32 protein-coding genes are annotated in these 45850 nt (G+C 72.9%); 27 read left to right on the top strand and 5 right to left on the bottom strand.

Annotated elements, in window-relative coordinates; all coding sequences use genetic code 11:
• The first annotated feature begins 6 nt into the window (after positions 1 to 6).
• From E1287_RS21050 to E1287_RS21040, 3 genes are read left to right on the top strand one after another with little or no spacing between them, the layout of a single operon-like run.
• The gene (locus E1287_RS21050; protein ID WP_279505974.1) at positions 7 to 6417 is read left to right on the top strand and encodes a non-ribosomal peptide synthetase; all 6411 of its coding nucleotides are present in this window, start codon (positions 7 to 9) and stop codon (positions 6415 to 6417) included.
• Between the two features lie 29 nt (positions 6418 to 6446).
• Entirely contained in the window at positions 6447 to 7415 is a 969-nt protein-coding gene (locus E1287_RS21045) for an ornithine carbamoyltransferase (protein ID WP_131966755.1), read from the top strand.
• On the top strand, positions 7352 to 8806 hold the full coding sequence (locus E1287_RS21040) for an MFS transporter (RefSeq protein WP_131966754.1): 1455 nt from the start codon (positions 7352 to 7354) through the stop codon (positions 8804 to 8806). Before E1287_RS21045 ends, E1287_RS21040 begins: the two co-directional genes overlap by 64 nt.
• 35 nt (positions 8807 to 8841) lie before the next feature.
• On the opposite strand, the gene E1287_RS21035 is transcribed toward E1287_RS21040, so the two are convergent.
• The 3 genes from E1287_RS21035 to E1287_RS45755 form a co-directional block, all read right to left on the bottom strand.
• Positions 8842 to 10680: an AfsR/SARP family transcriptional regulator gene (locus tag E1287_RS21035; RefSeq protein WP_165969116.1), complete on the bottom strand. Its 1839-nt coding sequence runs from the start codon at positions 10678 to 10680 to the stop codon at positions 8842 to 8844.
• Between the two features lie 357 nt (positions 10681 to 11037).
• The gene (locus tag E1287_RS45760) at positions 11038 to 11697 is read right to left on the bottom strand and encodes a response regulator transcription factor (RefSeq protein WP_243719272.1); all 660 of its coding nucleotides are present in this window, start codon (positions 11695 to 11697) and stop codon (positions 11038 to 11040) included.
• Positions 11670 to 12956, bottom strand: a complete 1287-nt coding sequence (locus E1287_RS45755; protein WP_243719270.1) for a sensor histidine kinase — start codon at positions 12954 to 12956, stop codon at positions 11670 to 11672. Before E1287_RS45755 ends, E1287_RS45760 begins: the two co-directional genes overlap by 28 nt.
• Positions 12957 to 13124: 168 nt before the next feature.
• On the opposite strand from E1287_RS45755, the gene E1287_RS21025 reads away from it, so the two are divergent.
• From E1287_RS21025 to E1287_RS21005, 5 genes are all read left to right on the top strand, one after another.
• The gene (locus tag E1287_RS21025; RefSeq protein ID WP_131966758.1) at positions 13125 to 13883 is read left to right on the top strand and encodes an ABC transporter ATP-binding protein; all 759 of its coding nucleotides are present in this window, start codon (positions 13125 to 13127) and stop codon (positions 13881 to 13883) included.
• The gene (locus E1287_RS21020; protein WP_131966752.1) at positions 13877 to 16375 is read left to right on the top strand and encodes an FtsX-like permease family protein; all 2499 of its coding nucleotides are present in this window, start codon (positions 13877 to 13879) and stop codon (positions 16373 to 16375) included. The genes E1287_RS21025 and E1287_RS21020 overlap by 7 nt, the downstream gene beginning before the upstream one ends.
• A 56-nt stretch (positions 16376 to 16431) precedes the next feature.
• Positions 16432 to 17373, top strand: a complete 942-nt coding sequence (locus tag E1287_RS21015) for a TauD/TfdA family dioxygenase (protein ID WP_131966751.1) — start codon at positions 16432 to 16434, stop codon at positions 17371 to 17373.
• Positions 17374 to 17446: 73 nt separating this feature from the next.
• Complete coding sequence (locus E1287_RS21010; RefSeq protein WP_131966750.1) at positions 17447 to 18397, top strand: TauD/TfdA family dioxygenase; 951 nt, start codon at positions 17447 to 17449, stop codon at positions 18395 to 18397.
• Positions 18394 to 19428, top strand: coding sequence for an asparaginase domain-containing protein (locus E1287_RS21005; protein WP_165969114.1), 1035 nt, complete (start codon positions 18394 to 18396; stop codon positions 19426 to 19428). The genes E1287_RS21010 and E1287_RS21005 overlap by 4 nt, the downstream gene beginning before the upstream one ends.
• On the opposite strand, the gene E1287_RS21000 is transcribed toward E1287_RS21005, so the two are convergent.
• A complete protein-coding gene (locus E1287_RS21000) occupies positions 19359 to 20372 on the bottom strand; it encodes a helix-turn-helix domain-containing protein (protein WP_207934348.1) in 1014 nt (337 codons plus the stop codon). The genes E1287_RS21005 and E1287_RS21000 overlap by 70 nt on opposite strands.
• Positions 20373 to 20476: 104 nt before the next feature.
• Here E1287_RS21000 and E1287_RS20995 point away from each other — a divergent pair, with 104 nt between their 5' ends.
• From E1287_RS20995 to ddaH, 13 genes are all read left to right on the top strand, one after another.
• Positions 20477 to 21718, top strand: a complete 1242-nt coding sequence (locus E1287_RS20995) for an MFS transporter (RefSeq protein WP_131966747.1) — start codon at positions 20477 to 20479, stop codon at positions 21716 to 21718.
• A gap of 177 nt (positions 21719 to 21895) precedes the next feature.
• Positions 21896 to 23404, top strand: a complete 1509-nt coding sequence (locus E1287_RS20990; RefSeq protein ID WP_131966746.1) for an ABC transporter substrate-binding protein — start codon at positions 21896 to 21898, stop codon at positions 23402 to 23404.
• Between the two features lie 12 nt (positions 23405 to 23416).
• The gene (locus E1287_RS20985; RefSeq protein WP_131966745.1) at positions 23417 to 24250 is read left to right on the top strand and encodes an isocitrate lyase/phosphoenolpyruvate mutase family protein; all 834 of its coding nucleotides are present in this window, start codon (positions 23417 to 23419) and stop codon (positions 24248 to 24250) included.
• Between the two features lie 258 nt (positions 24251 to 24508).
• Complete coding sequence (locus E1287_RS20980; RefSeq protein WP_131966744.1) at positions 24509 to 25750, top strand: acyl-CoA dehydrogenase family protein; 1242 nt, start codon at positions 24509 to 24511, stop codon at positions 25748 to 25750.
• A gap of 135 nt (positions 25751 to 25885) precedes the next feature.
• Complete coding sequence (locus tag E1287_RS20975) at positions 25886 to 27166, top strand: SidA/IucD/PvdA family monooxygenase (RefSeq protein ID WP_243719269.1); 1281 nt, start codon at positions 25886 to 25888, stop codon at positions 27164 to 27166.
• Complete coding sequence (locus tag E1287_RS20970) at positions 27163 to 27555, top strand: cupin domain-containing protein (protein ID WP_243719267.1); 393 nt, start codon at positions 27163 to 27165, stop codon at positions 27553 to 27555. Before E1287_RS20975 ends, E1287_RS20970 begins: the two co-directional genes overlap by 4 nt.
• Positions 27552 to 29087, top strand: coding sequence for a class I tRNA ligase family protein (locus E1287_RS20965; protein ID WP_131966742.1), 1536 nt, complete (start codon positions 27552 to 27554; stop codon positions 29085 to 29087). Before E1287_RS20970 ends, E1287_RS20965 begins: the two co-directional genes overlap by 4 nt.
• Positions 29080 to 30204 (top strand): FAD-binding oxidoreductase, encoded by a 1125-nt coding sequence (locus tag E1287_RS20960; protein ID WP_131966741.1) that lies wholly within the window; start codon positions 29080 to 29082, stop codon positions 30202 to 30204. Before E1287_RS20965 ends, E1287_RS20960 begins: the two co-directional genes overlap by 8 nt.
• Before the next feature lie 50 nt (positions 30205 to 30254).
• Entirely contained in the window at positions 30255 to 31553 is a 1299-nt protein-coding gene (locus E1287_RS20955; protein WP_131966740.1) for an ATP-grasp domain-containing protein, read from the top strand.
• Positions 31550 to 31948, top strand: a complete 399-nt coding sequence (locus tag E1287_RS20950; RefSeq protein ID WP_207934347.1) for a hypothetical protein — start codon at positions 31550 to 31552, stop codon at positions 31946 to 31948. The genes E1287_RS20955 and E1287_RS20950 overlap by 4 nt, the downstream gene beginning before the upstream one ends.
• Positions 31949 to 31961: 13 nt before the next feature.
• On the top strand, positions 31962 to 33317 hold the full coding sequence (locus E1287_RS20945) for an FAD-binding oxidoreductase (RefSeq protein ID WP_131966739.1): 1356 nt from the start codon (positions 31962 to 31964) through the stop codon (positions 33315 to 33317).
• Positions 33318 to 33319: 2 nt separating this feature from the next.
• On the top strand, positions 33320 to 33892 hold the full coding sequence (locus E1287_RS20940) for a flavin reductase family protein (RefSeq protein WP_131966738.1): 573 nt from the start codon (positions 33320 to 33322) through the stop codon (positions 33890 to 33892).
• Positions 33893 to 33894: 2 nt separating this feature from the next.
• Entirely contained in the window at positions 33895 to 34731 is an 837-nt protein-coding gene (gene ddaH, locus E1287_RS20935; RefSeq protein WP_131966737.1) for a dimethylargininase, read from the top strand.
• Positions 34732 to 34756: 25 nt separating this feature from the next.
• Here the strand turns inward: ddaH and E1287_RS20930 are convergent, their stop codons facing one another.
• On the bottom strand, positions 34757 to 36127 hold the full coding sequence (locus tag E1287_RS20930; RefSeq protein WP_131966736.1) for an XRE family transcriptional regulator: 1371 nt from the start codon (positions 36125 to 36127) through the stop codon (positions 34757 to 34759).
• Between the two features lie 1748 nt (positions 36128 to 37875).
• Between E1287_RS20930 and E1287_RS20925 the strand changes: the two genes are divergently transcribed.
• Genes E1287_RS20925 through E1287_RS20900 form a run of 6 tightly spaced genes read left to right on the top strand, consistent with a single transcriptional unit; the run spans position 37876 to position 45831 of the window.
• Positions 37876 to 40005, top strand: a complete 2130-nt coding sequence (locus tag E1287_RS20925) for a hydantoinase/oxoprolinase family protein (RefSeq protein WP_165969113.1) — start codon at positions 37876 to 37878, stop codon at positions 40003 to 40005.
• A complete protein-coding gene (locus E1287_RS20920) occupies positions 40002 to 42230 on the top strand; it encodes a hydantoinase B/oxoprolinase family protein (RefSeq protein WP_165969112.1) in 2229 nt (742 codons plus the stop codon). Before E1287_RS20925 ends, E1287_RS20920 begins: the two co-directional genes overlap by 4 nt.
• Entirely contained in the window at positions 42230 to 43063 is an 834-nt protein-coding gene (locus E1287_RS20915; protein ID WP_131966733.1) for a 2,3-dihydroxyphenylpropionate 1,2-dioxygenase, read from the top strand. The genes E1287_RS20920 and E1287_RS20915 overlap by 1 nt, the downstream gene beginning before the upstream one ends.
• Complete coding sequence (locus tag E1287_RS20910; RefSeq protein ID WP_165969111.1) at positions 43060 to 43314, top strand: hypothetical protein; 255 nt, start codon at positions 43060 to 43062, stop codon at positions 43312 to 43314. The genes E1287_RS20915 and E1287_RS20910 overlap by 4 nt, the downstream gene beginning before the upstream one ends.
• 1 nt (position 43315) lies before the next feature.
• Positions 43316 to 44860 (top strand): sugar ABC transporter ATP-binding protein, encoded by a 1545-nt coding sequence (locus E1287_RS20905; RefSeq protein WP_131966731.1) that lies wholly within the window; start codon positions 43316 to 43318, stop codon positions 44858 to 44860.
• Positions 44857 to 45831 (top strand): ABC transporter permease, encoded by a 975-nt coding sequence (locus tag E1287_RS20900; protein ID WP_131966730.1) that lies wholly within the window; start codon positions 44857 to 44859, stop codon positions 45829 to 45831. Before E1287_RS20905 ends, E1287_RS20900 begins: the two co-directional genes overlap by 4 nt.
• Positions 45832 to 45850: the final 19 nt, after the last annotated feature.

Genomic DNA, 45850 nt, shown 5'->3' with positions numbered 1-45850 from the left:
CCGCTGGTGTGCGGCCAGCCCGTGCGCATCTTCCCGCAAGACCTGGACCTCGCTGATCTAGGCCGGGCATTGATGGAAGCGGCTCCGTTCAGCTTCCTGAAGCTGACCCCGGGCCAACTGGATGTGGTGACCGAGCGGTTGAGTGATGCTGCTGGGTTGGCGGGGTTGGTCATGGCGGCGGGTGAGCCGTTCACGCGGCGGACGTTGGAGCGGGTGCGGGAGCTGGGGTTCACCGGCCCGGTCGTCAATGAGTACGGCCCGACCGAGGCGACCGTGGGCACGTGCACCTTCCCGGTGCCGGACGATGCCGATTGGGATGTGGTGCCGATCGGGTCGCCGTTGCCGAACATGACGATGTATGTGCTGGACGGTGGGATGCGTCCGGTCCCGGTGGGTGTGGTCGGTGAGCTGTATGTCGGTGGTGTGGGGGTGGCGCGCGGGTATGCGGGCCGTCCGGAGTTGACCGCCGACCGGTTCGTCCCCGACCCGTTCGGGACCCCTGGGACGCGGCTGTACCGCACGGGTGACCTGGTGCGTCGCGCACTCGACGGGAACGTGGAGTTCGTCGGGCGGGTGGACGATCAGGTCAAGATCCGCGGCTACCGGGTCGAGCCCGGCGAGATCCGGGCCGTGCTGGCCGGGCATGAGGCGGTCGGTGACGCCGCGGTGATCGCTGAGGCCGAGCGGCTGGTGGGCTACTACACCGCCGACCACGACGTCCCGGATCTGGCCGAGTACTGCGGGCAGCGGCTGCCGGAGTACATGGTCCCGGCGGTGCTGGTCCGGCTGGAGGAGATCCCGCTCAACGCCAACGGCAAACTCGACCGATCCGCGCTCCCCGACCCGGCCGACGCCGAGGACGACCGCTTCACCGCTCCCCGGACGGTGACCGAGGCGCAGATCGCCGAAGTCTGGACCCAGGTGCTCGGCCTGGAACGCGTCGGCGTCCACGACGGGTTCTTCGAGATCGGCGGCCATTCCATCAGGGCGGTCGCGCTCGTGGGCGCGCTGCGCGCCGCCGGGTTCGACGTCGCGGTGCGGGACGTGTTCGTGCACCGCACCGTCGCCGCGCTGTCCGAGTACCTCACCGGGCGTCCCGCGCGGCCCGAGGTGGAGCGTCCGGTCGAGCCGTTCGAGCAGATCTCCGCGGCGGACCGGGCTGCGCTCCCGGACGGCGTCGCCGACGCCTACCCGATGTCGCAGGTGCAGCTCGGGATGCTGGTCGAGATGCTCGCCGACAACGAGCTGCACGCCTACCACAACGTCTCCTCGTTCCGGATCCGCGACGAGGTCCCGTTCTCGGCGGAGTCGTTCCGCCGGGCCGTCGCGGTGATGGCGGAACGCCACGAGATGCTGCGGACCTCGTTCGACCTGGACACGTTCTCGGTGCCGATGCAGCTGGTGCACGCGTCCGCCGAGATCGGCGTGTCCGCGCACGATCTGCGCGGGCAGGACACGGAGGCGGCGCTTCGCGAGTTCGTGGCGGCGGAGCGGGCGAGCCTGTTCGAGCTGGACGAGTCCTCGCTGCTGCGGATGGCCGTCCACCGGGAGAGCGACGACGCCTGGTGGCTGACGGTGACCGTGTGCCACGCGATCACCGAGGGCTGGAGCCACCGGTCGATGCTGATGGAGCTGCTGGACGTCTACCGGCGGATCCGGGACGGGGCCGAGCCGGAGCCCGTCGAGCCCCCGTCCGTCCGGTACGCCGACTTCATCGCGGCCGAGCGCCGCTCCATCGCGTCCGAGGAGGACCGGGGCTACTGGCGCGGCGTCCTCGACCGGCACGCACGGCTCGCCCTGCCCGAGGCGTGGGCGGACGACACGGGCGCACCGCGCGAAAAGTACCGCGCCGGCGTCCCGCTGCGCGACCTGGAATCCGGGTTGCGCGGCCTGGCGGCCAGGTCGCGGGCCTCCCTGAAGACCGTGCTGCTGTCGGCGCATCTGAAGGTCCTGAGCATGCTGACCGGCGAGGAGTCGTTCTTCACCGGCCTGGTCTGCAGCGCGCGGCCGGAGGCGTTGGGGGCCGACCGCGTGTACGGGATGTACCTCAACACGCTGCCGTTCGTCCACGAGCGCGGCGCCCGCACCTGGCGGGACCTGGTGGAGCGGACCTTCGCCCGCGAGGCGGAGGTCTGGCCCCACCGCCGTTTCCCCATGCCGGAGATCCAGCGGCTCGCCGGCGGCGACCGGCTCGTCGACGTCCGCTTCAGCTACCAGGACTTCCACCAGGTCGACACCGAGGTCGTGGACGTCGAGTCGAGCCAGGGCGAGGGAGCCACCGAGTTCGCGCTGGCGGTCGCCGCCGTCTCCGGATATCTCGTGCTCACCACGGACACTCGCGCGCTGAGCCGGAAGAACGCCGACCGTCTCGTGACCATGTACCGCACGGTCCTGGAGTCGATGGCCGCCGACCCCGAAGGCGACGCGCAGGCCGCCTACCTGCCCGAGGGCGAGCGCGAGCTGCTGGTGTCGGGTTGGAACCAGACGTCAGCGCCGGTGCCGCAGCTGTCGGTCCGCGAGCTGTTCGAGCAGCAGGCGTCACAGACGCCTGACGCGGCGGCGCTGGTGTGGGACGAGGGCTCGCTCACCTACGCCGAGCTGGACGCCCGCGCGAACCGGTTCGCGCGCCACCTCCAGAGCTTGGGCGTGGGTCCGGAATCGGCAGTGGCCGTGCAGTTGGACCGCGGCGCGGACCTGGTCGCCGTGTTGCTGGGCGTGTGGAAGGCGGGCGCCGCCTACGTTCCCGTCGACCCGTCGTATCCGGCCGAGCGGGTGACCGCGATGCGGGCCGATGCCCGTGCCGAACTGACGGTCTCCGCGGTGGATTGGGAAGCGCTGGCCGACCTGGACGATGGGCCGCTCGACGTAGCAGCGGACCCGGAGAGTCTGGCCTACGTCATCTTCACCTCGGGATCGACGGGCCGTCCGAAGGGTGTGCAGGTGACCCATCGGGGTCTGGTCAACCATGTGCGGTGGGCGGCCGATGAGCTGGCCTCTCGCGGTTCCGGCGGCGGGGCCCTGTTCTCCTCGGTGGCGTTCGACCTGCCGGTACCCAACCTGTGGGCGCCGCTGGTCTGCGGCCAGCCCGTCCGCATCTTCCCGCAGGACCTGGACCCCTCCGAGCTGGGCCCCGCGCTCGCCGACGCCGGCCCGTTCAGCTTCATCAAGCTCACTCCCGGCCATCTGCGGATCCTGTCCCAGCAGCTCAACACCGAGCAGGCCGGACGGCTGGCCGAGGTGGTGCTGGTCGCGGGGGAGGCGTTCGCCGGGGAGGCGGCGGGCGACGCCGCGGAGATCCTCGGTCCCGGCCGACTGATCAACGAGTACGGCCCGACCGAGGCGACCGTGGGCACCTGCGTGTTCCCCGTCGACGGGCGCGGCGGCTGGGACGTCGTGCCGATCGGGTCGCCGCTGCCGAACATGACGATGTACGTGCTGGACGGCGGCATGCGTCCGGTCCCGGTGGGCGTGGTCGGCGAACTGTACGTCGGTGGGGTCGGGGTGGCGCGCGGGTATGCGGGCCGTCCGGAGCTGACCGCCGACCGGTTCGTCCCCGACCCGTTCGGGAACCCCGGGACGCGGCTGTACCGCACAGGCGACCTGGTCCGCCGCGCACCCGACGGCAACGTGGAGTTCATCGGCCGGGTCGACGACCAGGTCAAGATCCGCGGCTACCGCGTCGAACCCGGCGAGATCCGCGCCGTGCTGGCCGGGCACGAGGAGATCCGGGACGCCGCCGTGACCACGTTCCGTCCCACCCCGGACAACACGCTCCTGGTGGGCTACTACGTCGCCGGCGACACCCTGGACGGGCTGGACGAGTACTGCGCGCAGCGGCTGCCGGAGTACATGGTCCCGGCCGCCTTCGTCCGGCTGGACGAGATCCCGCTCAACGCCAACGGCAAGCTCGACCGGTCCGCGCTGCCCGACCCGGACCGGTCGGCGATGGGCGCCGGGCACGCGTTCGTCGCGCCGCGCACCAAGACCGAGCGGATCCTCGCCGACATCTGGTCCCGGGTGCTGAACGTCCCGCAGGTCGGGGTGCACGACAAGTTCCTCGACCTCGGCGGGCACTCGATCCTGATGATCCAGGTGCTGGCGGCCGCGCGCCGCGCCGGGCTCACCGTGTCGGTGTGGCGGATGTACCAGCACGAGACGCTGGAAGACCTGGCCGCCGCCATCGACCAGGACACCGCCGCCGCCGAGCCCGCGCCGACGGTGCCGCTCACCCCGTTCCAGCGGACGCTGCTGGATCGCGCGTCGGCCCAGGGGAACGGGCACGCCCATGAGGCGCACCTCACGCTGGACCACGCCGTCCACCCCGAAGTTCTCGACCGGGCGCTGCGCACGGTGATCGGCCACCACGACGCGCTCCGGCTCCGCCTGGACGCCGAAACAGGCACGGCGCGCGTGGCGACCGTCGAAGAGGCGATGGACGGCGCAGTGCTGAGCGCCGAGGCCGATGGGCACCGGATCGCCCTGCGCGTCGATCCGCTGCTGGCCGACGAGGCGTCCGTCGCGATCGTCGCGGCCGACCTGGAGACCGCCGTCCGGGCGCTGGCCGCGGGGGAGACGCCGGAGCTGCCCGCCGCGGAGTCCTTCGCGGAGTGGGCGCGCCGGCTGGCCGAGCAGGCCGGGTCCGAGGAGATCGAGGCCCAGGCCCACCTGTGGCTCAACCGGGCACCGGCCGCGCCGCTCCCGCTGAGCGGCGACGGGGTGGGTGAACGCGGCTCGGTCGAGGTCGAGCTGCCGCCCGACCTCACCGCCGCGCTTCCCGGTGACGGCGCGACGGACGTCCTGCTGACGGCGCTCGGGCTCGTGCTCACCCGCTGGGCGGGCGGCGACCGGGTGCTGATCGACGTGGAGGACGGCGGCCGGTCCGGTCTCGGCCGCGCCGTGGGCCTCTTCGCGCACCGCCACCCGCTGCAGCTCTGGCTGCCGTCGAAACGCGAACCCGCCTCGGTGCTCAGGTCCGTCCGGGGCCAGCTCGGCGCGATCCCGGACCAGGGCATCGCGTACGGACTTCTCCGCCTCGATCCCGGTGGCGACATCGCCGCCGAACTGGCCGCTCTGCCCGAGCCCCAGGTCGGATTGCGGGCCGTCGCCCGCGACACCCGGCCGGTGCAGCACGGCTCCCCGGCACGCCCGCGTCCGCTGGAGATCGACGCGGGCGTCCGCGCCGGACGGCTCCGGGTCCGCTGGACCTACCCGGCCCGCGACCTGGACGAGGTCGCGGCCACCCGGCTCGCCGTGGAGCATCTGACCAGGGTCGCCGAACTCGTCGAACGTCCAGCGACGGCCCCCTCCGCCAGGCCCCGGCGCGCCGCGGCCGAGCCGGTGCCCGGCCTGCTGGCCACCATGCGGGACGAGCACGTGCCGGGCGTCAGCATCGCGATCCTCCGCGACGGCGAGCCCGCCGAACTGCACGCGCACGGCGTCCTCGCCGCGGGCGGGACGGACCCGGTCACCCCGGACACGCTCTTCCAGGCCGGGTCCATCAGCAAGCACGTGACCGCCCTCGGGGCGCTCACCCTGGTCGAACAGGGCCGCCTAGACCTCGACGAGGACGTCAACAGCTACCTGACGTCCTGGCGGGTGCCCGGCGCCGAGGACGGCGCCGCGCCGCCCGTGATCACCGTGCGGCACCTGCTGGGCAACACCTCGGGGCTGAGCCTCGCCCCCAACAAGGGCTACCGGCGCGACGAGCCCGTCCCGGCGCTGCTCGACCTGCTGTGCGGGCGGCCGCCGGTGACCACGCCGCCGGTCCGCGCGGCGGGCACGCCCGGCGCCGTGTACCGCAAGGCCAACGTCAACTGGTCGGTGCTCCAGCAGGTGATGGAGGACGTCACCGGGCTGCCCTTCACCGAGCTGATGGACACGCTGGTGCTCGGCCCGCTGGGCATGGACGCCAGCAGCTACCACCAGCGCTTCCCGGAGACGTCCGGCCGGTCCGTGGCGGTGGGGCACGCGCCCGACGGCACGCCGATCGAGGGCGGCTGGCGGGTCCGGCTGGAGGTGGCGGCGGCGGGGCTGTGGACCACCGCCGAGGACCTGACGAAGATCGCCCGGGAGATCCGCCGGGCGCACCGCGGCGAGGAGTCCGCGCTCATCCGCACGGAGCTGGCGCGCCAGATGCTGGTGCCGCACCCGGGCGCCTTCTACGGCCTCGGCTCCATCGTCGACGACACCGGCGCGGACCTGGAGTTCGGCCACGGCGGCGAGCCGATCGGCTACTGGAACATGTCGATCAGCCGCGTCACCGGCGGCACCGGCTTCGTCGCGCTCACCAACGGCGAGTCCGGCGGCGCCGTGGTGCGCCTGCTGGTGGCCGCGCTCGGCCGCCGGGACGGGGACTTCGGCCGCGGCCGCCTGGCCGACGACTGGCGGGCGGGCCGCACCGCCTCCGACCCGGCCTGACCCCCCGACCAGCAGAGGAGACAAGCGTCGTGCGACACCTCATCTCGATCAACGACCTGACCGACGCCGACCTGCGCTCGATCGTCGCGCGCGGAACCCGGTTCGCCGCCCGCGAGCACGCCCCGCCCCCTGCCCTGGCGGGCCAGGTGGCGGGGATCTACTTCCGCAAGACGTCCACCCGGACCCGCACCGCGTTCTCCAGCGGCGCGCTCCGCCTCGGCGCGCAGATCGTCACGTTCGGGCCGGACGACCTGCAGACCAACACCGGCGAGACGGCGGCGGACACCGGCCGGGTCTTCGCCCGGATGCTCGACGTGCTCGTCGCCCGGACGGCCGGCGACCCGGCGGAGATGCGGGCCTGGGCCCACGGCCAGGACCGGATGGCCGTCGTCAACGCGATGAGCGCCGACGAGCACCCGACCCAGGCGCTCGCCGACCTGGTGACGCTGAACGGCCGGTTCGGCCGGATCGAGGGCCTGAAGATCCTCTACGTGGGGGAGGGCAACAACACGGCGGCCGCGCTGGCGCTGGCGCTCAGCCGGTTCGAGGGCGTCCGCCTGGAGCTGCGCACCCCGCCCGGCTACGGCCTCGCCGCCGCGATCCGGGAGCGGGCCCTCCGGCAGGCCGCGGACACCGGCGCGGCGGTCGCCGAGCACCACCACATGGACGACCTGCCCGGCGACTCCGACGTCGTCTACACCACCAGGTGGGAGACGACGGGGACCGCCAAGCCCGACCCGGACTGGCGGACGGTCTTCACCCCGTTCCGCGTCACCGCCGGCCTGTGGGAGCGCAGCCCCAAGGCCGTCTTCATGCACGACCTGCCCGCGCACCGCGGCGACGAGGTCACCGCCGAGGTCCTGGACGGGCCGATGAGCATCGCCTTCGACCAGGCCGAGAACAAGATGCACAGCGCGATGGCGGCGCTGGAGTGGTGCCGCCACGGCACCGCGCCTACCGACGGCACCGCATCGAGGGGCGGTTCGCCGGGACGATGAGCACCGTGCGGCGGCCCCCGGCGACCGCCGGCCCCCCGGATGGGCCGCGCCCGCCGGACGTCCCGCGCTCGGCGGACGTCCCGGAGGACCTCCCGCCGGACGTCCCGCCGCCGCTCCGCCGCAACCGCGACTTCCTGCTGCTGTGGAGCGGGGCGGCCGCCTCGCTGCTCGGCACCCGGGTCAGCGCGATCACCTACCCGCTGCTCGTCGTGTTCCTGACCGGCTCGGGGACGGCCGCGGGCCTGGTCGGCTTCGCCGCGCTCCTGCCCAACCTCCTCGTCCAGCTTCCGGCCGGCGCCCTGGTGGACCGCTGGAACCGCAAATGGCTGATGACCGCCTGCAACGGCGGCGCCGTGCTCGCGGTCGGGAGCGTGGCGCTCGCGCTGGCCTTCGGCCGGCTGTGGCTGCCGCACCTGGTCGTCGCGGCCTTCGTCGAGTCGTCGCTGACCATCTTCTACAAGCACGCCGAACGCGGCGCGGTGCGCAACCTCGTCGCCCCGTCCCAGCTCTCGGCGGCGCTGGCGCAGAACGAGGCGCGCGGCCGCGGCGCCGGGCTCCTGGGGCAGCCGCTCGGAACCGCGATCTACGGGCTCGCGCACTGGTGGCCGACGACGTTCACCGCCCTCAGCCACCTGTTCGGCCTGTGCGGGATGCTGTTCATCAGGAAGGACCTCCAGCGCCCGTCCCGGCGGCGCCCGAAGGGCATCATCGGACCGATCCGGCAGGGCCTCGCGTGGGTGTGGCGCCAGCGGTTCCTGCGCGCCGTGATGGTGGTCGTCGCGGGCAGCAACCTGCTGTTCCAGGGCATCAGCCTCGCCCTCGCGTACCTGGTCGAGCACGACGAGGACCTGACGAAGACCGCCTTCGCGGTGATCCTGGTCGCCCGCGGCATTGGCGGCGTGCTCGGCGCGGCCACGGGGCCGCTGTGGATGCGGCTGATGACCATGCGGGCCATCGTCATCTGGGGGAACATCGCGTGGGCGGTGCTGCTGCCGCTGGTCGCGGTGGTGCGGGACCCGGTGGCGCTCGGCGCGATCTTCATCGCGGTCTCGGTCATCTCCGGCACGTTCAACGTGGTCGGCGGGGTCTACCTCGTCCGGACGACCCCGGACCGCATGCAGGGCCGCGCGAGCAGCGTCATGGACCTGCTCGGCTCCGGGCTCAGCGCCCTCGGCCCTCTGGTGACCGGCATCGCGCTCGACGCGTGGGGCGCGACCCACACGGTGCTCGGGCTGGGCGCGGCCATGATCTGCCTGGCGCTCGCCACCGTGATCAGCCCCGCGATCCGGTCCGTGCCGCACCGGGTGGGCGACATCCCCCTCGCCGAGGACGACGACCCGCCCACCGCCGGGGACGGGAGGCCGTCCGTCCCTCCGGCGGGAGGCGGGTAGAGGCGGGTACCGGGGCGGACGCCGCAAGCGGTGGTTCAGCAGCGGGCGGTGAGGGGCTCCCCGTCGGCGCCGATGATGTCGTCGAGGGTCCGGCCGGTGGCCTGCTCGCGGGCGAACAGCCGGAACAGCTCGTGGAACCGGTAGCGGAAATGGCCCGTCTTCGCGCAGGCGCTGACCTGGAGCATGCGCGCGTCCAGGAGCGTCTCCAGGATCTCCTCGCTCTCGGCCTCGGAGAGCGAGAGGACCCGCGACGCCGCCGGCGCGGTGAAGTCCGGGTCGTCGAGCAGGCCGAGCAGCGCGAAGGTGTCGCGGGCCTGCCCGTCGAGCTCAAGGAAACCGCTCTCGATCCGGGTCCGTACGTCGAGCGAGCCGTGCCGCAGCACGTCGAGCCGGGAGCGGGACCATTCCAGCCGCCGGACCATCGTCTCCAGCGGCCAGTGGGGCTTGGTGCAGAGCCGTGTCCCGGCGACGCGCAGCGCGAGCGGCAGCCCGCCGCACAGTGCGGCGATCCGCTGCGCGGCCTCCGGCTCCGCGGCGACCCGCTCGTCGCCCACGATCCTCGTCAGCATGGCCAGCGAGCCCTCGTCGTCCAGGGTCTCCAGCCGGACGGTGCGGGCGCCGACGCCGGACGCGACGTCCCGGCGTGCGGTGAAGAGGGTCCGGCAGTCCTGTCCGCTGGGCAGCAGCGGGCGGAGCATCGCCTCGTTCTCCGCGTGGTCGAGCACGACGAGCACGCGGCGGTCGGCGGTGAGGGTGCGGTACAGCCGGACGCGCTCGCCGAACTCGGCGGGGATCTCCTTGTCGGTCATGCCGAGGGCGCGCAGGAACGACAGCACCACGGTCCCCGGGGCGAGCGGCGCGCCGTCGGCCGGGGCCAGGTCGGCGTACAGCTGCCCGTCCGGGAAGTGGTCCCTGGCGGCGTGGGCGGCCCGGAGCGCGAGCGCGCTCTTGCCGACGCCGGGCATCCCGGAGATCTCGACCGCGGCCGGGGCCGCGACGTCGCGCGCGGTCAGCGCCGCGACGACCTCGGACAGCTCGGCGGCGCGGCCGGCGAAGTCGATGACGTTGGGCGGCAGCAGCCGGGGCCGCAGCGTATGCCGCTCCACGCCGCGCACCGGCTCGATCCCGGGGGTGTGGTCGAGCGCGGGGGCGTTGGCCAGGATGGCCAGGTGCGTGTCGGTCAGCGTCGCGCCCGGGTCCACGCCGAGCTCCTCGGCCAGCAGCCGGCGGCCCGCGTGGAAGACCGTGAGCGCGTCGGCCTGCCGCCCGGCCCGGTACAGCGCGACCATGAGCTGCGCGCGCAGCCGCTCGCGCAGCGGGTACTCGGCGACGAGACCGGTCAGCTCGGGGATCACCTGGAGCTGCTCGCCCAGCGCCAGCCGGGCCTCCACCCGGTCCTCGATGGCGGTCATCCGGGCCTCTTCAAGGCGCGGTAATTCGGCCTCGGCGAGGAATTCGCTGACATTGGCGAGAGCCGGGCCTCGCCAAAGGGAAAGCGCCTGCCTGAAATGTTCGCTGGCGCTGCGGAATTGCCGGTTCTTCAGGTCCAGCTGACCGGCGCGGGCGAGCCGCTGGAATATTTCGTGATCTAGGACCGCACGCCCGATGCTCATCATGTAGCCAGGCGGTTTGCGCACGATGCTGACCTCGCCGCCGAGGTACTTGCGCAGCCGGGAGACATAAGTATAGATCTGGGAGCTGGCGGTGGCGGGCGGGTTCTCCCCCCATAGCAGCCCGCTGAGCCGGTAGTCCGGGAGGATGTGGTCGCGCGATAGCAGCAGCGCGGCGAGAACTGTTTTCTGTTTGGCGCCGTCCAGTGAAATGCGCTCGCCGTTCAGGCGCGCTTCAATGGACCCGAGAATGAAGATTTCCATGGTCTGGCTTTCCCCCGTGTGAGCTGGACCAGCAAGATCTATATAGGACATTCCCCGTCTGTCGTTTAAGGGAGCGATCTAAGCCCGCCGGGCCTTGATCATGATGACTCCGCAGTGGGACAGATGTCAACCAAACAGGACAATCTGGAAATTTGCCGGTTCACCTGGCGTTCAGGCGGGCGCCGTGCGGCTCCGTCCAGCAGATATAGGCTGCGTATAGACGTCTGGCCGACAATCGCTTGACCGGAACGGTTGCGGCTTGTCAGCGCTTATCGTGGCTCTCGCGGGGCGCATGGCCGTTAGTGGTCAGCCCGCAGCCGCGCGGATACGCGGGGTCAGCGGCGCGGGTGGGCGGGGTCAGCGGCGCAGGTACGTGAGCACCGCGAGCACCCGGCGATGATCATCCTCGGTGCGCGGCAGCTCCAGCTTGATGAGGATGTTCCCGATGTGCTTGGCCACCGCCGCCTCCGACACCGTCAGCGCCCGGGCGATCCCGGCGTTGGTGCGTCCCTCCGCCATCAGGGCCAGCACCTCCCGCTCGCGGCCGGTCAGCGGGGCCAGCGGGTCGTGCCGGCGGCGCAGCAGGTGCCGGACCACCTCCGGGTCGACGACCGTGCCACCGGCGGCCACCTGCTCCAGGGCGCCGCGGAACTCGTCGATGTCGCCGACCCGGTCCTTGAGCAGGTAGCCGACGCCGCGCCCGCCGACCGAGTCGAAGAGCTCGGCCGCGTAGGCGTGCTGGACGTACTGGCTGAGCACCATGACCGCCAGCCCCGGCTGGGACGAGCGCAGCTCCACCGCGGCGCGCAGCCCCTCGTCGGAGAAGTCGGGCGGCATCCGCACGTCCGTCAGCACCAGGTCGGGCGCGTGCTCGGAGACCGCGGCGATCAGCTCGTCCGCGTCGCCGACGGCGGCGGCCACCTCGTGGCCGAACCTGGCGAGCAGGCCGACCAGGCCCTCGCGCAGCAGCACGCCGTCCTCGGCGACGACTAGGCGGAGCGGTCGATCGGGCCGCACGGCACCTCCAGGCGGACGAGGGTGGGCCCGCCGGGCGGGCTGTACAGGTCGAGTGTGCCGCCCACGACGGAGATCCGGTCGACCAGCCCGGCCAGCCCGGTGCCCCGCGCCGCCGCCGCGCCGCCGACCCCGTCGTCGCCGATCTCCACCGTGACGCGGTCGCCGTCCCGTCCGGCGGTCACCCAGGCCGTGGTCGCGGCGCTGTGCTTCGCGACGTTCGCCAGCGCCTCGCAGACCGCGAAGTAGAGCGCGCTCTCCACCGGCTCGGGAAGGCGTCCGAGCAGGTCGAGCTCGGCCTTGACCGGGACGGGGGAGCGGCCGGCGAGCTCGTCGACCGCGGCGGGCAGCCCCCGGTCGGTGAGCAGCTTGGGGTGGATGCCGCGGATCAGCTCGCGCAGCTCGTCGAGCGCGAGCCTGGCCTCCGCGTGCGCCTTGTCGACCAGCTCGCCGGTCTCCCGCCCGGTGGTCGTGCGGGCGAGCCCCAGCGTCATGGTCAGCGCGACCAGCCGCTGCTGGGCGCCGTCGTGCAGGTCCCGCTCGATCCGGCGCCGCTCGGCCTCGAAGGCGTCGACGAGCCGCGCCCGCGACCGGGTCAGCTCGTCGACCCGCTCGGTCAGCTCCGGCTCGCGCGGCGCCACCAGCAGCAGCCGGGTGAGCGCGCCTCGCGCCGCCGCGACCACCGTCACCAGATACATCCCCACCAGCAGCGAGAGGACCCCGAGCGGCAGTATCACCCAAGCCTGCCAGGCGCTGGTGAGCGTCCAGGTCTTGAGCAGCCTCAGCTCGCCGTCCGGGTCCGCCGCCATGATCGCCGGGGCGGTCAGCAGCGCCGCGGGCACCGCCAGCCCGGTCACCAGGGCCGCCAGCTCCACCGGCCACAGCACGGCCGCCGACAGCAGCGTGAACGCCAGGTCCCGCCAGGTGGCCTGCTCGCGGTAGCGGGTCCGCAGCCACGGCCAGAAGCCGGGACGCTCGGGGTCGCGGTGCGGGCCGGGCGCGGGCTCCAGGTCGACCAGCCGCAGCCGCCGCCGCTCCGCCGCCGCGACCGGCAGCCCGCATAACCCCAGCGCCAGCAGCAGCGGCACGCCCACGAGGACGATGCCCAGCACGATCCCGAGCGTGAGCGCCGTGCTCAGCAGGACGAGCTCCAGCGCGCCGGCCAGCGTCCCGGTGAGCAGGTACGCCGTCGCCCGCCACGGCCAGGCGGTGACCAGGAACCCCCGGTCGGTCAGCGCCTGCCAGGCCGTGCGTGATCGCATGCCACGACCGTACTCGCCCGGCCCGCCGCAGCCCATGACGGCAGTACTACCGCCGGGGTAGTGCCAGTGCTACCCCAAAGAGTCGAAGCAGTGCCAGTGCGCTCGACGGCGCCGGCGCGGTTGGCTTGCGGCATGAACAAGACGGGGACGGACAGTGGCGCCGAGACGATGCCGGCGACCGGCCAGGCGGTGCCCGGTGCGGCGGTGCGCCTGACGGCCGTGACCAGGACGTACGGGTCGGGCGAGGGCAAGGTGACGGCGCTCGCCGGGGTGACGCTGGAGTTCACCGCCGGCACCTTCACCGCGATCATGGGCCCGTCCGGCTCGGGCAAGTCGACGCTGCTGCAGTGCGCCGCCGGGCTCGACCGTCCCGACGAGGGACGCGTCGACCTGGCCGGGACCGACCTGACCGGCCTCGGCGAGACACGGCTGACGCTCCTGCGCCGCGACCGGATCGGGTTCGTCTTCCAGTCGTTCAACCTGATGCCGTCCCTCACCGCCGAACAGAACGTGGGGCTGCCGCTGCACCTGGCCGGGCGCCGTCCCAAGAAGAGCGAGATCGCCGCAGTGCTCCAGGACGTGGGGCTCGCCGACCGGGCCGGGCACAGGCCGAGCCAGCTGTCGGGCGGCCAGCAGCAGCGGGTCGCGATAGCGCGGGCGCTGGTGACACGGCCCGCCGTGCTGTTCGCCGACGAGCCGACGGGCGCGCTGGACAGCTCCACCTCGCGCGACGTCCTGATCATGCTGCGCAGCCTCGTCGACCAGCGCGGCCAGACGATCGTCATGGTGACGCACGACCCCGTCGCCGCCTCCTACGCCGACCGCGTGGTGTTCCTCGCGGACGGCGGCCTGGTGGGCGAGATGGAGCAGCCGACCGCCGAGGCGGTCGCGGCGCAGATGACCCGTCTGGAGTCGGCGCCGTGCTGAGGATCGCGCTGCTGACCGTCCGCGCCCGCTGGATCGCGTTCGCCGGGTCCTTCCTCACCCTCACCCTCGGCGTCGCCCTGGTCGCCACGATGGGGCTGGCCCTCGCCGCCGCATACGGCACCGAGACGGCGTCCTCCGCCGAGGAGGGATCGGTCCGGTACGGCGCCGCGCCCGCGGTGGTCCGGGCGCCGGACAGCGTGCGCGTGGCCGTCGGGGACGAGACCGAGAGCCGCGAGCTCGAAGCGCCGCGCGGGCTGGACCCCGCCGTCGCGGCGAAGGCCGCCGCGCTCGGCGGTGCCGTCGAGGACCGCGTCTTCTACGCCCAGCCGGCGTCCCGCGACGCCGGCGGGCCCCGGGTCACCATCGGCCGTCCGTGGTCGGTGGCCCCGTACGCCCCGTACCGGCTGGTCGCGGGCAGAGCTCCCGCCGCGCCCGACGAGGTCGCCTCCCCCGTGGGCGGGCCTCGTCCGGGCGCGGCGGTCCCCGTCCTCACCGCACGCGGCCCGGCGGTGTACAGGGTCGTCGGAGTGGTCGATCCGGGGGAGGCGGAACCGGCGATCCTGTTCACCGACGCCGCGGCCGCCCGGCTCTCGCCGCGCGTCGACGCCGTGATCAGCCGGGCGCCGGCGGCGGAGCTGCGCGCCGCGGTCGACGGCTCCGCCGTGGTCCTCACCGGGGACCGGGCCCGGACGGCCGGGGCCGGACTCGGCGGCGGCGGCAAGAGCACCGAACAGGACACGCTGGACGGGACCAAGATCATGCTGGGCACGGCGGGCGGGATCTGCGGTTTCGTCGCCGTCTTCGTCGTCGCGTCCACCTTCTCCCTCGCGGTCGCCCAGCGGCGCCGGGAGCTGGCGCTGCTGCGCGCGGTCGGCGCGACGCCCCGCCAGGTGCGGCGGATGCTGTTCGCCGAGGCGTTCGTCGTCGGCGTGATCGCCGCCGCGCTCGGCTGCGCCCTCGGACCGGTCTGCGCCCCGGCGCTGGGCGGCTGGCTGGTCGACCGGGAGCTGGCGCCCGCGTCCTACACGGTGCCGGCGACGGCCTGGCCGCTGGCCGTGGCGTTCGCGATGGGCCTCACGGTCTCCCTGCTCGGGGTCTGGGCGGCGTCCCGCCGCGCCGGCCGGATCCGCCCGGCCGAGGCGCTGCGCGACGCGGCGCTGGAGACCAAGGCCATGACCGCCGGGCGCTGGGTGCTGGGCGCCGGCGGGACGGTCGCGGGCCTGTGGATGCTGGCCTCCGTGCTCGGCGACCCAGGCGGCGCGACCAGCCGCAAGCAGTACATCCCGGTGACGATGCTGCTGATCGCCGGGTTCGCGATGCTCGCCCCGATCATCGTCCCGCCGCTGGCCCGGCTGGTCACCTTGCCGCTGCGCCTGCTGCGGGGCGCGGGGGCGATGATCGTCCGGGAGAACGCGCTGACCGCCGCCCGCAGGACCGCCTCGACCGCCGCGCCGGTGCTGGTCACCGTCGGCCTGGGGCTCTCCCTGCTCGGCGCCACCGCCAGCATCGACGGCGCGGAGCAGGCGGAGCTGCGCGACCAGCACCGGGCCGACTTCATCGTGACCCCCGCCGGGACGCCCGGGCTCAACCAGGCCGTCGTCGACCGGGTCGAGGCCGTACCCGGGGTGGACACCGTGGTCCGGACGCCGACCGTCCTGTTCGCCCTGGAGGACGGCGAGGCCCTGGTGAAGTACCCGGCGCAGGCGGTGACGCCGCGGGCGCTCGGCGAGGTCGCCGAGCTGCCGCTGGTGTCGGGCGACCCCGCCCGGCTGGCGGACGACTCGATCATCGTCTCGCGGGAATGGGGCCGCGAGCCCGGCGAGCGGATCGACGTGTGGCTGGCCGACGGGACCAGGACGTCGCTGACGGTGGCCGCAGTCCTGGAGACGGGCACCGGCGACCACAGCGTGTTCGTCACCCCGCGCAACGCCGGTACCGCCATGCCGGAGTCGATCGACGTGAAGCTGCGTCCGGGCACCGACGCCGCGGCCGCGCTGGCGGCCCTGCGCGCGGCCACCGACCGGCTCGGGGCGCGGCCCGCCGCCGTCCCGGACTGGATCGGCGCGGCCGCGTCCGACAGCGGGCGGCAGAGCCGGCTCGGCATGTACGTCGTCCTCGGCGTCGCCCTGCTCTACTGCGCCATCGCGATCGCCAACACCCTGGTGATGGCGACCGCCGACCGGGCCCGGGACCAGGCCGTCCTGCGCCTGTCCGGCGCCACCCGCCGCCAGGTCCTGGGCGTGGTGGCGGCCGAGTCCCTGCTCGTGGTCGGCGTCGGCGCGGTCCTCGCCCTGCTCGTGTCGGCGCTGAGCATGGGCGGGGTGGTGGCCGGGCTCCTCGGCCTCTCCGGACGCCTCACGGTCGTGGTGCCGTGGTCGCCGGTGGGCGGGATCGTGGCCGCCTGCGTCGTCATCGCGCTGCTGGCGTCGGTCCTGCCGGCCCGGGCGGCGATGCGGACGCGCGCCACCGAGGCCCTGGGAACCAACGAATGAACCCCGTGACGGTGCGCGTACAGAATCCGTATAGATCGCGGCGGCAGGGTACGCGCATGGACGACGAGCACGGCTGGACGCCCCTGGAGATTCGGCCCGGCGACATCGGAGCCTCGGCAGACGCCGACGGACTCCTCGCCTACCTTGCCGACCGGCAGCTGATCGGCGACCTCCTGGTCAAGGAGAAAGCGCTGGTCTTCCGCGGGTTCGGCGTCGCCCGCGACCGGCTCGAACCGGTCATGGACGGCGTCCTGCCCAACCGGCTGGCCTATGTGCACGGGAACTCGCCGCGGACCAAGGTCGGGGACAACGTCTACACGTCCACCGAGTACCCCGCGGAGATGACGATCTCCATGCACAACGAGCTGTCCTACTCCTCCCGGTGGCCGGCGCGGCTGATGTTCTACTGCGAGATCGCCGCCGAGACCGGCGGCGCCACCCCGGTCGTCGACGGGACGCGGTGGCTCGGCGCGCTGGACGAGGAGGTGCGGGACGCCTTCGCGGGAGGGGTCCGCTACACCCAGAACCTGCACGACGGCTACGGGCTCGGCAAGAGCTGGCAGGACACCTTCGAAACCGAGGACCGCGACCGGGTGGAGGAGTACCTGGCGGACATGGAGGCCACCTGGGAGTGGCGCCCCGACGGGGCGCTGCGGGTGAGCCAGATCCGGCCCGCCACGATCCGGCATCCGGTGACCGGCGACGAGGTCTGGTTCAACCAGGCCGACCAGTGGCACCCGGCCGCCCTGGGCGACGAGACCGCCGCCGCGCTGGCCGACGTGCTGCCGGAGGAGGACCTGCCGCAGTCGGTCTCCTACGCCGACGGCGGCCCCATCCCGGCCGAGCACGTCCTTCAGGTCCGCGACCGCGGGCTGGCCGAGGCCGTCGACGTCGACTGGGTCGCCGGCGACGTGCTGCTGATCGACAACGTGCTGGTGGGGCACGGCCGCCGCCCGTTCACCGGGAGCCGGCGCGTGCTGGTCGCGATGACCGACTGAGTCGCGGTGACCGGCCGAGTCGCGGTGACCGGCTGAAGTCGCGATGAACGACTGAACGAGCGGCGGAGGGATCATGACGAGTGCGGCGCAGGCTAGCCGCGTGCTGCCCCGCGTCATCGAGCGCGCGGACGGCGACGCGGACCTGTTCGGCCTGCTGGAGCGCGACCGCGCGGAGATCCGGCGGCGGCTCGCCGACGACGGGGCCGTGCTGCTGCGCGGCTTCGCGGTGGGCGGCGTCGACGGGTTCGACCGGGTGGTCCGGACGGTGTCGGGCGCGTCGCCGCTGGCCTACGCCGAGCGGTCGTCCCCGCGCAGCACGATCAAGGGCCGGGTCTACACCTCGACCGACTACCCGGCGGACGAGGAGATCTTCCTGCACAACGAGAACTCCTACCAGTCGGTCTGGCCGCGGACGCTGTACTTCTACTGCATCGAGCCGCCCGCCGCGCAGGGCGCGACGCCGCTGGCGGACGTCCGGGAGGTGTACCGGCGCATCGACCCGTCCGTGCGGGAGGAGTTCGAGCGGCGCCGGTGGATGGTGGTCCGCAACTTCCACGAGGACTTCGGGACGTACTGGTGCGACGCGTTCGGCACCGCCGACCGGGACGCCGTGACCGCCTACTGCCGGGAGCGCGACATCGAGATCGAGTGGCGCGGGGCGGACGGCCTGCGCACCCGGGCCGTGCGGGACGCCGTGCACGTCCATCCGGTGTCCGGCGAACGCGTGTGGTTCAACCACGCCACGTTCTTCCACATCACCACCCGGGACCCGGACGTGGCCGAGGGGCTCCTGGAGGCCTTCGGCGAGGACGAGCTTCCGTCCAACACCTACTACGGCGACGGCGGCCGCATCCCGGACGACGTCGTCGCGCACCTGCGCGACTGCTACCGGGCCGCCTCCGTGCGGTACGACTGGCGGCGCGACGACGTGCTGGTGGTCGACAACATGCTGGCGGCGCACGGCCGCGAGCCGTTCAGCGGCCGCCGGAAGATCGCGGTGGCGATGGCGGAGCCCTCCGCGTGACGGACGCCGCGCGGGTGGCCGTGGTCGGCGCCCGCGGCACCATCGCGGGCGTCGCGGCGACCAGGGTGAGCTTCCACCGGTACGAGTCGGGGCTGCTGTCCGCCGCCGAGATGGCGGACGCGCTCCGTCCGGAGCTGGACGAGGTCGCCGAGGTGACGGCGGCCGACTTCGCGGGTGACCACCACACCGTCGCCGGCCTGTGCGCCCTCACCCGCACGGTCGAGCGGACGCCCGCCGACGCCGTCGTGGTGACGACCGGCACGAACGAGCTGGCGGAGCTGGCCTACTGGCTCCACCTGACGCTGTCCCGCGCCAGGCCGGTGGTGGTCACCGGCGCCCTGCGCCCCTGGACCGTCATCGGCTCGGACGGCCCGGCGAACCTCTACAACGCGGTCCTCCTGGCGGCGAGCGGCCGGACCCGGCCCCACGGCGTCGTGGTCATGCTCAACGACGAGATCCTCGCGGCCCGGGACGCCGTCAAGAGCGACACCGTGCGCACCCACGCGTTCCAGTCCCCGGGAGCGGGCCGCCTGGGCACGATCGACGCCGCCCGGATCAGGCTCCAGCGCGTCCCCGTCCCGGACGACCGCTGGACGCCGTTCGAGACGAGCCCGGAAGAGATCCCCAAGGTGGAGATCGTGCCCGGCTACCTGGACGCCGGCCCCGAGACCCTGCTGGCCGTCGCGAACACGGGCGCCGCCGGGATCGTCCTGTCGGGCCCGCTGTCCCCCCGGCAGAAGCGCGCCGCGCGCACCCTGGCCGGCAACGGCCTGACCTTCGTGGCGGCCCCGCACACGAACACGGGAGCGGCCTACCCCCAGGAGGACGCGGTCATAGGAACCGACCTCCACCCACCCAAGGCGCGCCTCCTCCTAATGCTCACCCTGACCTGCGCAAAGACCCCGGCCGAAGCCAAACAGATCTTCACCCGCGAATCCCCTCTCCCCGTCCCTGGCGAGGATTACGCGCCCAGGACCTCGGGGGAGGGGGTGAGCTTGTCGAGACCCGTCGCGCGGAATGTGGTGCGGTAGGCGCTGGGGGCCACGCCCAGTGTCGCGCTCATCTGCTGGCGGAGCGCCGCGCCGGTGCCGAAGCCCGAGTGGCGGGCCACCTGGTCGATGGCCAGGTCCGTGGTCTCCAGCAGGTGCCGGGCCCGCTCGACGCGCTGCTGGATGATCCACTTTCGCGGGCTGAGGCCGGTCTCCTGGCGGAACCGGCGGGTGAACGTGCGGATGCTCATCCGGGCCTGCGCGGCCAGGGCGTGCAGGTCGAGCGGCTCGTGCAGGTGCTCCAGCGCCCACGCGCGGGCCGCGGCGGTGGAGGTGTCGGTCGCCTCCGGGATCGGGCGGACGATGTACTGCGACTGGCCGCCCGGCCGCCACGGCGGGACGACGCAGCGCCGCGCGGTCATGTTCGCGATCCCGCTGCCGTGGTCGTCCCGGACGACCTGCAGGCACAGGTCGACGCCCGCGCCGACGCCCGCCGAGGTGAGCAGGTCGCCGTCGTCGACGAACAGCACGTCGGGGTCGAGGTCGACGTGCGGGAACAGCCGGCGGAAATTGTCGGCGTGCGCCCAGTGGGTGGTCGCGCGGCGGCCGTCCAGCAGGCCGGCCGCGGCGAGGACGAACGCGCCCGTGCAGACCGACAGGATCCGCGCGCCCCGATGCGCCGCCGCCCGCAGGGCGAGCCGCACCGGTTCGTCGATCGTGCCGTCCCCCAGCACCCGCGCGCCGTAGTGCACGCCCGCCACGAGGATCGTGTCGGCCTCCGCCAGCAGCTCCAGGCCGTGCTCGGACGTGACGGTCAGCCCCGCCGAGCTGCGCACCGGACGGCCGCCGGGGGTGCAGATCCGCACCTGGTAGAGCCGCCGGTCCTGCTCGTCGCGGGCCGAGGGGAAGACCTGCGTCGGCGTGCCGAGGTCGAACGCGACCACCTCGTCGAGCGCGAGCACGGCGATCTGGTGAAGCCGGTACATGGCCCAATTCTTGCACATGATGGCCAAAGAGCCACTTCCCGGAACCGTGCCGCTTTGAGCACTCTTACCGAGTGACTCACAACAAACAACTCATATGGCCGTGGATGATCGCGGGAATCGGTTTCGCCGCGCTCGTCGGCGCGGCCGGGTTCCGGTCGACCCCCGGCGCGTTGGTGGAACCGCTGCAGGACGAATTCGGCTGGTCGACCGGCACCATCGGCTTCGCCATGTCGGTCAACCTCGCTTTGTACGGGGTCACCGCGCCATTCGCCACCGCCCTGATGGAACGGTTCGGTGTACGCAAGGTGACCGCCGGTGCGATGGCGCTGATCGCGCTGGGCAGCGGATTAACGGTGTACATGACGGCCGCCTGGCAGCTCGTCCTGCTCTGGGGCGTGATGGTGGGCCTGGGCGCCGGTTCGATCTCGCTGGGGTTCGTGGCCACGATCGGCACCCGGTGGTTCGTCAAGCGCCAGGGCCTCGTCACCGGCGTCCTCTCGGCGGGCGGCGCGACCGGTTCGCTGATCTTCCTGCCACTGGTGACGGCGTTGAGCGAGTCGGACGGCGGGTGGCGGAGCGCCGCCGTGGTGGTGTCCCTGGTCGCGGCCGCCGCGGTGCCGATGGTGCTGCTCTTCTTCCGCGAGCATCCCGCCGACGTCGGGATCCCGCCTTTCGGCGCCAAGGAGATCGTGCCCCCGCCGCCCGTCACGGGCAGCGCCGCGCGGCACGCCATCGACCGGTTGAAGAGCGCCGCCCGCACCCAGCCGTTCTGGTTCCTCGCGGTGAGCTTCTTCATCTGCGGCGCCACCACCAACGGCATCGTGTTCACCCATTTCATCCCCGCCGCCCATGACCACGGCATGCACCGGGTCACCGCCGCGGGCCTGCTCGCCGTGATCGGCATCTTCGACCTCGTCGGCACCGTCCTGTCCGGCTGGCTCAGCGACCACGTCAACCCGCGGGTCCTGCTGGCGATCTACTACGTGCTGCGCGGCGTCTCGCTGCTCCTCCTGCCGCAGGTGTTCGACGAGAAGGTCACCGGGTTCATGATCGTGTTCGTCGTCTTCTACGGGCTGGACTTCATCGCCACCGTGCCACCGACGATCATCCTGTGCCGGGAGCATTTCGGGATGTCCGCGCCGGTCGTGTTCGGCTGGGTCTTCGCCGCGCACCAGATCGGCGCCGCCTGCGCGTCCACCCTGGCCGGCATGGCCCGCGACAGCTTCGGCGACTACGCGCCCGCCTGGTACACGGCCGGCGCGCTCAGCATCGGCGCGGCGCTCCTCTCCATGGCGATCAGGCGTGCTCCGGCCGAGGAGGAGACCAAGACCCTCACCCCCGCCTGACCTCGTGGACGCCGGACGCGTGCCGGCGCGGCGGGCCGATGAGTTTGATCTGTTGATTGATCTGGTTCCCGGAGATGGCAGCCAATCCGATGTTTTGTTGAACTCTGATCGGCGCTGACGCCCGGCGTCCGCGCGAGTTCCGACGTCATCGACCAGACGAGGTTTCGAGGGGGAAGTGTGCGCCCATCCATCATCAGCTACCACGGCACCGAGCCGGAGAACGCGCTGATACCCGGCCACACGACCGAGTCCGGCGGGGTCAAGGTGATCGCCGCCCTGTTCCGCGGGCTGGTCTCGTACGACCCGGTCGACGCCCATCCGCGGAACGCGGTCGCGGAATCGATCGAGACCGCCGACTCCGCGGTCTTCACCATCAGGCTGAAGCCCGGCTGGACGTTCCACGACGGCACGCCCGTCACGGCGAGCAGCTTCGTCGACGCGTGGAACTTCACCGCACACGGCCCGAACAAGATGCAGGCGGCCAGCTTCCTCTCGCACATCGAGGGCTTCGACGAGGTGAACGCCCCCGACTCCACGGTCGGGGAGCTGTCCGGTCTGAAGGTCATCGATGACCGCACTTTCGCGGTGACGCTGTCGGCGCCGTTCTCCGAGTTCCCCGTCACGCTCGGCTGCAGCGCGTTCTTCCCGCTGCCGGAGGCGTTCTTCAAGGACCGGGAGGCGTTCGAGGCGCACCCGATCGGCAACGGCGCGTTCAGGTTCGTCTCCCGGGAGCGCGAGAAGAACATCCTGCTCGAGCGCTACGACGCGTACGCCGGGGACGACATGCCCAGCATCGGCGGCGTCGACTTCCGGATCTACGCCGACCTCGGGGACGCCTACCACGACGTGATCGCGGACAAGCTCGACTACCTGGACGTCACGCCGTTCTGGGCGCTGGAAGGCGACCGGTACCTGCGGGACCTCCCGGGCCGCACCCACGACCGGACCTACCTCGGCATCCAGACCATCTCGTTCCCGCTCTACGACCCGCGCTACGCCGACCCGCGGGTGCGGCGGGCGATCTCCATGGCGATCGACCGGGTCAAGCTGATCGACAAGATCTTCCAGGGCCACCAGGTGCCGGCGGACGGCCTCGTCCCGCCGGCCATCTCCGGGCGCGCCGAGGACCAGGGCGGCGAGCTGTGCACCTACTCCCCGGCGCGGGCCAGGGAGCTGTTCGAGGCGGCCGGGTTCGAGGGCGACATCGAGCTGACGTCCAACGTCGACTCGCCGAACCAGCCCTGGATGGAGGAGGTCTGCGCCTCGGTCACCGAGACGTTCGGCGTGCCGTGCCGCTTCGTGCCGATCCCGACGCTCGGGGAGTTCCGCCGCAAGCTGAACGCCCGCGAGATGACCGCCGTGTTCCGCTCCGGCTGGGTCGCGGACTACCCGTCCATCGAGAACTTCCTGAGCCCGATGTACCGGACCGGCGCGTCCGACAACGTCGGCGGCTACAGCAACCCCGAGGTCGACGCGCTGCTCTCCGCCGCGGACAGCGCACCGACCAGGGAACAGGGCTGGGCTCTCTACCAGCAGGCGGAGCGGGCGATCCTGCAGGACATGCCGACGATCCCGATCTGGTACCAGAGCACGCTGTCGGCCTGGTCGACGCGGCTGCGGGACGTCCAGCCCAACCCGTTCCGCGAGCTCGACCTCTACAGCGTCACCGTGGCGGAAACACAATAGGGAGGAAACGGCGTGGACAGTGAAGTTCAGCAGGCCAGGGCGGCAGCGCTGCGCGAGCTGCACGGCAGCGGAGTGCTCGTGCTGCCCAACGCGTGGGACGCGGGCAGCGCCGCGCTCATCGCCGGGGCGGGCGCCAAGGCGATCGCCACGACCAGCGGCGGGGTGTCGTGGTCGCTCGGCCGGCCGGACGGGCACGGCCTGACCCGCGACGAGATGGTCGAGGCGGTCCGGCGGATCGCCGCGGCGGTCGACGTCCCGGTGACCGCGGACGTCGAGGGCGGCTACGGCCCGGCCCCCGAGGACGTCGCCGCGACGGTGGCCGGGATCGTCGAGGCGGGCGCTGTCGGGGTGAACATCGAGGACTCCAGGGCGCCCGGCGGCCCGCTCTTCGACGCCGCCGAACAGGGCGCGCGGCTGCGCGCCGCCCGGGACGCGGCGGTGAAGGCCGGCCTGCCGGACCTGGTGATCAACGTGCGCACCGACGTCTTCCTGTTCGGCATCGGGAAGGAGGCGGGCCGGCTGGACGACGTCATCGCGCGTACCGGCGTCTACGCCGAGGCGGGCGCGGACTGCCTGTTCGTGCCGGGCCTGATCGACCTCGACGCGCTGGGCAGGCTGGTGAAGGCGTCGCCGCTGCCGGTGAACGTGATGGCCTGGCCGGGCGCGCCCACGGTCGCAGAGTTCGAGGCCGCGGGCGTGCGCCGGGTCAGCCTCGGCACCGCGCTGAGCCAGGCGGCCTACACCGTCGCGCAGCGCGCGGCGGCCGAACTGCTCGGCAAGGGCACCTACACCGAGCTGGAGGGGGCGCTGGACTTCGGCAGCATCAACAGCGCCGTCACCCGCTGACGTAATTCTCCGGCGGTTTCGCCAAACAAACAAACCAACGGGCTCGGGCATCGCCGGATAGGCCCGTACCGCGTCATTCGACCGGCGGTCACGCATTCGCGTGGCCGCCGGTTTTGTTTGTTTGTTCTGTGTAATTCGCACTTGATTGTTCGTTGCGGTCAATGCTTCCGGTCAAATATCCCGCTGGCTTGAATGACGAGCGGGCGGTGATCGCCGCCGCCCCCCAGCAATCGCGTTCACGATCGAGGGAGCGAGCTGATGGCCACTGCACCCAGCCGTCCGGGCGCCGCCGAGGCCCCGGCCCCGGCGCCGCCGCGAACGGGCGAGGACATCCTCCGCCGCGTCCGGGCGATCGTCCCCGAGTTACAGGCGCGCTCGGCGGAGATCGAGCGCGAGCGCAGGCTGCCGATGGACGTCGTCGAGCTGCTGCGCGGCACCGGCGTGTTCCGGATGGGGTTCGCGCACGAGTGGGGCGGCCCCGAGCTGAGCTCGATCGAGCAGACCGAGATCATCGAGGCGATCTCCTACGGCGACCCGGCGGCCGGCTGGTGCGCGATGATCGGCTCCGACACCGGCCTGTACGCGGCGTTCCTGGACGAGCCCGTGGCCAAGGAGATGTTCCCGAGCCTCGACCTGATCACCGCGGGGCTGCTGTTCCCGACCGGGCACGCCGAGATCGTGCCGGGCGGGTACCGGCTCTCCGGCCGCTGGCAGTTCGGCAGCGGCGTCACCCACGCCGACTGGGTGATCTCCGGCGCGTTCATCTACCGCGACGGCGCGCCGGAGCCCGGCCCGGACGGCGACCCGCACGACTCCAAGCTGATGATGGTGCCGCGCGAGGACGTCGAGGTCATCGACACCTGGTACACCACGGGGCTGGCCGGCAGCGGCAGCTGCGACTACACGATCACCGACGTGTTCGTGCCGGCCGAGCGGACGCTGACGTTCGACACCGTCCGCAACGGCGAGGGCCCGCTGGCCCAGCCCGAGGTGCACATGCGCAACATGCCGGGGGTGCCGCTGGGCATCGCTCGGGCCGCGCTCGACCACGTCCGCGAGCTCGTCACGGCGCGGAAGAAGGGGGACGACTACCGCACCCAGGTCACCGTCGCCGACTGCGAGGCCGACCTCGTCGCCAGCCGCCACGGCGTGTACGGGGCGATGCGGCGCCAGCACGAGCTCCTCGCCGCCGGGGGGACGCTCGACGACCTGACCCCGGAGGAGCGGGCCGCGCTGCCGCTCTCGCGCAGGCACGCGTTCCGCACCGCGCGGTCGATCGTCACCCGGCTGTACGACCTGCTGCAGACCAGCTCCATCTACCAGCCGTCCCCGATGGACCGCTGGCTTCGCGACACCCACACGATGTGCCAGCACGTCGTGGCCCAGGACCGCATCCTGCAGTCGGCGGGGGCGTACCTGCTGGACGCGAAGCCCCAGTTCCCGCTGTGCCTCGGCATCACCGCCGCGAAGCCCGCCGGCGCCGTCCGGCCGGCGTCGTGACCCGCTCCAGGTGAGCCGATCTGACGACTCCCCTCGGTCCGCCCGCACGGGCGCGACATCTCTCGGCCTGCCCGCACGGGGGCGCCGACCGGAACGACAGGTGGGATTGTGACAGTCCAAGAAGTTGACATTCTGATGATCGGCGCGGGCCCGGCCAACCTGGCGCTCGCCGTGGCGCTGGAGGAGTCGGCCCCGGCCGAGATGGCGCGCAGCGCGCTGATCCTCGAACAGCACTCCGACGTGAAATGGCAGCGCGGCCTGCTCCTGCCGTGGGCCCGCAGCCAGGTCTCCTTCCTCAAGGACCTGGTGACGCTGCGGAACCCGCGCAGCCGGTTCTCCTTCCTGAACTTCCTCCACGAGACGGGCGAGCTGGACAGGTTCGTCAACCTCAGCACCTTCAACCCCTACCGCTGGCAGCTGTCGGCGTACCAGCAGTGGGTCGCCGGATCGTTCCAGCACGTGAAGATCCGCTACAACGCCCGCGGCGAGCGGGTCGAGCCCCGCATCGCCGGCGACGGCTCCATCGCCGGCTGGACGGTCACGCTCGCCGGCGGGGACGTGGTGCACTGCCGCGACCTGGTGATCGGCGCCGGGCGCGACCCGCACATCCCCGAGGTGTTCCGGGACCTGCCGGCGGAGCGGGTCGTCCACAGCACCCAGTACAGCGCCCGCATCGCGGAGGCCGACGCCGGCGGCACGCTGCGGCCGGTGGTCGTCGGCGGGGCGCAGAGCGCCGTCGAGATGTTCATGGCGCTGTCGCAGGATCTGCCACAGAGCCGCCCGACGATCGTGCTGCGCTCGATCGGGTTCCAGAACTACCAGACCAGCAAGTTCGTCAACGAGCTGTTCTTCCCCTCGTTCGTCGACGAGTTCTTCACGATGCAGCCCGAGGCCCGCGAGCAGGTCCTGGAGGAGATGCATCTGACGAACTACGCGGGACTCGCCCCGCCCTTCGCCGACGAGCTGTACTACATGCTCTACCAGCAGCGGATGCTCGGCGACCAGCGCTCCACCGTGCGCCCCCTCACCGAGGTGGTCGGCGCCCGCGTCGACCGGGACGACGTCGTCCTCGACCTGCGCGACCGCAAGAACGGCAAGGTCGAGCCGCTGCGCTGCGACCTGGTGTTCCTCGGCACGGGCTACGACTCGCGGATGCCCGTCATGGTCCGCGACCTCGCGGCCCGCGCGGGCCTCGACGAGGTCGTGGTGAGCCGCCGCTACCGCGTCGAGCTCGGCCGGCCCGCGTCGGGCGCGCTCTACCTGCAGGGCGTCAACGAGGCGACGCACGGCATCGCCGACTCCCTGATCAGCGTCCTGTCGCACCGCTCCCAGGACATCACCGACGACATGCTGGCCCGCCGCGCGTCCGAGCTCGGCCGGGACGGGCGGCTGACGGAGCAGGTGCGGTCGGCATGATCGAGAACGAGGACCGCATGTTCGAGATCCGCACGCTGGACCGGGCCGAGCTGACCCGGGCGTACGGCCTGGACTCCGAGCGGCTGCTGCCGTGGCCCGCGCTCAACGCCCCGTTCGAGGGCGCCTGGTGCGTCCTGCGGGCCGGGACGGAGTCGACCCCGCACTCGCATCACGAGTACGAGATCTTCATCGCGATGACCGGACGCGCCAAGCTGCGCGTCGACGGCGAGGACGTTCCGTTCGTCGCGGGCGACATCGTCCACCTGATCCCGGGCTCCACCCACCAGGTGGTGAACGACACCGGCGAGGACTTCGAGTACTACGGAGTCTGGTGGGACGCCGAGATGGCGGAGGCGTTCCTCGACCGGCACCGGAAGCGGTCGTCATGACCGAGCGGACGATAGTGATCTCCCCGGCGCCCACCGCCAACGGCGACCTGCACCTCGGCCACCTGGCCGGTCCTTTCCTGGCCGCCGACGTCTATACCCGCTATCTGCGGGCCACCGGGCGCAAGGCGTACTTCGGGACGGGTTTCCAGGACACGTCCACCTTCGTCGTCACGACGGCCGGACGGCGCGGGATGGCGCCGGAGGCGCTGGTGGCGGAGTCGGCCGGCCGCATCGCATCGAGCCTCGACGCGGTGGGCATCGGCGTCGACGGGTTCACCGGCGACGACGAGCGCTTCACCAAGTGGGTCGCCGACTTCTGGCAGCGGGTCCACAGCGCGGGGAACCTCGAACTGAAGACCATGAAGTTCCTCTACTCGCCGAAGACCGGCCGGTTCCTCGTGGACGGCTTCGCCAGCGGCGGCTGCCCGGTGTGCCTGGCCGACGGCTGCGCCGGGCTGTGCGAGACCTGCGGGAACCCGATCGCGGCGGCCGACCTCATCGGCCCGCGGTCCACGCTGGACCCGGACGACCCCGTCGAGACGCGCGAGGCGCGGGTGCTCGTGCTGCCGATGGAGCGCTACCGGGAGCGGCTGCGGGCGTACCACGACGTCCACGCGACGGCGATGCGCCCGCATATGGCGCAGGCGCTGCGGGAGATGCTGTCGCGCCCGCTGCCCGACTACCCGGTCACCTATCCGATCTCCTGGGGCATCCCGGCGCCCTTCCCCGAGGTCCCCGGGCAGGTGATCAACCCGAACGCGGAGCCCGCGGCGTGGAGCATGCACGCCTCCGCGCTGTCGGCGGAGCGCTGGGGCGAGGTGCCGGGGACCGACGACGCGCTCTGGCTGTCCGGCTCGGGCACGAGGGTCGTGTACTTCCTCGGCTTCGACAACATCTACCCCTTCGCCGTCGCGATGATGGCGGTGCTGCTGGCGCACGGGGACCAGTACTCGCTGCCGGTCGAGTTCGTCACCAACGAGTTCTACCTGCTGGACCACGACAAGTTCTCCACCAGCCGCGGGCACGTGGTGCGGGCCGGAGACCTCGCCGCCGAGATGCCGCGCGACCTGGTCCGTTTCCACCTGGCCGCGACCAGCCCCGAGAGCCAGTGCACCAACTTCAGCCGGCCGGACATGACGAAGGTGACGCGGTCGTGGCTGGCCGAGCCCTGGAACCGGGTCGCGGCGAAGGCCGGCCGCTGGGCGGGTCAGGGGCCGCTGCCGGTGTCGGAGCAATCCCGCGGCGCCGCCGCGCGGATCATCGACCGGTTCACCGCGTCGTACGAGCTGGACTGCTTCAGCCTCGTCCGGGCGGCGCAGACGCTCACCGAGCAGATCGCGCGGCTGGACCGGTGGGACGCCGCGCCGGACGAGGCGGGCGACTTCTGCCACCAGGCCGAGGTCGTGCTCCGCTGCGCCGCGCCGATCCTCGTCGACCTGGCCGCCGCCCTGCCGGACACGGCGATCCGCCGCGACGCCCCGTCCACGATCACCCCGGTCCGGCTGCCCGCGCTGGGCGGACGCGATGGCTGAGACCGCCCGGAGCGCGCTGGACGAGCCCTTGCGCGGCTGGACGAACCAGCGGATCGTCATCGTCGGCGCGGGCGTCACCGGGCTGCTGGCCGCGGTGCGGGCCGTGCTGCTGGGCCACCACGTGGTGGTGCTGGAGCGGGGCCCGATCCCGAACCCCGGCGCCAGCTCGTCCGACCACCACCGGGCCGTGCGGGCGCTCGACCCCGGCGACCCGTCCGCGACGCGGCGGGCCGCCGACGCCCACCGCCGGTGGGTCGAGCTGGAGGCCCTGCTGTGCGGCCCCCCGCCGGGCGCGGGCTTCTACCGCCGGATCGGCGTCGTGACGGCATGGCCGGAGGGCGAGATCCCCTCGGTGGCCGCGGCGGCGCGCGACGCCGGGCTGCGGGTCGAGCTCGTCGGCCCGCGCGAGATGTGGCCCATCGGGTTCCCGGACGGCACGTCCGGCGTCCTGGAACTCGACGCCGGCGTGCTGCTGGCCGACCGTGTGCTGGCGGCGGCGGCCGGATGGCTGGACCGCCATCCGGCGGCCGAGCTCAGGCCCGGGCACGACGTCGTGGCGGTGGACGCCGACGCCGCGAGGGTCGAGCTGGCCGACGGCACGGTCGAGCACGGCGACCTGGTGCTGGTCGCCGCCGGGCCGTGGTCGTCCCGGCTGGTGGACGTGCCCGTGGTGGTGCACCGGCAGACCATGGTCTACCTGACTCCGCCCGCCGAGCTGGCCGGACGGTGGGAGCGCATGCCCAGCGCGGGCCGCATCGGGGCGGACGGGCGGGGCTGGCTGCTGCCGCCCGGCGCCGGCGCCCACCTCAAGATCAGCACCGACGCGGCCCGCCGCGAGGTCGGCTCCGCCGGAGAAGACGGCGACGGCGACGAAGCGGACGAACGGGCCTGGGCCGAGAAGATCCTCGCCGCCGGAATCCTCGCCGACGCAGGCGCCTACGCGGTCGCCGCCGTGAAGCGGTGCCACTACGCGGTGGACGCGGGCACCGGCGCCGGCCGGCTCGCCCGGGTCGGGACCTCGGTCTGGGCCCGCGCGGCCAGCGGCGGCGACGGCTTCCGCACCGCACCGCTCGTCGCCGACCAGATCGCCGGCGCCCTGCTGGGGGTGGCGGCATGAGCCCGTCCACCCCGGCGTTGCCCAACCCCTGCCGGATCGGAAGGAAAGAGATGAACGCCTCCAAGAGCGTGCTGCTGGTGATCGGCAGCGGGCTGAAGCTCTACCGCGAGTACCTGATCCGCTCGGCGAGCGCCCGCGCCCGCGCGGCGGGCCTGGAGCTCGTCCTGATCAACAACCTCAAGCCCACCTGGCAGCACCCGTACTTCGACGAGATCCACGTCGTGAACGTCTTCGACCACGACAAGCTGCGCACCGCGGCCCGCGAGGTCGCCGCGCGGCGCACCGTCGCTGGCCTCGTCTGCTACGACGAGCCGCTGGTGATGCCCGCGGCCGAGCTCGCCGCCGAGTTCGGCGTGCCGGGCCTGTCCATCCCCGGCGTGCAGGGCTGCCGCGACAAGCGCAGCACCCGTTCGCGGCTCACCGCCGCGGGCGTCCTGCAGCCGGCCTTCGAGATGACCGACAGCCTGGAGCAGGCCCGCTCGGCGGCCAAGCGGATCGGCTACCCGGTCGTCGTCAAGCCGCGCGCGCTCGGCGCCAGCATGGGCGTCGTCCTCGCCGCCGACGAGGCCGCCCTCGACGCGGGTTACCGCGTCGCGCACGAGGCGAGCCTGATCGGCGACGAGGAGTACCGCGGCGGCGCGATCGTCGAGGAGTACGCGGACGGCCCGGAGATCAGCATCGACGCGGCCGTGCACAAGGGCGAGTACCTGCCGATGTTCCTCGCCCGCAAGCGCACCGGCCAGTACCCGTACTTCGAGGAGGTCGGGCACGTCATCGACGCGGACGACGAGCTGCTGCGCGACCAGGAGCTCATCGGCACCCTCGCCCGCGCGCACCGCGTCCTGGAGATCGAGGACGGCATCACCCACACCGAGGTGCGGCTGACGCCGCGCGGCCCGCTGATCATCGAGATCAACGGCCGGCTCGGCGGCGACCTGATCCCGTTCGTGGGCAAGATCGCCACCGGCATCGACCCCGGCCATGTGCTGGTCGACGCCGCCACCGGGACCCGTCCCGACATCGCGCCGACGCGGAGCGGCGTCGCGGGCATCCGGTTCGGCTATCCGGGCCACGACTGCGTCGTGCACGCGGTCCGCGTCCCCACCGAGTCGCCCGGGCTGGTCACGGCGTCGCCGATGGTCGACCCCCGGACGACGCTGCGGCTCCCGCCCGGCGGCTACATCGCCCGCCACTCCTTCGTGGTCGCGGAGGCCGACGACCCCGCGACCTGCGACGCGCGGCTCGAGGCGGCGCTGGCGCTGGTCGAGATCGACGCCACGGAGGTCGAGCCGCCGCCGCCGGGCACCCGCCTGGAGATGCCGGCCGGGCTGCTGGACGCCGACGCGTGACGATCGACTACGAGGGCCGGCTGTTCCGGCGGGCGGGCGGCGGCGACGGCACCGTCGCCCGCTACCGGCAGGACGGCGACCTGGTCTGGGCCCACTTCGGCGGCGGGAAGGTGCGGCGCGGCACGGTCACCGGCACCTGCGAGCCTGACGGCACGCTGCGGCTCGGCTACGTCATGGTGCTGGTGACCGGCGAGGTGATCTCCGGGCACACCGTGAACGTCCCGGAGCGGCGCGCGGACGGCCGGCTGCTGCTGCGCGAGGAATGGGAGCGGTTCGGGGAGCACGCCGGCGCCGGCGTCTCCTACCTGGAAGAGGTCGCCGCACCCGCGAGCGGAGAAGAGGCCGCCGCATCCGCGGGCGGATCTGCGGACGAAGCCACGAACGTGCGGATGTGACGGGAGCGATCTGATGATCGATTGGGCGGATCTGCGCGGGCTCGCCGAAGGGCGGCTGCGGCTGCCCGGCGACGCCGGGTTCGGCGAGCGGAGCCGGGCGCACAACGAGCGGTACCGGCACGTGCGTCCGGCCGCGGTGCTGTCGGTGGCCTCGGCCGCCGACGTCGCGACGGCGATCGGCTGGGCGCGGCGGCACCGGGTGCCGGTCGTCGCCCGCGGCGGCGGCCACGGCTACGCGGGCACCTCGGTGAACACCGGGCTGGTGCTGGACCTGCAGGACCTCGACGAGGTCCGGGTCGACCCCGTGACGGAGCTGGTGACCGTCGGCGGCGGCGCCCGGACCAAGGGCATCCACGACGTGCTGCGCAAGTTCGGCCTGATGTTCCCGCTGGGCAATTCCGACGACGTCGGGATCGGCGGGCTCGTGCTGGGCGGCGGCGTCGCGGCCTCGTCCCGGGCGCTCGGGCTGACCTGCGACGCGCTGGTCGAGACGGAGCTCGTCCTGGCCGACAGGTCCGTCCTGACCTGCAACGAGACGCAGAACGCGGACCTGTTCTGGGCGTGCCGGGGCGGTGGCGGCGGCACCTTCGGGGTGAACACGTCGTTCACCTTCCAGGCCCGTCCCGTGATGGACGTGTCCACCTGCCTGCTGCTGTGGCACTGGGAGCACGCCGCCGACGTGCTGACCGTCATGCAGGGGGTCATGCGCGACGCGCCGGACCGCTTCGCCGCCCGCATCGGCATCAGCAGGTCGTCCGGCCAGGACGGCGTGGTCTCGGTGGTCGGGCAGCACCTCGGCCCCGCCGCCGAGCTGCGCGAGCTGCTGGCGCCCGCGCTGGCGGCGGCCCGGCCGCACCGGGCGGACGTCGCGGACCGGTCGTACTGGGACGCGGTGGAGTACCTGCACCACGCGTCCGCGGGCGGCGCGTTCGCCGTGCGGACCCGTACCACCCCGGCGCCGCTGCCCGGCGACGCCGTCCGGACGCTGGTGACCGCGGTCGAGAAGTGGCCGGGCAGCGGCAACCCGGACGGCGGCGGCGCGGCGCTGTTCACCTGGGGCGGGGCGATCAACCGCGTCGGGGCGGCGGACACGGCGTTCCCGCACCGGGACGTGCTGTTCCTGCTCTCGCTGGACACGGCGTGGGACCCTGGCGACCCGCCGGAGACGGTGCGCGCCAACCTCGACTGGCTCGCCCGGCTGCATCAGGACATGGGCGAGTTCGCGGCGGACGCGTCGTACGTCAACTTCGCCGACCCTGACCTGGAGGGCTGGCGGTCGGCGTACTACGGACCGAACCTGGCGCGGCTCACCGAGATCAAGCGCCGCCACGACCCGGACCGGGTCTTCGACTCCCCGCAGGCGATCTAGCCATGACGACGAGGTCATCGCCGGCGACGCCGACCAGGGACGCGCCGCTGGATCTGCGCGGGGTGATGCGGAGCTTCGCGACGGGGGTGTGCGTCGCGGCGACGTACGCCGACCGGGCGGACGGACGCCGCCACGACGCGGTGACGATCAACTCGCTGAGCTCGGTGTCGCTCCACCCGCCGCTGGTGTCGGTGTGCATGCGGATGGAGTCGCTGTTCCTGGCCGACCTGCTGGCGACGAAGAAGTGGGCGGTGTCCGTCCTGCCGCACGGCGCCCGCGAGATCGCCCGCGTGCTGGCCAAGGACCGGGCGGTGCGGACGGACGCGCTCGGCGCCCTGCCCGCCACGCCCGGACCGCGGACCGGCTCGCTGGTGTTCCGGTCGGCGAGCTGGCTGGAGTGCGAGCTGTGGGACTCCTTCGCGCTCGGCGACCACACGCTCGTGGTCGGCGAGGTCGTCGCGGCCGACCCGCGCCGCGACGGGCCGTCGCTGCTGTTCGTGGACGGCGGCTACCGCGTCCCGGCCGACCCGGGCCCGTCGTCCGCGCATGAGATCCCCGATTCCCCCTGGTGGTAGGCATGGAACGTGTAGCGACCCGCCGGCACTATCTGATGGTGCGGCCCGCGTACTTCGACGTGGTGTACTCGATCAACCCGTGGATGAATCCCGAGAAGCCGACGTCCACCAGGCTCGCCATCGCCCAGTGGGAATGGCTGCGCGACCTGTTCGCCGACCTGGGCCACACGGTCGATCTGCTGCCGCCGCGGCCCGGCCTGCCCGACATGGTGTTCGCGGCCAACGGCGCCACGGTCATGAACGGGCGGGTGCTCGTCGCGCGGTTCCGCGACTCCCAGCGCGCCGCCGAGTCCGACGCGTACATGGAGTGGTTCCCGGCGCACGGCTACACCGACGTGCGGCAGGCGCGGTGGACCAACGAGGGGGAGGGCGACTACCTGGCCGCCGGGTCGGTGATCCTGGCGGGCACCGGCTTCCGGAGCACGCCGCGGGCGCACCGGGAGTCCGAGGAGTACTTCGGCGTTCCCGTGATCGGGCTGACCCTGGTCGACCCGCGCTTCTACCATCTGGACACCGCGCTGGCGGTGCTCGCGGAGGACACCGTCATGTACCACCCGGAGGCGTTCTCGGACGAGAGCCGTGAACGGCTGGAGGAGCTGTACCCGGACGCCATCCTCGCCACCGCCGCCGACGCCGCGGCCTTCGGTCTCAACGCCGTGTCGGACGGCAGGAACGTGGTCCTGCCCCAGGCCGCGACCGGGCTGATCGGCAGGCTGCGCGAGCACGGCTTCGAGCCCATCGGCGCGGACATGTCCGAGCTGCTCAAGGCGGGCGGCAGCGTGAAGTGCTGCACGCTGGAGCTGCACGGGACCGTCCCCGCCGAGCGGCCGGGCCGGTGATGGACGCCGCCTCCCCCGAGGGGCGTCAACTGAAGATCGACCTCTGGTTCATCTTCGGGATCACGTAGCGGACGACGAAGGCGCGTACCAGCGGATCGAGCCGGTACGCGCCCGCGCGGCCGTCATGGCGGAGCAGCCCGGCGGCGGCCAGCTCGTCCACCACCTCGTCGCCGATCGGCGCGGTCGACGTGAGATCGTCGGCCCTGCCCGCGGGCTCTCCGGGCAGGCGGTGCGCCAGCTCGTGCAGCAGCGTCCGGGCCGCCCCGCCGAGCTGGAGGTACGCCGATCTCAGCAGATCGGACACCGAGACGTCTCCGATGCGCAGCCAGTCGAGCAGCGCGCCGCGGTCGGTCAGCCGCCCGATGATCCGGGCCAGCGGAACGTCCGGGCGGGCCGCCAATTTGCGGACCGCGATATCGATCGCGAGCGGGAGGTCGCCGCACAGCTCGGCGAGCCGATCGCAGTCCACAAGATCAGCCGCAACGCGATCGGCCAGCGCCTCGGAGATCATCGTGACCGAATCGTCGCGGGGCAGGACGTCCAATCGCACGCGGCGGACATCCCGCAAGCCGAGCAGGGGGTTTCGGCTGACCACGATCATCGCGCCGCGCCGTGTTTCGGCCATCAGCAGCCGAACCTGCCGCTCGTCGCGCACGTTCTCCAGCAGCATCAGCAGCTTTCGCTCGGCCAGCATTGAGCGGAGCACCCCGGCCTGCTGGCCGAGGCCGTCGGGTAACTGCTCCTCGCGCATTCCGCACGCGCGCAGGAAACACGTCACCAGGCTTCTGTCGTCTGGCGGAGCAGATCCGAGATCGGCATAGAGTTGTCCATCGACCATCTCTCCGGCGATTTGATGTGCGTAATCCAGCGCGAACGCGCTTTTGCCAACTCCCACCGGCCCGCAGATGACGATCGGTTCGGCGGTCGGCCTGCTGAGCAGACTCCGTTCCCGGGTTCGCCCGACGAGCCCTCGCGGCCGTAACGGTAACTGCGCCGGAGGCGGTAAGACCGTGCGGTTCGGCAGAACCGCCTGGCCCGGCAGAACCGTCCGGGCCGGCAGCACCGCCCGGGCCGGCATGACCGTGCGGCCCGTGAAGTCCCGCTGCCGGGGAGGGGAAGGCGGCTGCGGCGGCGGGGTGCCGGACACTTCGAGCCAGCGCCGCCGCCAGACCTCCTGATCACCCCCGCAGGCCGCCACGAAAGCGAGCGTGACCTGCAGCGTCGGCAATCGATGGCCGCTCGCGGCGCTGGACAGCACCGACGGTGAGTACAGCGCGGACCGTGCCATGTCCCGATACGTTGGATTGCCCGCGAGCGCGCGAAGCCGTCTCAGCTCGCTTGCGAAAGCCGCGACCGCCCCGCCGGAGGCGTTGATCGGCTTCTCCGGTCTCCCCATGTCTCCTCTTCGCTGAATCTCACTTCAGATGAGGTTCGAGCTCGCGCCCCATGAAGAACTGCCTCCGCCTCCGGTCTCGCAGAGGCGAAGAAGATGATCGCGTGTATTCCCCCGTGATATGTCGGCGAGCATCCCTCAGGGGGCGGCTTCGCCCGCAGCGCCTCGGTCACCCGGACACCGGGCGCTGACCTGCTGGAATTGCGCTACGTCACGAAAATCGGGTGCCTGGACCGGCGGGGCCTGTGCCGACGGCCTTTCCGGCACGCACCGCATGCGCGCGCCTAGGACCCCCGCTCGCGACTATCCGTCACGTAATGTCCACAGAAGATTACCCGGGCCCGCTCCTGGTGGACTTCCGCCAGCGCGCCCCGCGCATAGTAGTGGATGTCTGTGACGCCGGAAAGCCCGGCCGGAGCGTGCAAATGTAGGCTCAAGTTGATCCTCCATGATCGGACGGGGTACGTACCGTGGTCATATACGGTCTCGGGTGCCCAGCATAATGGGCTCATTCCTGAGACGGACGTCCGGGCTAAATGGTTCGAATCCCCCGAGTTTCGATAGCGGTGCGAGAAGTGAAACTTTCACGCCCGCCGTCCGGCCGAAGTTCTCTCTCCGCGCGAGATGCCCGGACCCGCCTCTCGCCCCGGGCCGGGTCATCCAGGATCACCCCCGGTCTCCGGCCGGCCGCGGCTGGCCGTGGCGCTCGGACGGCCTGTCGAGCGGCCGCCGGTCGCCGTGGTCCGCGTGCCTGCGTCTGTGCATGAGCCATCGCACATCACACTCAGCCGTCACCGGGAAACGACGCCGTCGCCGTGGTGTCAGGCAGGCGCACGCCTGGTGTCGAAGCCGTGGACGAAGACCGCCGCCCGCGGCGGCGGGCGCGCGGGACGCCCACGCCGCCGCGGCGTGCCGGTTCGTGGCGTGTCATGCCCGTTCCCCTTCGGTGCGGATTCCTGTACTTCGCACCACCGGGTGACACGGATGTGCACTGCGGCATGCCGATCCCAGAACCCGGCGTCCGGAACATCGAACACTGCCCGTATTGAACTGACGCCAATCAGGAACCGGTTCATATAAGTGCTCATGCAGTTTCCTGCAGGCGCTCATTTTCAGGTGTCAGGCAAGAAATTCAATCGCTCAAGAGAAGTGGCCTGCGGAGCCCGCCTCGCGTCCAGGGCGGCGGCCTCGACCGGGACGCCCTTGGTCGCCGAGGGCAGGGCAGCCGCATCCTGCCAGGCCCGATCCGGTCTCCCGTGAGCTTCCTCGACCCGTTCGGCGAGTTCACCGTCGTCCCCAATGGTGTCGATCGCCCTCGCCCGGCGCAGGCGTCCCCGGCCTGATCCGGGAGGCCGTGGCGCCCGTCTTGCTCACGTCGCTCACGGCCGAGGATGGGCGGCCGTTCGCCACCGGTGGCTCTATAGGTTCGCCGTGAACAAGAGCCCGGTCCGGCGAAATGTGCGGCGACGTCCCTTTCTTGTCGCACGGCAAGGAAACGGCCATTCCCTGGCCCGCCGGGTTTCGCCGCGGTCGCGGCGAGCGGGGCAACCGGGCGCCCGGCGCGCCCGGCGCGGTCGGTGTCGCCGGTCGCGCCGGAGTTTCCGCAGGTCCTCGCCTCAGTCCGCACTGCGGACTGAGGCGTTGTGTGTGAGGCGGGCCACCTCGCAGAGTGTCATCCGCGCACCCACCGCCGTCGCATCGGCGGCGTATCGCAATCGCAAAGACGTTTTCGTCGACTCCGTGGAGAGAGCGTGGACAACTCATCGGGATCCGGCCCGCGGTTCTTCGTGGGCACCGACGTGGGCGGGACGTTCACCGATCTCGTCGTCCTGCGGGACGGGCGCCCGCCGCGCCTGTTCAAGTCGGCGACGACCCCGGACGACCGCTCCGAGGGCGTCGTGAACGCCCTGCGCCTGGCCGCCGAGTCCTACGGGCTGGACCTGCCGGGCTTCTGCGCCGCCGTCGTCTACTTCGCGCACGGCACCACCGCGGCGACCAACGCGTTGATCGAGCGCAAGGGCGCGCCGACCGCGCTGCTCACCACCCGCGGGTTCGGCGACACCATGCTCATCCAGCGGTCGATGACGTCCTGGGTCGGCATGGGCGCCCGGACCGGCCACTACAGCCGCCGCCGCAACCCCGACCCGATCGTCGAGCGGTCGCGGATCGTGGAGATCACCGAGCGGATCGACGCCGAAGGCGCGCACGTCGTCGCGCTGGACGAGGACGAGGTGCGCGCGGCGCTGCGCCGGTTGCGGGACGAGGGCGTCCGGGCGCTGGCGGTGTCGTTCCTGTGGTCGTTCGTGAACGGCGCGAACGAGGAGCGGGTCGCCGAGATCATCGGCGCGGAGTGGCCGGAGGCGTACGCGACGCTCTCGCACGAGGTCGCGCCGGTGATCGGCGAGTACGAGCGGTCGGCCACGACGGTCGTCAACAGCTACCTCGGCCCGGTCATCCGCGACTACGTCGCGAACCTGGAGGGCCGGCTGCGCGCGGCGGGGTTCACCGGCGACTTCTCGATCATGGACTCGGGCGGCGGCGTCATGCGCGCCGGGGACGCGGCGCGGCGTGCGGCGTCGATGCTCACCTCCGGGCCTGCGGGGGGCGTGCTGGCGTCGACGGCCCTGGCCGCGCGGCTCGGGCACCGCAACGTGATCACCTCGGACATGGGCGGGACCAGCTTCGACGTCGGCCTGATCATCGATGGCGAGCCGCTGGTCGAGCGGGTCAGCGAGGTCGGGGAGCTGCATCTGGCGCTGCCCCGCATCAAGGTGACCGCGATCGGCGCGGGCGGTGGATCGCTCGCCGCCGTGGACGAGTCCGGCATCCTCGTCGTCGGCCCGGAAAGCGCGGGTTCGGTGCCCGGCCCGGCCTGCTACGGGCGCGGCGGCGACCGTCCGACCGTGACCGACGCGGACGTGGTGCTCGGCATCATCGACCCCGCCCGCTTCCTGGGCGGGCAGATGCCGCTGGACCGCGCGCTCGCGGAGAAGGCGATCCGTGTGCACGTCGCCGACCCGCTCGGACTGAGCGTGGAGGACGCGGCGGCCGGCATCCGGAAGGTCGCCGACAACCAGATGGCCGACCTGCTGCGCAAGGTGACGGTCGAGCAGGGCCACGACCCGCGCGACTTCGTCGTCTACGCCTACGGCGGCGCGGGCCCCACGCACGCCTACGCCTACACCGAGGCCGCGGGCATCGCGACGCTCGTCGTCCCGCCGACCTCCACGGTCCATTCCGCGTACGGGGCCGTCACGTCCGACCGGTACCGCGCGGTGCAGACGACGGAGGTGCACCGCACCCCGCCCGGCGCCCAGGACCCGGCCGCCCACCTGGACGCCGAGGCCATCTCCGCCACCTTCGACGCGCTCGCCGCGCAGTGCCGCACCGACCTGGACGACGACCCGCGCGTCCGCCTCTCGCGGGTCGCGTACCTGAAGTTCCGCCGCCAGTCGCACGAGCTGCCGCTCACCGTTCCCGGCGGCCCCGTCACCACCGGCGTCCTGCGCGCGCTGATCGAGGACTTCCGCGCCGCCTACGAGCGGATCTACGGCGCGGGCACCGCGCTGCTGGAGGCGGGCGTGGAGATCCACACGCTCCGCGTGGAGGGACGGGTGAAGATCACCGACGTCCGGGAGGGCCGGTACCCGGGCGCCGCCGACCCCGACGCCGCGCTCATCGGCGAGCGCGCGGTGCACTTCCCCGAGACCGGCCGGATCGCCGCCCGGGTGTACCACGGCGAGGGCCTGGGCGGCGGCGCCGCCCTGCACGGTCCCGCGATCTTGGAGTTCGCGGGCACCACCGTCGTGCTCGGCCCGAACCAGTCGCTGGCCGTCGACCACCACAGCAACCTCGTCATCGACTGCAAGGGGGAGGCGTGACCACCACGGAGACCGGCGCCGAGGCCGGCACGGAGACCGGCACGACCATCGACCCGATCACCTTCGAGGTGATCCGGCACCGCCTGCTGGCCATCACCGACGAGCAGGGCGCGACCCTGGCGGCCATCTCCGGCTCCACCCACGTGGTCGAGGCCAGCGACTACAACGTCGGCCTCTACCTGCCGGACGGCTCGGTCGCCGCGATGGGCCGCACGATCCTGTCGCACGCCTCGTCCATGGCGGCGATCACCCGCTCGGTCATCGCGGACTGCGCCGGGTCGCCGGGCATCCACCCCGGCGACATGTTCATCGTGAACGACCCGTGGAAGGGCACCGTCCACGCCCAGGACGTCGGCCTCATCGCGCCGATCTTCTTCGACGGCGAGCTGCTCGCCTGGACCGGCGCGATGTGCCACATGGTCGACGTGGGCGGCATGACGCCCGGCAGCTTCTGCATCGACGCGACCGACTCCTACCAGGAGGGTCTGCAGATGCCGCCGACCAAGCTCGTCGACGGCGGCGAGGTCCGCACGGACGTGTGGAACCTGATCCTCGGCCACACCCGCATGGCCCCGACCGTCAATCTGGACCTGCGGGCGCTCGTCGGCGCGAACAACACCGCGGTCAGGGCGATGACGGCGCTGGCCGAGAAGTACGGCGCGGCGACCGTCCGCACCGTGATGGCCAACCTCATCGGGCTGTCCGAGCGCCGCCTGCGCAACCGGCTCGCGCTCCTGCCCGACGCCCGGCTGCACTCCCGCGCCTTCCTCGACAACGACGGCGGCCTCGCCCAGTCGTCGGAGAACGCCACCTACGAGGTCGACCTGGTGCTCACCAAGCGCGGCGACACCCTGCACTTCGACTTCTCCAGGTCGTCCCCGCAGGTCAAGGGGTACATCAACTGCGCCTACTCGGGGATGATGGCCGGGATCGCGGCGGCGCTGCTGCCGACGCTGGCCTTCGACGCCCCGTGGAACGAGGGGCTGTTCAAGCCGGTCGAGGTCACGTGCCCCGAGGGGCTGATCTGCAACGCGGCGCGTCCGGCGGCCGTCAGCGGCGGCGCTTTGGAGGCGGGCTGGCTCGTCGAGATGACGGCCTTGGAGTGCCTGTCCAAGCTCGCGGCCTGCTCCGACGAGCTGCTGCGCGAGGCCCAGGCGGGTCCCGCGGGAGGACCCGACAAGTTCGTCCTCACCGGCGCGGGCGAGCGCGGCGCCCGCCAGACCTACGTGATCATGGACTGCCTCGCCACCGGCGGCGCGGCCTACGCGCACCGCGACGGCGCCTGGACGCAGGGCCAGCACAACATCGAGCGGCAGAAGATCTCGAACGTCGAGGCCGTCGAGATGGACGCCCCGCTGCTGTACCTGTGGCGCGGCCTGGTCGCGGACTCCGGCGGCGCGGGCCGGAACCGCGGCGGCATGAGCATGGGCGCGGTCTACACCGTGCACGGCGGCCGGGACGTCACCGCGCTGAACTCCGCGCACGGCTGGGAGGTGCCCAACTCCACGGGCATCTTCGGCGGCTATCCCGGCGCGCAGAACACCCGCACCGTCGTGCACAGCAGCGATGTCAAGGCGCGGCTGGCCGCCGGGGTCGTCCCCGCGGTCGGGGAGCTGACCGGCGAGCGCCCGGCCATGCGGGGCCGCCAGGGCCTCTACCGTCTCGGCGACGACGACGTCCTGGCCACCGTGCCGCAGGCGGGGGGCGGCTGGGGGGACCCGCTCGACCGTCCCGCCGCGTCCGTCCAGGCCGACCTGGACTTCGGGGCCGTCACCGCCGATGGCGCCGTCCGGCTCTACGGCGTGGTCCTGGCGGAGGACGGGCGGGTCGACGCGTCCGCCACCGCCGAGCGCCGCGAGGGCCTGCGCGCCGAGCGCCGGGCCTTGCCCGCCGACCTGCCGCTTCCCGAGCAGCCGCGGGGCGAGCGCACCCGGATCCACCCGATGGGGGACGGGCTCGACGTCGTCGAGGCCGACGGCCGCCGCTGGATCGCCTGCGCCTGCGGGTGCGTCCTGTCGGGTGCCGAGGAGCCTTGGCGTCCTCGCGCGTCGGTCCGGTCCAGCCGCGACGTCCACGCCTTCAGCCTCGCCACGCGCCTGGACGAGGGCCTCGAACTGCGCGCCTACTCCTGCCCGTCGTGCGGCCGGCTGCACGCCACCGACGTGGTGCGGCGCGGCGCCGCGCACCCCGACGACATCCGCCTGCTCACCGGCAAGGAGGAGTGATGGGCCGGCTCGCGTTCGCCGCGGCGACCTCGCACGTCGGCGCGATCGTGAAGAACCCCGACGCCGACCCGGAGATCTCCGGGCCGCTGCACGAGGCGTGGCGCAAGCTCGACGCCGAGATCGCCGCCGCCCGCCTGGACGCCGTCGTCCTGGTCGCCACCGACCATTACGAGACGTTCGGGCTGGAGAACTATCCGGCCTTCTGCCTCGGCGTCGCCGACGAGCACGAGGGCTGGGCGGAGTTCGGCAACCCCGGCGGGACCGTCGCCGGCCGGCCCGCCGTCGGCGCGGCGCTGCTCGCGGACCTCACCGCCCGCGGGTTCGACCTGGCGCGCTCGCACACCATGCCGCTGGACCACAGCTTCATGGTCCCCCTCGCCAAGCTCCCGGCGGCCGCGGCCGCCGGGGTGGTGCCGCTGTTCGTCAACTGCACCACCCCGCCGCTGCCGACGCTCCGCCGCTGCGCGGACCTCGGCGCGGCGCTGCGGGACGCGGTGCGGGCCCTGCCCGGCGACACCCGCGTCGGCGTGATCGGCACCGGCGGCCTGTCGCACTGGGTCGGGCTGCCCCGCTTCGGCGACGTCAACGCCGAGTTCGACGGCCGGCTGCTCGGCCTGCTGGAGCGGGGCGACGCCGGGGAGATCCTCGGCTGGGACGACGCCGCGATCCTGGAGGAGGCCGGGAACGGCGCGCTGGAGATCCGCACATGGCTCGTCGCGGCGAGCGCGGCGGGCGGACCGGCCCGCGTCCACGCCTACCGGCCGATGCCCGCCTGGACGGTCGGGATCGGCATCGCCGCCTTCGAGATCGCCGACGCCGAGGTGGCCCGGTGAGCATCGTCGCCCTCAACCGGCTCGCCAGGGAACTGGAGCACACCCCCGGCCTGCTCGCGCGCTACCTGGAGTCTCCGGAGACCGTCCTCGACGGGTACCGGCTGACCGGCCCGGAACGGCGGGCGGTGACCGGCAAGGACGCCTCCTGGCTGCTCGACGCCGGAATGAACCCCGTCGCGCTGCGCAACCTGATGGTCGTGCTCGGCGTCGCCCACCAGGACATGTACCCCGCACCGAAGGACGGCACCTGACATGGCCGTTTCCGACGCGAAAGGCACATCGCCGGACCTGGAGGCGGCCACGTCCGCTGACGGCGTCCCGGTCCTGGAACTGCGTGGTGTGCGCAAGGCGTTCGGCGGAGCGCAGGCGCTCGCGGGCGTCGACTTCACGCTCCGGCCGGGCGAGGTGCACGCGGTCGTCGGCATGAACGGCGCCGGCAAATCGACCCTGGTGGAGTTGATCTGCGGCACGTTCACCCAGGACGGCGGCGACATCGTCATCGACGGCCGCCGCCAGGGCCCGCTCACCCCGCGCCGTGCCCACGCGGCGGGGGTGAGCATCGTCCACCAGCGGCGCACGCTCGTCGGCGAGCTGAGCGTGGCCGAGAACCTGCTGCTCGGCAGGCTCCCCACCCGCGCGGGAAGGGTGCTGTGGCGCAGGACCCGCGAGGAGGCCGCCGCCGCCCTGGCCGACCTGGGGCTGGACGTCGACCCCGGCGCGCCCGCCAGGAGCCTCGACCCCGGCGAGCAGACGCTCGTCGAGATCGCCCGCGAAGTCCACCACGGCGGCCGGGTCCTCATCCTGGACGAACCCACCGCCGCGCTCGGCGGCCGGGACGCCGACCGCGTCCACGGCCTCGTCCGCACCCTGCGCGACCGGGGCAAGGCCGTCATCTACATCTCGCACCGTCTGGACGAGGTCCTCTCCCTCGCCGACCGCGTCACCGTGATGCGCGACGGCCGGGTCGCGGCCGTCGAGGACCGTACCGCGCTCGATCTGCCCGCCCTGGTGCGGGCCATGGTCGGCGACCGCCTGGTGCAGGGCAGACCGGAGACCGCCCGGAGCCCCGGCGCCGCGGTGCTGACGCTGTCCGGGCTCAGCCACGGTCGGCTCCGGCCGTTCGACCTGCAGATCCGGGCCGGTGAGGTCGTCGCCGTCCTCGGCCCGGCGGGCGACGGCCAGTCGGAGCTGTTCGGCCTGCTCAGCGGGCTGCGCCGGGCGCGGAGCGGCACCGTCGCCGTCCGCGGCGCCGTGATCCGGTCCGGCAGCGTCACCGCCGCCCTCGACGCCGGGCTGCGCTGCGTGCCCGGAGACAGGCTCTCCTACGGTCTCGTGCCGGGCCTCGGCGTCGACGAGAACCTCGACCTGGTCCGGCGCGGCAGGCTCCGGCCCTGGCTGGTGCGCTGGCGCGACCTGCACGCCCGCGCCCGCTCCGCGCGGGACCGCTACGGCGTCACCACCCTCCAGGACGACCCGCCGGTGGCCGCGCTGTCGGGAGGCAACCAGCAGAAGGTCCTGCTGTCGGCGTGGCTCGACGGCGACCTCGCCGCCTGCCTCCTGGAGGAGCCGACCAACGGCGTCGACGTCGCCGCCAAGGCCGACATCCACCGGATCGTCGACGGCCTCGCCGGCCGCGGGACCGCCGTCCTGCTCACCTCCTCCGACATCGACGAGGTGATCCGGCTCGCTGACCGCGCCGTCGTCGTGCGGGCCGGCCGGACCGTCGCCGACCTGCCCATGGACCAGGTGAGCCGGGACGACCTCGTCACGCTCATCGCTGGAGGAGACCAGTCATGACCGCACTGACCGCGTCGAGCGAGCGCCTGCGGCTCGCCCTGCCGCCGGGCCTGTCCCGCCACGTCGGCCTGCTGGCCGTGCTCCTGATCGTCGGGGCCTTCACCGCGCTGCGCAGCGACGCCTTCCTCACCGGCCCGAACCTGCTCAACGTGTCCCAGCAGATCGCCGTCGTCGCCGTCCTCGCGGCCGGGCTCACCCTGCTGATGACCGCGGGCGGCATCGACTTCTCGCTCGGTGCGATCGCCGCGGTGACCCACGGCGTCACCGCGCAGCTCATCGTCGCCGGCGTCAACGAGTGGACCGCCGCCGCGCTGGCGCTCGCGCTCGGCGCGGCGATCGGGCTGGTCAACGGGATCGTGGTGACGTACCTGCGGGTCACCCCGTTCGTGGCGACGCTCGCCACCTCCACCGTCCTCGGCGGCGCCGCCCTGCTCATCATCGACGGCAAGAGCGTCTCCATCGGCGAGGCGCTGGTGCCGCTCGGGTTCGGCGAGGTGTTCGGCGTGATCCCGGCCCTGGTCGTCGTCGCCGTGGCCGTCTGCGCCGCCGCGGGCCTGATGCTGCGCTGGACGGCGTTCGGCCGCAACGCCTTCGCCATCGGCGGCAACGAACAAGCCGCCCGCCTGGCCGGCATCCCCGTCGCGCGGACCAAGCTGCTGCTCTACACCCTCGGCGGCCTGCTCGCCGGGCTCGGCGGCGTCCTGCTCGTCGCCCGGCTCGGCGCCGCCAGCCCCGGCACCGGCGGCCTGCACCTGGAGCTCACCGTGGTCGCCGCGGTCGTCATCGGCGGCACCGCCCTGCACGGCGGCAGCGGCACCCTCGTCGGCACCGTCCTGGGCGTCCTGCTCCTGGGCGTGGTCACCAACTCCATCAACCTGCTCCAGATCGACTCCCACTACCAGGACGTGGCGCTCGGCGCCGTCCTGCTCGTCGCGGCCATCACCAACCATCTGCGCGGCCGTCCGCACTGACCGGTCCCCGGCCCTCCGC

Source organism: Actinomadura sp. KC06 (assembly GCF_004348735.1).
In the GTDB taxonomy this organism is placed as follows: Bacteria; Actinomycetota; Actinomycetes; order Streptosporangiales; family Streptosporangiaceae; genus Spirillospora.
Note: the sequence above shows the minus strand (reverse complement) of the source record. Positions and strands in the feature narration are given on the sequence as shown.

Bases quoted from the DNA above. Each gene is read 5' to 3' on its own strand.
- E1287_RS20970 (WP_243719267.1), top strand. From the start codon at position 27,163: ATGATCGAGAACGAGGACCGCATGTTCGAGATCCGCACGCTGGACCGG.
- E1287_RS21000 (WP_207934348.1), bottom strand. From the start codon at position 20,372: ATGTACCGGCTTCACCAGATCGCCGTGCTCGCGCTCGACGAGGTGGTC.
- E1287_RS45755 (WP_243719270.1), bottom strand. From the start codon at position 12,956: ATGCGATCACGCACGGCCTGGCAGGCGCTGACCGACCGGGGGTTCCTG.
- E1287_RS20995 (WP_131966747.1), top strand. From the start codon at position 20,477: ATGATCGCGGGAATCGGTTTCGCCGCGCTCGTCGGCGCGGCCGGGTTC.
- E1287_RS20940 (WP_131966738.1), top strand. From the start codon at position 33,320: ATGACGACGAGGTCATCGCCGGCGACGCCGACCAGGGACGCGCCGCTG.
- ddaH (WP_131966737.1), top strand. From the start codon at position 33,895: ATGGAACGTGTAGCGACCCGCCGGCACTATCTGATGGTGCGGCCCGCG.
- E1287_RS20905 (WP_131966731.1), top strand. From the start codon at position 43,316: ATGGCCGTTTCCGACGCGAAAGGCACATCGCCGGACCTGGAGGCGGCC.
- E1287_RS20945 (WP_131966739.1), top strand. From the start codon at position 31,962: ATGATCGATTGGGCGGATCTGCGCGGGCTCGCCGAAGGGCGGCTGCGG.
- E1287_RS21035 (WP_165969116.1), bottom strand. From the start codon at position 10,680: ATGGAAATCTTCATTCTCGGGTCCATTGAAGCGCGCCTGAACGGCGAG.
- E1287_RS20980 (WP_131966744.1), top strand. From the start codon at position 24,509: ATGGCCACTGCACCCAGCCGTCCGGGCGCCGCCGAGGCCCCGGCCCCG.
- E1287_RS20900 (WP_131966730.1), top strand. From the start codon at position 44,857: ATGACCGCACTGACCGCGTCGAGCGAGCGCCTGCGGCTCGCCCTGCCG.
- E1287_RS20965 (WP_131966742.1), top strand. From the start codon at position 27,552: ATGACCGAGCGGACGATAGTGATCTCCCCGGCGCCCACCGCCAACGGC.
- E1287_RS20955 (WP_131966740.1), top strand. From the start codon at position 30,255: ATGAACGCCTCCAAGAGCGTGCTGCTGGTGATCGGCAGCGGGCTGAAG.
- E1287_RS20915 (WP_131966733.1), top strand. From the start codon at position 42,230: ATGGGCCGGCTCGCGTTCGCCGCGGCGACCTCGCACGTCGGCGCGATC.
- E1287_RS21015 (WP_131966751.1), top strand. From the start codon at position 16,432: ATGGACGACGAGCACGGCTGGACGCCCCTGGAGATTCGGCCCGGCGAC.
- E1287_RS21025 (WP_131966758.1), top strand. From the start codon at position 13,125: ATGCCGGCGACCGGCCAGGCGGTGCCCGGTGCGGCGGTGCGCCTGACG.
- E1287_RS20960 (WP_131966741.1), top strand. From the start codon at position 29,080: ATGGCTGAGACCGCCCGGAGCGCGCTGGACGAGCCCTTGCGCGGCTGG.
- E1287_RS20975 (WP_243719269.1), top strand. From the start codon at position 25,886: ATGATCGGCGCGGGCCCGGCCAACCTGGCGCTCGCCGTGGCGCTGGAG.
- E1287_RS21010 (WP_131966750.1), top strand. From the start codon at position 17,447: ATGACGAGTGCGGCGCAGGCTAGCCGCGTGCTGCCCCGCGTCATCGAG.
- E1287_RS20930 (WP_131966736.1), bottom strand. From the start codon at position 36,127: ATGGGGAGACCGGAGAAGCCGATCAACGCCTCCGGCGGGGCGGTCGCG.